This is a genomic window from Janthinobacterium sp. GW823-FHT01H08 (genome assembly GCF_058797855.1).
The window spans coordinates 5752923-5808601 of record NZ_CM179504.1; the positions used below are offsets into that span (position 1 = coordinate 5752923).

55 protein-coding genes (2 of these 55 cut by a window edge) are annotated in these 55679 nt (G+C 63.9%); 19 read left to right on the forward strand and 36 right to left on the reverse strand.

All coding sequences use genetic code 11. The annotated features are described in order from the left end of the window. Nucleotides 1-531 carry the 5' portion of a class I SAM-dependent methyltransferase gene (locus AC3RCG_RS25805; protein WP_070290941.1) on the reverse strand. The gene continues 285 nt to the left of window position 1, outside the view, so 531 of the gene's 816 nt are visible here — the first part of the coding sequence; the start codon lies at nt 529-531; the stop codon falls past the left edge of the window. A 411-nt stretch (nt 532-942) separates the two neighbouring features. Between AC3RCG_RS25805 and AC3RCG_RS25810 the strand changes: the two genes are divergently transcribed. Both AC3RCG_RS25810 and AC3RCG_RS25815 read left to right on the forward strand, forming a co-directional pair. Further along, nucleotides 943-1779 carry a universal stress protein gene (locus tag AC3RCG_RS25810; RefSeq protein ID WP_492402242.1) on the forward strand — a complete coding sequence of 279 codons (837 nt, stop codon included), beginning with the start codon at nt 943-945 and terminating at the stop codon, nt 1777-1779. A 69-nt stretch (nt 1780-1848) separates the two neighbouring features. Further along, the gene (locus tag AC3RCG_RS25815; RefSeq protein ID WP_492402241.1) at nt 1849-2718 is read left to right on the forward strand and encodes a hypothetical protein; all 870 of its coding nucleotides are present in this window, start codon (nt 1849-1851) and stop codon (nt 2716-2718) included. A gap of 51 nt (nt 2719-2769) precedes the next feature. Here the strand turns inward: AC3RCG_RS25815 and AC3RCG_RS25820 are convergent, their stop codons facing one another. The 4 genes from AC3RCG_RS25820 to AC3RCG_RS25835 form a co-directional block, all read right to left on the reverse strand. Beyond that, on the reverse strand, nt 2770-5088 hold the full coding sequence (locus tag AC3RCG_RS25820) for an NADP-dependent malic enzyme (protein WP_070220307.1): 2319 nt from the start codon (nt 5086-5088) through the stop codon (nt 2770-2772). A gap of 198 nt (nt 5089-5286) precedes the next feature. Further along, nucleotides 5287-5649 (reverse strand): hypothetical protein, encoded by a 363-nt coding sequence (locus AC3RCG_RS25825; RefSeq protein ID WP_492402240.1) that lies wholly within the window; start codon nt 5647-5649, stop codon nt 5287-5289. After that, nucleotides 5633-6226, reverse strand: coding sequence for an SMI1/KNR4 family protein (locus AC3RCG_RS25830; RefSeq protein ID WP_492402239.1), 594 nt, complete (start codon nt 6224-6226; stop codon nt 5633-5635). Before AC3RCG_RS25830 ends, AC3RCG_RS25825 begins: the two co-directional genes overlap by 17 nt. A 39-nt stretch (nt 6227-6265) precedes the next feature. Further along, nucleotides 6266-7453, reverse strand: a complete 1188-nt coding sequence (locus AC3RCG_RS25835) for an MFS transporter (protein ID WP_070290937.1) — start codon at nt 7451-7453, stop codon at nt 6266-6268. A gap of 122 nt (nt 7454-7575) precedes the next feature. Between AC3RCG_RS25835 and AC3RCG_RS25840 the strand changes: the two genes are divergently transcribed. Next, nucleotides 7576-8097 (forward strand): MarR family winged helix-turn-helix transcriptional regulator, encoded by a 522-nt coding sequence (locus AC3RCG_RS25840; protein WP_070290936.1) that lies wholly within the window; start codon nt 7576-7578, stop codon nt 8095-8097. On the opposite strand, the gene AC3RCG_RS25845 is transcribed toward AC3RCG_RS25840, so the two are convergent. Continuing rightward, a complete protein-coding gene (locus AC3RCG_RS25845; protein ID WP_492402238.1) occupies nt 8094-8702 on the reverse strand; it encodes a hypothetical protein in 609 nt (202 codons plus the stop codon). The genes AC3RCG_RS25840 and AC3RCG_RS25845 overlap by 4 nt on opposite strands. Before the next feature lie 89 nt (nt 8703-8791). On the opposite strand from AC3RCG_RS25845, the gene thiL reads away from it, so the two are divergent. After that, on the forward strand, nt 8792-9772 hold the full coding sequence (gene thiL / locus AC3RCG_RS25850) for a thiamine-phosphate kinase (protein WP_070290934.1): 981 nt from the start codon (nt 8792-8794) through the stop codon (nt 9770-9772). A 1-nt stretch (nt 9773) separates the two neighbouring features. Here thiL and AC3RCG_RS25855 read toward each other — a convergent pair whose 3' ends face one another. Genes AC3RCG_RS25855 through AC3RCG_RS25865 form a run of 3 tightly spaced genes read right to left on the reverse strand, consistent with a single transcriptional unit; the run spans nt 9774 to nt 14995 of the window. Then, nucleotides 9774-12350: an EAL domain-containing protein gene (locus tag AC3RCG_RS25855; RefSeq protein ID WP_070290933.1), complete on the reverse strand. Its 2577-nt coding sequence runs from the start codon at nt 12348-12350 to the stop codon at nt 9774-9776. Beyond that, on the reverse strand, nt 12347-14377 hold the full coding sequence (locus tag AC3RCG_RS25860) for a sensor histidine kinase, YfiR-like protein-associated (RefSeq protein ID WP_070220315.1): 2031 nt from the start codon (nt 14375-14377) through the stop codon (nt 12347-12349). Before AC3RCG_RS25860 ends, AC3RCG_RS25855 begins: the two co-directional genes overlap by 4 nt. Further along, nucleotides 14378-14995: a TOL_0243 family YfiR-like periplasmic protein gene (locus AC3RCG_RS25865; protein WP_162995783.1), complete on the reverse strand. Its 618-nt coding sequence runs from the start codon at nt 14993-14995 to the stop codon at nt 14378-14380. Between the two features lie 223 nt (nt 14996-15218). Between AC3RCG_RS25865 and AC3RCG_RS25870 the strand changes: the two genes are divergently transcribed. Further along, nucleotides 15219-15701: a CinA family protein gene (locus AC3RCG_RS25870; RefSeq protein ID WP_070290932.1), complete on the forward strand. Its 483-nt coding sequence runs from the start codon at nt 15219-15221 to the stop codon at nt 15699-15701. Here AC3RCG_RS25870 and AC3RCG_RS25875 read toward each other — a convergent pair. Further along, nucleotides 15691-17463 (reverse strand): GGDEF domain-containing protein, encoded by a 1773-nt coding sequence (locus AC3RCG_RS25875; protein WP_070291064.1) that lies wholly within the window; start codon nt 17461-17463, stop codon nt 15691-15693. The genes AC3RCG_RS25870 and AC3RCG_RS25875 overlap by 11 nt on opposite strands. A 212-nt stretch (nt 17464-17675) precedes the next feature. Here AC3RCG_RS25875 and AC3RCG_RS25880 point away from each other — a divergent pair, with 212 nt between their 5' ends. From AC3RCG_RS25880 to AC3RCG_RS25890, 3 genes are all read left to right on the forward strand, one after another. Then, on the forward strand, nt 17676-18404 hold the full coding sequence (locus AC3RCG_RS25880; protein ID WP_070220320.1) for a P-loop NTPase family protein: 729 nt from the start codon (nt 17676-17678) through the stop codon (nt 18402-18404). Next, nucleotides 18405-18758 carry a conjugal transfer transcriptional regulator TraM gene (locus AC3RCG_RS25885; RefSeq protein WP_070220322.1) on the forward strand — a complete coding sequence of 118 codons (354 nt, stop codon included), beginning with the start codon at nt 18405-18407 and terminating at the stop codon, nt 18756-18758. A 78-nt stretch (nt 18759-18836) separates the two neighbouring features. Continuing rightward, complete coding sequence (locus AC3RCG_RS25890; RefSeq protein WP_070290931.1) at nt 18837-21650, forward strand: M16 family metallopeptidase; 2814 nt, start codon at nt 18837-18839, stop codon at nt 21648-21650. A gap of 2 nt (nt 21651-21652) precedes the next feature. Here AC3RCG_RS25890 and AC3RCG_RS25895 read toward each other — a convergent pair whose 3' ends face one another. Beyond that, complete coding sequence (locus AC3RCG_RS25895; protein ID WP_070290930.1) at nt 21653-22054, reverse strand: ribosomal maturation YjgA family protein; 402 nt, start codon at nt 22052-22054, stop codon at nt 21653-21655. Nucleotides 22055-22143: 89 nt separating this feature from the next. Continuing rightward, nucleotides 22144-23049 carry a LysR family transcriptional regulator gene (locus AC3RCG_RS25900; RefSeq protein WP_492402236.1) on the reverse strand — a complete coding sequence of 302 codons (906 nt, stop codon included), beginning with the start codon at nt 23047-23049 and terminating at the stop codon, nt 22144-22146. Nucleotides 23050-23148: 99 nt separating this feature from the next. Between AC3RCG_RS25900 and AC3RCG_RS25905 the strand changes: the two genes are divergently transcribed. Further along, nucleotides 23149-24462: an SGNH/GDSL hydrolase family protein gene (locus AC3RCG_RS25905; RefSeq protein ID WP_492402235.1), complete on the forward strand. Its 1314-nt coding sequence runs from the start codon at nt 23149-23151 to the stop codon at nt 24460-24462. Here the strand turns inward: AC3RCG_RS25905 and cysK are convergent. Both cysK and AC3RCG_RS25915 read right to left on the reverse strand, forming a co-directional pair. After that, nucleotides 24423-25355 (reverse strand): cysteine synthase A, encoded by a 933-nt coding sequence (gene cysK, locus AC3RCG_RS25910; protein WP_492402234.1) that lies wholly within the window; start codon nt 25353-25355, stop codon nt 24423-24425. The two genes, AC3RCG_RS25905 and cysK, sit on opposite strands and share 40 nt — an antisense overlap. Before the next feature lie 85 nt (nt 25356-25440). Then, on the reverse strand, nt 25441-25905 hold the full coding sequence (locus AC3RCG_RS25915; protein ID WP_034746152.1) for an FKBP-type peptidyl-prolyl cis-trans isomerase: 465 nt from the start codon (nt 25903-25905) through the stop codon (nt 25441-25443). Nucleotides 25906-26000: 95 nt separating this feature from the next. Here AC3RCG_RS25915 and thpR point away from each other — a divergent pair, with 95 nt between their 5' ends. After that, nucleotides 26001-26519: an RNA 2',3'-cyclic phosphodiesterase gene (thpR, locus tag AC3RCG_RS25920; protein WP_492402232.1), complete on the forward strand. Its 519-nt coding sequence runs from the start codon at nt 26001-26003 to the stop codon at nt 26517-26519. Nucleotides 26520-26528: 9 nt separating this feature from the next. Here thpR and tcdA read toward each other — a convergent pair whose 3' ends face one another. After that, on the reverse strand, nt 26529-27377 hold the full coding sequence (gene tcdA / locus AC3RCG_RS25925; RefSeq protein WP_492402231.1) for a tRNA cyclic N6-threonylcarbamoyladenosine(37) synthase TcdA: 849 nt from the start codon (nt 27375-27377) through the stop codon (nt 26529-26531). Nucleotides 27378-27490: 113 nt separating this feature from the next. On the opposite strand from tcdA, the gene pdxH reads away from it, so the two are divergent. Further along, a complete protein-coding gene (gene pdxH / locus AC3RCG_RS25930; protein WP_070290924.1) occupies nt 27491-28699 on the forward strand; it encodes a pyridoxamine 5'-phosphate oxidase in 1209 nt (402 codons plus the stop codon). Between the two features lie 127 nt (nt 28700-28826). After that, on the forward strand, nt 28827-30062 hold the full coding sequence (locus AC3RCG_RS25935; protein WP_070290923.1) for an SAM-dependent methyltransferase: 1236 nt from the start codon (nt 28827-28829) through the stop codon (nt 30060-30062). A gap of 22 nt (nt 30063-30084) precedes the next feature. Here the strand turns inward: AC3RCG_RS25935 and msrA are convergent, their stop codons facing one another. After that, nucleotides 30085-30618 (reverse strand): peptide-methionine (S)-S-oxide reductase MsrA, encoded by a 534-nt coding sequence (gene msrA, locus AC3RCG_RS25940; RefSeq protein ID WP_070290922.1) that lies wholly within the window; start codon nt 30616-30618, stop codon nt 30085-30087. 177 nt (nt 30619-30795) lie between these two features. On the opposite strand from msrA, the gene AC3RCG_RS25945 reads away from it, so the two are divergent. Then, complete coding sequence (locus AC3RCG_RS25945; protein ID WP_070290921.1) at nt 30796-31302, forward strand: flavin reductase family protein; 507 nt, start codon at nt 30796-30798, stop codon at nt 31300-31302. 39 nt (nt 31303-31341) lie between these two features. On the opposite strand, the gene AC3RCG_RS25950 is transcribed toward AC3RCG_RS25945, so the two are convergent. The 11 genes from AC3RCG_RS25950 to AC3RCG_RS26000 all read right to left on the reverse strand — a co-directional run bounded on the left by AC3RCG_RS25950 (nt 31342) and on the right by AC3RCG_RS26000 (nt 42574). Beyond that, complete coding sequence (locus AC3RCG_RS25950) at nt 31342-32028, reverse strand: OmpW/AlkL family protein (RefSeq protein WP_070290920.1); 687 nt, start codon at nt 32026-32028, stop codon at nt 31342-31344. Between the two features lie 98 nt (nt 32029-32126). Next, entirely contained in the window at nt 32127-33518 is a 1392-nt protein-coding gene (locus AC3RCG_RS25955) for an SGNH/GDSL hydrolase family protein (protein WP_492402229.1), read from the reverse strand. A 241-nt stretch (nt 33519-33759) separates the two neighbouring features. After that, complete coding sequence (locus AC3RCG_RS25960; RefSeq protein ID WP_070290918.1) at nt 33760-34779, reverse strand: L-threonylcarbamoyladenylate synthase; 1020 nt, start codon at nt 34777-34779, stop codon at nt 33760-33762. After that, nucleotides 34776-35972 (reverse strand): 5-(carboxyamino)imidazole ribonucleotide synthase, encoded by a 1197-nt coding sequence (locus tag AC3RCG_RS25965; RefSeq protein WP_409027744.1) that lies wholly within the window; start codon nt 35970-35972, stop codon nt 34776-34778. Before AC3RCG_RS25965 ends, AC3RCG_RS25960 begins: the two co-directional genes overlap by 4 nt. A 15-nt stretch (nt 35973-35987) precedes the next feature. Next, entirely contained in the window at nt 35988-36485 is a 498-nt protein-coding gene (gene purE / locus AC3RCG_RS25970; RefSeq protein WP_070220354.1) for a 5-(carboxyamino)imidazole ribonucleotide mutase, read from the reverse strand. 1 nt (nt 36486) lies between these two features. Further along, nucleotides 36487-37380, reverse strand: coding sequence for a phosphoribosylaminoimidazolesuccinocarboxamide synthase (locus tag AC3RCG_RS25975; protein ID WP_070220356.1), 894 nt, complete (start codon nt 37378-37380; stop codon nt 36487-36489). 106 nt (nt 37381-37486) lie between these two features. Then, nucleotides 37487-38551 carry a class II fructose-bisphosphate aldolase gene (fba, locus tag AC3RCG_RS25980; protein ID WP_010401625.1) on the reverse strand — a complete coding sequence of 355 codons (1065 nt, stop codon included), beginning with the start codon at nt 38549-38551 and terminating at the stop codon, nt 37487-37489. An 82-nt stretch (nt 38552-38633) separates the two neighbouring features. Continuing rightward, nucleotides 38634-40082, reverse strand: a complete 1449-nt coding sequence (gene pyk, locus AC3RCG_RS25985; protein WP_070220360.1) for a pyruvate kinase — start codon at nt 40080-40082, stop codon at nt 38634-38636. Between the two features lie 113 nt (nt 40083-40195). Then, nucleotides 40196-41407, reverse strand: a complete 1212-nt coding sequence (locus AC3RCG_RS25990) for a phosphoglycerate kinase (protein ID WP_070220362.1) — start codon at nt 41405-41407, stop codon at nt 40196-40198. A gap of 77 nt (nt 41408-41484) precedes the next feature. Then, a complete protein-coding gene (locus AC3RCG_RS25995) occupies nt 41485-41835 on the reverse strand; it encodes an AzlD domain-containing protein (RefSeq protein WP_070220364.1) in 351 nt (116 codons plus the stop codon). Further along, nucleotides 41828-42574, reverse strand: a complete 747-nt coding sequence (locus AC3RCG_RS26000; protein ID WP_070220366.1) for an AzlC family ABC transporter permease — start codon at nt 42572-42574, stop codon at nt 41828-41830. The genes AC3RCG_RS25995 and AC3RCG_RS26000 overlap by 8 nt, the downstream gene beginning before the upstream one ends. 258 nt (nt 42575-42832) lie before the next feature. Here AC3RCG_RS26000 and AC3RCG_RS26005 point away from each other — a divergent pair, with 258 nt between their 5' ends. The 4 genes from AC3RCG_RS26005 to AC3RCG_RS26020 all read left to right on the forward strand — a co-directional run bounded on the left by AC3RCG_RS26005 (nt 42833) and on the right by AC3RCG_RS26020 (nt 45145). Beyond that, on the forward strand, nt 42833-43027 hold the full coding sequence (locus tag AC3RCG_RS26005) for a zinc-finger domain-containing protein (protein ID WP_070220739.1): 195 nt from the start codon (nt 42833-42835) through the stop codon (nt 43025-43027). Between the two features lie 72 nt (nt 43028-43099). Then, nucleotides 43100-43525, forward strand: coding sequence for a YybH family protein (locus AC3RCG_RS26010; RefSeq protein ID WP_070220368.1), 426 nt, complete (start codon nt 43100-43102; stop codon nt 43523-43525). Next, on the forward strand, nt 43525-44562 hold the full coding sequence (locus AC3RCG_RS26015; protein WP_070220370.1) for a YheT family hydrolase: 1038 nt from the start codon (nt 43525-43527) through the stop codon (nt 44560-44562). The genes AC3RCG_RS26010 and AC3RCG_RS26015 overlap by 1 nt, the downstream gene beginning before the upstream one ends. Then, entirely contained in the window at nt 44555-45145 is a 591-nt protein-coding gene (locus AC3RCG_RS26020; protein ID WP_070220372.1) for a DUF2946 family protein, read from the forward strand. Before AC3RCG_RS26015 ends, AC3RCG_RS26020 begins: the two co-directional genes overlap by 8 nt. A gap of 3 nt (nt 45146-45148) precedes the next feature. Here the strand turns inward: AC3RCG_RS26020 and AC3RCG_RS26025 are convergent, their stop codons facing one another. Beyond that, nucleotides 45149-46726 (reverse strand): M48 family metallopeptidase, encoded by a 1578-nt coding sequence (locus tag AC3RCG_RS26025; RefSeq protein WP_492402363.1) that lies wholly within the window; start codon nt 46724-46726, stop codon nt 45149-45151. Nucleotides 46727-46923: 197 nt separating this feature from the next. Here AC3RCG_RS26025 and moaC point away from each other — a divergent pair, with 197 nt between their 5' ends. Then, on the forward strand, nt 46924-47430 hold the full coding sequence (gene moaC, locus AC3RCG_RS26030; protein ID WP_070220374.1) for a cyclic pyranopterin monophosphate synthase MoaC: 507 nt from the start codon (nt 46924-46926) through the stop codon (nt 47428-47430). On the opposite strand, the gene AC3RCG_RS26035 is transcribed toward moaC, so the two are convergent. Beyond that, nucleotides 47431-47811, reverse strand: a complete 381-nt coding sequence (locus AC3RCG_RS26035; RefSeq protein ID WP_230501851.1) for a DUF6713 family protein — start codon at nt 47809-47811, stop codon at nt 47431-47433. A gap of 163 nt (nt 47812-47974) precedes the next feature. Between AC3RCG_RS26035 and AC3RCG_RS26040 the strand changes: the two genes are divergently transcribed. Further along, a complete protein-coding gene (locus tag AC3RCG_RS26040) occupies nt 47975-48697 on the forward strand; it encodes a flagellar brake protein (protein WP_070290910.1) in 723 nt (240 codons plus the stop codon). A gap of 21 nt (nt 48698-48718) precedes the next feature. Here AC3RCG_RS26040 and AC3RCG_RS26045 read toward each other — a convergent pair whose 3' ends face one another. From AC3RCG_RS26045 to recA, 7 genes are all read right to left on the reverse strand, one after another. Then, a complete protein-coding gene (locus AC3RCG_RS26045) occupies nt 48719-49183 on the reverse strand; it encodes a pilin (RefSeq protein WP_070220381.1) in 465 nt (154 codons plus the stop codon). A gap of 214 nt (nt 49184-49397) precedes the next feature. Further along, nucleotides 49398-50279 carry a succinate--CoA ligase subunit alpha gene (sucD, locus tag AC3RCG_RS26050; RefSeq protein WP_034746085.1) on the reverse strand — a complete coding sequence of 294 codons (882 nt, stop codon included), beginning with the start codon at nt 50277-50279 and terminating at the stop codon, nt 49398-49400. Between the two features lie 13 nt (nt 50280-50292). Beyond that, on the reverse strand, nt 50293-51462 hold the full coding sequence (gene sucC / locus AC3RCG_RS26055) for an ADP-forming succinate--CoA ligase subunit beta (protein WP_070220383.1): 1170 nt from the start codon (nt 51460-51462) through the stop codon (nt 50293-50295). A gap of 75 nt (nt 51463-51537) precedes the next feature. After that, a complete protein-coding gene (locus AC3RCG_RS26060) occupies nt 51538-52098 on the reverse strand; it encodes a DUF2889 domain-containing protein (protein ID WP_070220385.1) in 561 nt (186 codons plus the stop codon). A gap of 278 nt (nt 52099-52376) precedes the next feature. Next, a complete protein-coding gene (locus tag AC3RCG_RS26065; protein ID WP_409027739.1) occupies nt 52377-53915 on the reverse strand; it encodes a methyltransferase regulatory domain-containing protein in 1539 nt (512 codons plus the stop codon). 155 nt (nt 53916-54070) lie between these two features. Next, entirely contained in the window at nt 54071-54526 is a 456-nt protein-coding gene (gene recX, locus AC3RCG_RS26070; protein ID WP_034788658.1) for a recombination regulator RecX, read from the reverse strand. A gap of 227 nt (nt 54527-54753) precedes the next feature. Further along, on the reverse strand, nt 54754-55679 hold the 3' portion of the coding sequence (gene recA / locus AC3RCG_RS26075; RefSeq protein WP_070220389.1) for a recombinase RecA. 178 nt of this gene lie beyond the right edge of the window; the window shows 926 of its 1104 coding nt (coding positions 179-1104); its start codon lies off the right edge, out of view; its stop codon occupies nt 54754-54756.

A 55679-nucleotide genomic window follows, 5' to 3' on the forward strand; every position in this document is an offset into this window, starting at 1 on the left:
GTCGCCGATGAAGACGGCTGGGTTAAAGAAACTGCTCAGCAGCACGCCGCCATCGGCCAGCACGCGCGCGCATTCGCGCCACACGGGGGCGATATCGGGCACGTACTGGTTCGACACGGGGTGGATGATGACATCGAAGCTGGCGTCGGCAAAGCAGGCCAGATCGCGCATATCGCCCTGGACGGTGGCCAGTTGCAAGCCGTCGCGTTCGGCCACCATGCGGTCTTGCGCCAGTTGCTGTTCAGACAGATCGAAGACGGTGACGTGCGCGCCGGCGGCAGCCAGCACGGGCGCCTGCTGCCCGCCGGCACCGGCCAGGCACAGGATGCGCTTGCCGCGCACCTCGCCCAGCCAGCCGGCCGGCAAGGGACCGGGCGTCAGATGGATTTGCCACTGCCCGGCACGGGCCGCGGCGATGGTGGCGCTGTCGACGGGTTGCGACCACGGGCTGTTCCGTGCAGCCTGGGCATCCCAGGCTTGCTGATTGTGCTGCAAGAAGTTGTTACCGTTATTACCTAAAGGCATCGTCATCCTTTCAGAAAAACAGGACGCGAATGTAGCATGACTCCAGGCAAGGCGCCACACTGCGCGTGCTGGCCGAAAAGAATACGAGAAGGCCTGGAAGCCCGAGAAGTGAACTCCCGCCACGGCCAGCGTTGTTGCGTCACACAAAGAAGTGCCGGACAGATGGCGCCGGCGCCGATGCAGACCACTGGAAGGACAAGGAGTTCAATGCCATTATGGCTGGTGGCGGACCCCGCATTTTGATGCACATCAAACAGCTCGCAATCTCCTGGCTATCGCCTTGCGAAAGGCCCTCGTCCATATTTTTTTGACCCACGTCAAGCCCCGCATAAGAAAACCGCCCGCCGGCACGGCAATGCTGGACTTGCCCGTGTTGCCGTTCTAGCCTTGTTGCCATCCTGACTAGCGAATGACACCATGGCTTACAAATCCATCCTCGTCCACGCCGACCTGTCGCGCCATGCGCCGCAGCGCATCGCCATCGCGGCGCGGCTGGCGCACGCGCACCAGGCGCACCTGATCGGCGCGGCCATGACGGGCGTGTCGCGCTTTACCCTGGAAAACAACCGCGGCATGCGCGGCGGCGCCGTGGCGGCGCAGATCAATGCCCTGCACGGGCAGGCGGAACAGGCGCTGGCCCAGTTTGAAACACTGGCGCGCCAGGCCGGCGCCGTCTCGCTCGAGCGGCGCCTGATCGAAGACGATGAGGATGGCGGCATGGCCGTCAGCGCCCGCTACAGCGATCTGACGGTGCTCAGCCAGCACGACGACCTCGAGGCGCTGCCCGGCGCCATGAGCGACCTGGTGCCCTATGTGATGCTGAATGCGGCGCGTCCCGTGCTGATCGTGCCGCGCAGCGGCCAATTCGCGCAAGTGGACAACACGGTGGTGGTGGCCTGGGATGGCAGCATGGAGGCGACGCGCGCCATCGGCCACGCCCTGCCGCTGCTGCGCGCGGCGCGCCTGGTGGTGCTGGCGCTGCTGCACCCGCCGGCCGGCCACGCGCAGCCGGCGCGCCACCCGGGCGCCGACATCGCCGCCTACCTGAGCCGCCATGGCGTGCCCGTCGAAGTGCGCTCGGCCATCACCACGGCCGACATCGGCGCGGCGCTGCTGGCCATGGCCGCCGAAGTGCATGCGGACCTGCTGGTGATGGGCGGCTACGGCCACGCGCGCTTCCGCGAAATCCTGCTGGGCGGCGTGACGGAAACCGTGCTGCGCCAGATGACACTGCCCGTGCTGATGGCGCATTGAGGTCAAGCGCGCCATGTCTATTTATTAAATAGCTATAATTGCCTGATTACTTACTTCAAGGCAATTTACATGAAGCAACAACTGATCAATTGGGGCAGCACCCTGGCGCCGTTCGGCAGCGAACTGCTGTGGACCGCCCTGCCATCGATGCTGCTGTATGGCATGCTCGGCTTTGTGCTGGCGCTCGGCATCTGCTACCAGCTGGCCAGAAAATGCCTGCTCGTGCGCCGTCCGCGCGCCTGGCATGTGGCCGCCAAGCTCAGCTATGTATTGATCCTGCTCGCGCTGCCGCTCCTCGGCGGCGGGTTTGGCGCCGTGCACAGCGCACACCGCATGGTCAATCAGGCCCTCGAGCGCGACCTGCAGCCGGTGGTCGAAGCGCAGATGCCGGCGCTGCGCGTCTACCTGGAGCAGCAGGTCAAGCTGATCGCCCCGGGCCAGCCCATCAGCGTGCGCAGCCTGCTCGAACCCTTCGTGCAAGGCATGTATTACCAGCCCACGTCCAGCAGCTACTGGGAACGCAGCAAGGCGCGCTGGATCAATGAATTCATCCTGCGCCGCGGCAGCGTGCTGCTGACGCAAGTGCTGCAGGAACAGCTGATCGCCAGGGTCGGCCTGCTCGGCGAAGCGCTCAAGGGCGCCAACTTCCGTGGCCAGGCGACGGGCGAGCTGGCCGCGCTGGGCACCGACCTGGCCGTGCGCCTGACCACCGACGTGGCGCGGCAGGCCGACTTCAGCAAACTCGACAAGTCAGTGCCGATGATTTTCGTCGACGCCATCAAGCGCCAGGCCGGCGCGTATTTCAATTCGCTCAAGATCACGCTGTGCCTGTTCGCGCTGGTCGCGCTGCTGCTGGTATGGGGCGAGATCATGCTGTACCGCCACTATTACCTGCGCCGCCATCCGGCCGCCACGGCCCTGCCCGTGCAACCGACGTAAAAAAGCCGCCCCTCCTTGCGGATGGGGCGGCTTTTCATGTGCAGCTAACGCTTAGACCTTACGCTGGGCCACTGCGTCGACCACGCACAAGGCCGTCATGTTGACGATGCGGCGCACGGTGGCCGATGGCGTCAGAATGTGCACGGGCTTGGCGCAGCCGAGCAGGATCGGACCCACGGCGATGCCGTTGCCGGCCGCCGTCTTCACCAGGTTGTAGGCGATGTTGGCCGATTCGATGTTCGGCATGACGAGCAGGTTGGCGTCGTTCTTCAGTGCCGAATTCGGCATGATCTTTTGACGCAGCTTGCTGTCGAGGGCCGTATCGCCGTGCATTTCGCCGTCGATTTCCAGGTCCGGCGCACGTTCCTTGACGATGGCCAGCGCGGCGCGCATCTTTTGCGCCGAGGCGCTGTCGCTGGAACCGAAATTCGAGTGCGACAGCAGGGCCGCGCGCGGCGACAGGCCGAAACGGGTCATCTCTTCGGCGGCCATGATGGTGATCTCGGCCAGCTGCTCGGCGTCCGGGTTTTCATTGACGTGCGTGTCGACCATCACCAGCTGGCGCTCCGGCATGATCAAGACGTTCATGGCCGCATACACATTGCTGCCGGCGCGCTTGCCCAGCACCTGGTCGATGTATTTCAGGTGCAGCTGGGTGGTGCCGAAGGTGCCGCAGATCATGCCGTCGGCATCGCCCTTGTGGATCATCATCGAGCCGATCAGGGTGTGGCGGCGGCGCATTTCCAGCTTCGCGTATTCCTCGGTGACGCCCTTGCGGCTGGTCATCGCGTAGTACGTGTTCCAGTAATCGCGATAGCGCTCGTCGAAGTCCGGGTTGATGACGTCGAAATCGACGCCTTGCTTGAGGCGCAGGCCGAACTTCTGGATGCGCGCTTCGAGCACGGGCGGACGGCCCACCAGGATGGGACGCGCCAGTTTTTCATCGACTACCACTTGCACGGCGCGCAGCACGCGCTCTTCTTCGCCTTCGGCGTAGACGATGCGCTTGAGTTCGGCCGGCGTGGATTTGGCCATCAGGAACAGCGGCTTCATGAAGGTGCCGCTGCGGTAGACGAATTGCTGCAGGCTGTCCGCGTACGCCTGCAAGTCCTTGATCGGACGCGTGGCGACGCCGGAATCCTCGGCCGCCTTGGCCACGGCCGGCGCGATCTTGATCAGCAAACGCGGATCGAACGGCATCGGGATCAGGTATTCAGGACCGAACGACAGGTTGCTGATGCCGTAGGTGGTGGCGACGATGTCGGACTGCTCGGCGTGCGCCAGGTCGGCGATCGCGTGCACGACGGCGATTTCCATCTCGCGCGTGATGGTGGTGGCGCCGCAATCGAGGGCGCCGCGGAAGATGTAGGGGAAGCACAGCACGTTGTTGACCTGGTTCGGATAGTCCGAACGGCCCGTGGCGATGATGGCGTCGCTGCGCACGGCCTTGACTTCTTCCGGCAGGATTTCCGGATTCGGGTTGGCCAGCGCAAGGATCAGCGGGTTCGGCGCCATCTTGCGCACCATGTCCTGTTTCAGCACGCCGGCGGCGGAAACGCCGAGGAAGATGTCGGCGTCCGGGATGACTTCGCCCAGGGTGCGCAGCGGCGTGTCTTGCGCGAAGCGTTCCTTGTCCGGATCCATCAGTTCCGCGCGGCCCTTGTAGACGACGCCGGCCAGATCGGTGACGTAGATGTTTTTCAACGGGAAGCCCAGGTCGACGATCAGGTCCAGGCAGGCCAGCGCCGCGGCGCCCGCGCCCGAGACCACCAGCTTGCAGTCCTCGATCTTCTTGCCGACGGCTTTCAGGCCGTTCAGGATGGCCGCGCCGACGATGATGGCGGTGCCGTGCTGGTCATCATGGAAGACGGGAATCTTCATGCGGTCGCGCAGCTGGCGCTCGATGTAGAAGCACTCGGGCGCCTTGATGTCTTCCAGGTTCACGCCGCCGAAGGTCGGTTCCAGCGACGCGATGATGTCGACCAGTTTATCGGGATCCGATTCGTTGATTTCGATGTCGAAGACGTCGATGCCGGCGAATTTCTTGAACAGCACGCCCTTGCCTTCCATCACCGGCTTGGCGGCCAGCGGGCCGATATTGCCCAGTCCCAGCACGGCCGTGCCGTTGGTGATGACGGCCACCAGGTTGCCGCGCGCCGTGTATTTATAGGCATTCGCCGGATCGATGACGATTTCTTCGCACGGTGCCGCCACGCCTGGCGAGTAGGCCAGTGCCAGGTCGCGCTGGTTGGTCAGTTGTTTGGTCGGCGTCACGCTGATTTTGCCGGGGCGCGGGCACTCGTGATACTCGAGTGCGGCCAAGCGCAATTGTTGACGCAATTCTTCTTTTTTATCAGATGACGAATCCATGCTGTGCTGCCTTCCTGTTTGGTCGATCGGGTGTTCCGGATTTTATCAGACCGATTCTTTCAATTAGCTAGGTATTTTCCGCTAGCCACAGTCTGATATCACGAAAACGCATAACCTAGCATTGTAAGGCCGTCCGGCGGCACAAACGTCCTGAACAGGAAAAACTATCAAATTTTAGATTTCAATTAGTTTTTATGATCAGTCGCCGGGAGCACGCCACAGCGGCAGCGCGGCGACGGCGCGCTCGAGATCGTCCATGTCGTCGCCGCCCAGGCTGGTGTCGAATGGGGCGGACAGGATGCGCCGCATCAGGGCCAGGCGCGTCGTGGCTTGCTCCTCGTCGATGAAGCGCGTCGTCTCCGCGCAATACTGCGCGCGGCGCAGGGCATCGGCGCCGTCATCGTCGCCGTCGGGATAATAATGGCGGCCGATGTTATGGAGCGATATCAACAAAAATTCGATCTCGCGCAGGATGCGCAGCGCATCCTCGCCGGACAGCACGATGCGGCGGTTGGCGGGCAGCAGGGACGGCGGCGCGGCGCGCTTATTCGAAATTGTCATCGATCAGGAAGCCGTAGCCGTCATCGATCAGCATTTGCAGATACGCGTCGAAGCTGTCGGCGATGACCTGGTAGTTGTCGGGATCGTGCAGGAAGCGCACGACCTGCCCCACCTTGCCCGACGCCGTGGGCGTGAAATCGACATACAGGCGCGACGAGCCGCCATTGTTCATGCAATGCGAAAAACACAGGCGCTGGCCCTGCTGGATGCCCGCGTCGATGCGGGTATCGACGATGCCGGGGTCGTCGTCCAGGTAATGGCCGTAGATATCGGCGATGCTGCGCTGGTTCGCTTGCCGGTCTTCCAGGATCTGTTCGACGGAACTCAGGTAATACGGGTACTCGAACACGTCCGAGCCCAGCATGTACACCAGTACCATGCCGCCCGCATACTCCTGATAATACGTGCCGTTGTACTGGCCCAGCAGGCGCAGCAGGCTGTCCGGGCACAGCGGATACGCCTGGCGCAAGCTGGCCAGTTGCGCCGCGCTGGCGCCGCTGGCCAGCGCCAGCTCCGCCAGCGGCTCGGGCGGCATGGCCTGGCGCAAGCCGGCTAAATAGTGGTCGACGATGTTCATAGCCGAAATATATCAGCTGGCCGATACGCCATGCGCACGCTAGCGCGCACCGGCCAGCCGCGCCCCCGGCGCGAAGCGCACGGCGATCAGCAGCAACAGCACGACGCCCCCGGCCATCACCATCCACGCCTGGGCCAGGCTGGACGAATGCTGGCGGATCAGGCCGGCGATGAAGGGCATGCTGCTGGCGATGATGTAGCCGCCGCCCTGCACGAAACCGAGCAAGGCGCCGGCGCCTGCCGGGTCACGCACGTGGTCCATGCTGACGATCAGCGACAGGGGAAACAGGGAGCCGATGCCGCAACCGAGCAGGATCACGGCGGGAATGGCCAGTTGCGCGGGCGCCACGATCAGGCAAGCCAGGCCGGCCAGCACGGCCAGCAGTACCGACAGCAGCAGGATGCGGCGGTCGGGGAAGCGGTGGATGATGCTGGAAATCGCCAGTCCCGCCAGCACTTCCACCAGGGTCAGGCCACCGAGCAGCAAGCCGCTGTCGGCGGCGCTCCAGCCCAGTTCCGTGTAAAACGGCGGCAGCCAGGCCAGCACCAGGGTATAGGCGCCCGTGCCGATGCCAAAGAACACCATCAGCAGCCAGGCGCGGCGGCTGCCCACGGGCAGGCTGGCACCCGCGCCGCCGGTCACCTCCACGCGCGAGGCGGCGGCGCGGCGCCACAGCAGCGCGGCGGCCACGGCGGGCAGCGCCCACAGGGCCAGCAGCGCTTGCCAGCCCCAGCTTTGCGCCAAGGGCGAAGCGGAGGCGGCCGCGATGGCCGCGCCGCCCATGATGCCGGTCGTATAAAAACCCATCAACTGGCCCGCCCGCTCGGGGAAATGGCGCTTGATAAAGGCCGGCAACAAGGCTTGTACCAGCGCGATGCCCAGGCCGCCCAGAGCCGCCGTGGCGATCAGGCCGCCGCTGCCGTGCAGGGGCCAGCGCAGCGCGCAGGCGGCAGCGATGATGGCGATGCCGATCCCGATGCCGCGCACCACGCCCAGACGGCGCTGCAGCTGCGCGCCCGCCAGCGCGCACACGCCCATGGCGAACACGGGCACGGTGGTCAGCAAGCCCGCGTCGGCATTGCTGAGGCCCGTGCTGGCCTGGATGCTGTCGAGCAAGGGGCCGATGGCGGCCAGGATGGGGCGCAAATTCAGGCCCAGCAGGATGATTGCGGCCACCAGCAGGGCGGACGAGGGCAGCGGAGAAGAGACGGGGCGTTCAACAGGCATGGCAGAGTAGTCCTTGCCTCGCAGGGAGGCACATGGTTTAATGCGTGACATAATCACTTGATGAAAAGTATCTTAACATAAAGATAGAAATCTATCTTGATGTCGAGATAAATGCCTACGCCATGACGGATACCCCGCAAGAACACGCGCGCGCGCAATTTGCCGCCGCACAATGGCAGCGCGAGCTGCCGCAGATGGATACGCGCGCCATGCAGCTGGTGGGACAGTTGGGCACGGTGGCGCAGCTGATGGCGCGCGACTGGCTCAATCCCCTGTTCGCCGAACACGGCTTGCAGCCGGGCGAATTCGACGTGCTGGCGACATTGCGCCGCTCGGGCGCGCCCTACAGCCTGACGCCGACGGCCCTGTACGAGGCGGCCATGCTGTCCTCGGGCGGCATGACCAACCGCATCGACCGGCTGGAAGCGGCCGGCCTGATCGAACGGCAGAAGCACCCGACGGATCGGCGCGGCGTGCTGGTGGCCCTCACGCCCCAGGGACTGGCCTTGATTGAAAAGCTGGTGCTGCTGCACGTGGAGAACGAGCGCGCCATGCTGTCGGCCTTGAGCGCGGACGAGCAGCGCCAGCTCGACCAGTTGCTGGCCAAGCTGCTGCACGGCATGGCGCAGGCGAAGAAGAGCTAAGCAGCGAGCAGCTGCGCCAGCTCGCGCAGCGCTGCACTGCCGCGCCGGGCCAGGCGCTGCAGGTCGGCAGGGTCGTGGCTGTCGTACAGGGCCTGGACATGGCCCACGCTGGCCGCGCGCAAGTCGATATCGCTGTCGCGGTCTGGAAGCTCGGCGTCGGCCACGTGCCCCTCGACCAGGGTCAGATAGTAATGGCGGGGCTTGCCGCGCAAATTGGCGGCAAACTGCAGCACCAGGCCGCTGTCGAACAGCAGGGCGCCGCTGCGGCCGCCCTGCTCCAGCAGCACGCGAAACGCGGGCAAGGGCTGCCGCGCCGCGCGCAGGAAACCGGCCAGGTGCACCTGGTAACCGAGGTCCAGTCCATTCGCGCCCAGCTGGCCGCGCTGCAGATACGCCTTGAACGACGCCTGCACGGGCCGCTTGCCCCTGCGGAACAGGCGCTCATCCTCGTACAGGCACAGCTGACCACCGTCGCTGATGGCGTCGAAGCCATGTGCTACCAGCTCCTGCGCCTCGAAGGTGGCCAGGCCGACGGCTTGCGGGTCGCGCAGCCAGCCGTGATCGAGCCAGGATTGCAGTAGAACGTGAATATCGGAAAGGGGCATGGCAAGTTGCTCGGCAATGACAAAGGCCTGTATTGTAGGCCAGCCTATAATAGCCGGGCCACACCATCACTCAACGAACAGACCACGCCATGGCCCCACACGACGCGCTTTCCGAATTCGACCTGATCAAACACTATTTCGTGCGCCAGCGCCCCGGCCGCGCCACCTTGGGCATCGGCGACGATTGCGCGCTGATGACGCCAGCGGCCGGCAAGCAGATCGCCATCTCGTCGGACATGCTGGTCGAGGACCGGCACTTCTTTGCCGGCGCCGACGCCCGCATGCTCGGCCACAAAAGCCTGGCCGTGAACCTGTCCGACCTGGCCGCCATGGGCGCGCGCCCCGTGGCATTCACGTTGGCCCTGGCGCTGCCGCAAGCGGAACGCGCCTGGCTGGCCGGCTTTGCCGAAGGCCTGTTCGCGCTGGCCGACGCCTTTGATTGCGAACTCATCGGCGGCGACACCACCAAGGGTCCCTTAAATATCTGCATCACCGTGTTTGGCGAACTGGCGCCGGGCCAGGCCCTGCGCCGCAGCGCGGCCGTGGCGGGCGACGACATCTGGGTCAGCGGCACCCTGGGCGACGCGCGCCTGGCGCTGGCCGGCTACCGCATGGAACAGGAATTGTCGCCAGCCGACCTGGCCACTGCAGGCGCACGCATGCACACACCGACGCCGCGCGTGGCGCTCGGTTGCGCGCTGGCAGAAGCGGGCCTCGCGCATGCGGCCATCGACATTTCGGACGGCCTGGTCGGCGACCTCGGTCACATCTTGAAAGCGTCGCGCGTGGGCGCCACGCTCGACGTCGACGCCCTGCCGGCCGGCCCCGTGCTGGCGCGGCAGGAAACAGGCCTGCGCCGCCGCTACACGGCCGCCGGCGGCGACGACTATGAACTGTGCTTCACGGCGCCCGCATCGTCGCGCGACGCCATCGCCGCACTGGCGATCAGCTGCGGCACGCCCGCCACGCGCGTGGGCCGCATCGAGACGCAAGCAGGCTTGCGGCTGGTGGATGCGGCCGGACAGCCGCTGGATTTACAACTAAGCTCGTTCGACCACTTCAGCGACTGAGCTAGCGCACCGCCACGCGCGCCAGCCCCGGCTGGTTCACCATCCAATAGTGCTGGAAGGCCAGGCGGATGTTGTCGCGCAGCTGGGTGTCATCCCACGGCTTCGTATAAAAACGGTAGATGGCGCCCCGGTTGATCGAGTCGAGCACCGCTTCCAGGCCCGTGTAGCCGGACAGGATGATGCGGATGGTTTCCGGGTACAGCTCTTTTACTTTGCTGAGGAATTCCGTGCCGCTCATGCTGGGCATGCGCTGATCGCAGACGATGACGTGCACCCGGTGCAGGGCCAGCATCTCGAATCCTTCGGCCGGCGTGCTGGCCGTGAGGATCTGGTAGCCCTCGGGACGGAACAGGCGGTGCAGCGACGACAGCACGTTGACGTCGTCGTCGACGATGAGCAGGGTTTGCGCCGGCTGGGCGGCCGGGTCGTGGCCAGGCGGCAGGCCGGCGCCCGCGGCGATCATCTGCCCCAGTTCCAGCGCCGGCAGGGCGCGGCTGAAATAAAAGCCCTGGATTTCGTCGCAGCGGTTGCGCCGCAGGTATTCGAGCTGCGGGCGCGACTCCACGCCCTCGGCCACCACGCTCAGTTTCAGGCTGTGCGCCATGCTGACGATGGCCAGCGCGATGGCCGCGTCGTTCGGGTTGCTGGTGATGTTGCGCACGAAGGCGATGTCGATTTTCAGCTTGTCGATGGGGAAGCGCTGCAGATACGCGAGGCTCGAGTAACCGGTGCCGAAATCGTCGATGGCCACCTTCACGCCGATCTTCTTCAATTTTCCCAGCACGACGATGGTGCGCTCGGCGTTCGACATCAGCGCCGTTTCCGTCAGTTCCAGTTCCAGCAGCTCGGGCGCCACGTTGTGCCGTGTCAGCGCGCGCGTCACTTCGCCTTCCAGGTCGCCTTCGGCAAACTGGCGGCTCGACACGTTCACGGCCACGTGCACGGGGCCCACTTCGCTGTCGCGCCACTCGGCGATCTGGCGGCAGGCGGCCTGGATCACCCAGGCGCCCACGCGCACGATCAGGCCCGTGTCTTCCAGCACGGGCACGAATTCGGCCGGCGCCACCAGGCCGTAGCCGGGGCGGCGCCAGCGCAGCAGCGCTTCCACGCCGCTGATGCGGCCCGTGCGCAAATCCACCTTCGGCTGGTAATACAGGATGAATTGCTCGTGTTCGAGCGCATGGCGCAGCGCCAGTTCCAGGTCCAGGCGCGCCAGCACCTGCACGTTCATGCCGGCCGTGAAAAAGCGGTAGCCGTCGCGGCCCGCCTGCTTGGCGCCGCCCATGGCCGTATTCGCGTACTTGATCAGCGTTTCCGGGTCGGTGGCGTCGTCCGGATACATGGCGATGCCGATGCTGGCCGTCAGGGTGGCCGCGTGGCCGCGCAAGTCGAACGGCGCGCGCAGGGCTTCGCGCACCTGGTTGGCCACGGCCACGGCTTCCTGCTGGTTACGGCTCATGGTCAGTATCAGCGCGAATTCGTCGTTGCCCAGGCGCCCCACCGTGTCGCGCAGGCGCACGCATTCGACCAGGCGGTTGCTGAACTGGCGCAGCAGTTCGTCGCCCAGCGCCGCGCCCAGGGTGTCGTTGATGCTTTTGAAGCGGTCCAGCGCGATGAACAGCACCACGATGCGCCAGCTTTTTTCCTGCGCCAGTTCGACGGCCTGGGCCAGGGTCTGGTAGAACAGGCTGCGGTTCGGCAGGCCCGTCAAGCCGTCGTAATGGGCCAGGTGTTTCAGGCGCTCCTGCGCCTGGCGCCGCTCGCTGATGTCGCGCGCCACGGCGATCAGCAGCAGGCCGCCCGCAGCCTGCCCGCCCATCACGGGCGCCTGCGCATACCAGTGCCAGCCCAGTTCCACGGGTATCAAGCTCAGGTCGCGCCGCACCAGTTCGCATTCCGTCACTTCCGTGGCCAGGTGGGCCGGGCCGCCCGGCAGCGCGGCCAGGGGCGGGGCCGGCGGCGACGGCAGCAGGCTGCCGGGCGCCAGCGCCAGCAGTTCGGCGCGCGCATAGCCGAGCAGGCGGCACGCGCCGTCGTTGACGTCGACCAGGGTCATGCCCAGCACGTCGACGAGGAAGATGGCGTCCGTGGTGGCGTCCATGGCGCCGCGAAAGCGCTGCAGTTCGGCCGTGCGCTGGCTCACCGTGCGTTCGAGCAAGGTGTTGTAGTGGCGCGCGGCGCGGTGCAGCAGCCGCACTTCAAGCATGTTGCGGATGCGCGTGAGCACTTCGAGCGCGTCGAAGGGCTTGCTGATGAAGTCGCGCGCGCCCGCTTCCAGCGCCGCCAGTTTGGCGTCCGGGTCGGCGGCGATCACCAGCACGGGCAGATAGCCTTCCCGCTCCAGCGGACGCAAGGCATCCATCACCTCATAGCCGCTCATGCCGGGCATCACCAGGTCGAGGATGATCAGGTCGAACTGGTGCCGCTGGTGCAGGCCGGCCACGGCGCGCGCGTCGAGGGTGCTGCTGATGGCCGTGTAGCCGCCGCTTTGCAGCAAATGCTCGAGCAGGCGCAAATTGACGTCCTGGTCGTCGACGATGAGAATTTTCGCCGCATAGATATCGGCCTGGCTGATCATGGCGCGCCTGTTCCCTTCTGCCGGCGCTGCTGCGCCACATAGGCCAGGGTGCTGTTGATCGCCTCGGTAAATTCATCGAGGTTGATCGGCTTGGTCAGGTAGCGGTAAAAGCCCAGCGCCATGCTGCGCTCGACGTCGCCCGGCATGGCGTTGGCCGTCAGGGCGATGACGGGAATGTGCGCCGTGCGGGGATCGGCGCGCAGCAGCTTCAGCGCTTCCGTGCCGTTCACGTGCGGCAGATTGATGTCCATCAGGATCAGCTGCGGCAGGTGCGTGCGCGCCATTTCCACGCCCAGGCGGCCATCCGTGGCCGTCAGCAGCTGCAATTGCGGGCAGTAGCGGACGATTTCCTCGACCAGGGTCAGGTTGGCGGGATTGTCTTCCACGTACAGCAAGGTCACGGGGGCGCTGTGATCGAGCAGCGCCCCGGCCAGGTCGGGCCGCGGCAAGGCCAGCAGGTCGGGTGCGGGCAAGGCATCGACCACGCGCAGCTCGATCCAGAAGGTGCTGCCTTCGCCGGGCGCGCTGCTCACGCCGATGCTGCCATCCATCAGCTCCACCAGGCGCTTGGTGACCACCAGGCCGATGCCGCTGCCTTCTTCCGTGCCGCCCTCCTGCCCCAGCCGGTTGAAGGGCTGGAACAGCAGCGCCACCTGTTCGCCGTCCAGGCCCACGCCCGTATCGCGCACGCTGATGCGCACCCGTCCGTCCGCCTGCGGCGCGCAATCGATGGCCACCTGCCCCTGCTCGCGGTTGTACTTGAGCGCATTCGACAGCAGGTTCAACAGAATCTGCTTGAGGCGCGTGCGGTCGGCCAGCACGTTCAGGGGGCAAGCGTCGGGAAAGGTCATGCCGATGCCGCGCTGGCTGGCCAGCGGCGCGATCATGTCGCGGCACTCCTGCAAGATGGCGTCCAGGCCCACCGGTTCGAGCGAGAGGCTCACGGTGCCCGATTCCACCTTCGCCAGGTCGAGGATTTCATTGATCAAGGTCAGCAGGTGGCGCCCCGATTTCAGGATATGCCCGGCGAACTCCTTCTTTTGCTCCAGGGTCGACGGCAGGCGGTCGGAACTGAGGATTTGCGCGAAGCCCAGGATGGCGTTGAGCGGCGTGCGCAATTCATGGCTCATCGACGACAAAAACGCCGACTTGGCATAGTTGGCGCTGCGCGCCTCTTCCATCGCCATGGCCAGTTCGCCATTCGTCATTTCCAGCTGCATCGTGCGCTCGTGCACGCGTACTTCCAGCTCCTGGTTCAGGCGCATGACTTCCTGCTGCGCCTGGGTGCGCTGCTCGCCCTCGCGCGCCAGCTCGCCGTTCGAGCGCTCCAGCGCCTGCGTGCGCAGCTCGATCTCGGCCAGCATCTTGTTGAAGGAATCGACCAGCTGCGCCACCTCGTCGACGCTGAGCTTGCGCGCGCGGCGCGAGTAGTCGCCCGTCTCGATCACTTCGCGCGCCACGTCGGCGATGTCGAGGATGGGCTGCGTGATGACGAAATCGAGGCGGCGCAGCAGCAGCAAGGCCACCAGCAGCGCCAGCACCGTCACGCCCAGCGCGATGGCCAGGTAATCGGCCGTGCGGCCTGCCAGCTCGTAATCGGCGCGCAGATACACGGTGCCCAGCAGCTCGCCATTGTCGACGATGGGCTTGAACAATTCGACGGATTTGCCCGCGATGCTGACGCCTTCCTTGCCCGCCTTCGCCGGCAGCTCGCCCAAGCGTTCATTCGCGCGGTAGCTGGCAAACAGGCTGCCGTCGGCCTTGTACAGGGCGCCGGCCGTCACGCGCGGGCGGATGCGCATCAGATTGAGGTTTTCCAGCGCCAGGCGCTCGTCGTCGAAGGCCAGCGCGGCCGAACTCATGTGCCCGAGCAGTTCGGCCTGGGTACTGATGTCGGCCACCAGGTTGCGGTGGTAGGCGCGCAAGTCATAGGCGACGATGGTGCCCAGCGAAATGACGAGCGCCACCAGGGTGGTCAGCAAGACCACCGACATCAGCTTGTGGCGGATGGAACGCAGTCGTATCATCTAGGCGCCTCCCGTCTGCACGCGGTAGGCGGCCAGCAGCATGCGCGCGCTGATGCGGATATGCGCCTGCGCCACGGGTTTCAGCGCCACGTCGAAGCGCACCTTGTCTTCGGCCATCACAAAATTGATCATGCTGCCCATCGCGTAGACCTCATCCGAATCGGACACCGTCAGCAACGCCAGGCCACGGCTGGCGGCCAGCATTTCCTGCAGCGCCATTTTATCCAGCGCGCCCAGGTACAGCACGTGCAGTCCGGCCAGCGCGTCGCCGCGGCGCACTTTTTTCACCTGCACGGCGCGGCCGTTGACGCTGTGTCCGGCCACGCTCTGTTCGAGCTGCTCGGCCAGCGCATCGGCGCCCGCCACGCCGATCACCAGCGGGGAGTCGGGCCGGGCAAAGCTGCCGTCGGGCCACTCGACATAGCCGGCAAACTTGTACAGATATCCGGCCTTCACCTGGCGTTCCAGTTCACCCGGCACCTGCGCCCGCGCATCGGCGCACAGCACGCCCAGGAGCAGCATTAGCCAGCCCCAGCGCAGGGAGCGGCGAGCAGCGCCGCGCACAGGGCGGCGCAGGGGGCCAGGATGACGCCACCAGGTCCAGTTCAGAATTGCCATGACAACCGAGTAAAGATAATGCATATGAAGGCGCGGCACCATGCCGCCTGCCTGTTCGAGCGATGCGCACCAGGGTGGCGCAGCGACAGAGCGCCTGCCGGCCCGAAGTGGTAGCAAATGTATAAAAGAGTGTACGCATTTTCGCTGTGACCGGGGAAAGTTTCTTTTACCGTCGGCCATGCTACAGTCTTGCCACCATTTTCACCGCACACAGGAGCCATCCATGAGCAAGGAACTCGTCCCCCTCTCCACCGCCGTCGGCCTGGCCTTGCAGGCGAAAGGCCTGTTGCTGGCCACGGCCGAATCGTGCACGGGCGGCGGCGTGGCGCAGGCCGTCACCGACATCTCGGGCTCGAGCGCCTGGTTCGAACGGGGCTTCGTCACCTATTCCAACGGGGCCAAGACCAGCATGCTGGACGTGCCCGCCGAACTGATCGCCGCACACGGCGCCGTCAGCGAGGAAGTGGCGGCCGCCATGGCGCAAGGCACTCTGGCCCACAGCGAAGCCCAGGTGGCCGTCTCGACCACGGGCATCGCCGGCCCCACGGGCGGCGTGCCGGGCAAGCCCGTCGGCACCGTCTGCTTCGGCTGGGCCATGGACGGGCGCGTGCAGACGCAGCGGCTGGTGTTCGCGGGCGACCGGCAAGCCGTGCGCGAGCAGGCGGTGGCGCACGCCTTGCGGGAACTGCTGCGTTTTATTCAGTAGCGCCGGCGATGCAGGCGCGGTCGCGGCCCGCCTGCTTGGCCGCGTACAGGGCGCTGTCGGCGCGCATCAGCAATTCATGGCGGCCGGCGCCGTGGCGCGGATATTCGGCAATGCCGGCTGAAAAGGTGCAGCCCGTCAAGCTGTGCGGCGCCTGCTGGATCAGCAGCTGGCGGTAGCGCGCGGCGATATCGTCGATCTTGTGCGCGGCGATGAGGCTGTCGGCTTCGCGCAACAGCAGGCAGAATTCCTCGCCGCCATAGCGGCACACCATGTCGCTGCCGCGCAGCTGGCCTTCCACCAGGCGCGCGAACTGGATCAGCACTTCGTCGCCAAAATTATGCCCGTAGGTGTCGTTGACGCGCTTGAAGAAATCCAGGTCGATGATGGCGATGGCCACGGGCGCATCCGCGTCGGCCTCGTGCAGGATGGCATTGAGGCAGGTTTCGAAATGGCGGCGGTTGTACAAGCCCGTCAGGTGGTCGCGCATGGCCTGCTCCTTCAGGCTGTCCTGCAGGGAATTGACGTGCAGGATCTGGTGCGCCAGTTCACGGTTCAGGTGCTCGAGCTTGACGTTTTCCGATTCGCGCGCCGCCTGCAGCTCCAGCGCCTTGTCGCGCTCGGCCTTCAGGCTGTGCATTTCCTTTTCCAGGTTGCGCATCAGGCTGCGCGAGGCGCGCGCCGACTTGCTGCTGGCCTCGTACGCGGCCTGGTATTGCTGCAGGAAACCGTACGCGGTTTGCCATTCGCCCAGCTGGGAATTGATGTCGGCCAGGCCGCGCAGGATCTGTTGCTGGTGAAACGGATTGCGCGTCCAGCTCAGCAGGCTGTGCGCCTGCGTCAGGGACGCCAGCGCCTGCGCCGTCTGGCCCGCGTGCAGGTCCAGCTTGCCGCGCACCAGCCATGCATGCATCTGCTCCTCCAGGTCCTGGCCCCGGCGCGCATAGTCTTCGGCCCGCAGCAGCAATTGCAAGGCCTTCTCGGGCTGGCGCAGCAGGATGGCGGCATGGGCGGCGATGCAGAACAGGAAGGCGCGCACGGCCAGGTCTTCTTCCGGCCACTCGTAAAACGGCTCGACCAGCGCCAGCGCCTCGGCCGGCTTGCCGGTGGCTAATAAACACATGGCCAGGTTGGCCGAAACGATGGTTTGCTGGTATTTGAGCTTTTGCGTGCCGATGATGTCGAGCGCCTCGACCAGCAGGGGGATGGCGTCTTCATCGTTGCCCAGGTCATGCTGCGACGACGCCAGGTTCGACAGGCTGTTGACCCGGTGCGCGGGGCTGCCGAAACGCTCGGCGATGTCGAGCGCCAGCAGGAAATTGCGCGGGCCGTCCTGCGTATCGCCACGGTTCAGGGCATCGACGCCCAGGCGCGCGTACAGCATGAACTTGTGCAGCGAGTCGGGGATCTGCGCGGCCTGGCTGCGCGCCTGCAGGAAATGCTGCTCGGCATCGGCAAAGTCGCCGCGCCGGCTCGCGTACGCGCCCTGCAGGGCGGCCACTTCCATGCCGCCTTCCAGGTCGCAGGTGTGCTTGAAATAGTCGCGCAGACGCTCGCACGACGGCTCCGTTTCGCCCGCATAATAGGACAGCCAGCAATGATTGAGTTCCGCATATGCGCCGCCGCGCGCATACTGTTGCCGTTGCGCCGCCGCCAGCGCCATCTGCGCCAGCCGGCGTGCCTGGCGGCGGTTGCCGATCAGACAGGACAGGGCTTGCTGATTCAAACGGTCAATGTCGGCTTTATCGAGACTGGAGATCGGCACTGCGTCCTCGTTCACACTCTGGGGTGCATTTTTCACACAAAACTTGCTTTGTATCAATGGTATCCTGATTAACATCATAACCAGATTCGCGCGCGCGCATGGCATCTTTGCAAAGGATTGTGGTAAAAATGCCAGTCGTGGCCTGCCCGGGCGCCAGCGCCGCTGTCACGGATCTTTGATTGTCACTGACGCAACAACTTGGAGTAGTCGCAATGCAAAACACGGTACATTTCATCCTGCAGGGCAAGGGCGGCATCGGCAAGACCCTCGTCTCGACCCTGCTGGCCCAGTGGATAGGCGGCAAGGACGACACGCCGCTGCGCTGCTACGACACCGATCAGGAAAACGCCACGTTCTCGCGCTACAAGGCGATGAACGTCAAGCATGTGCCCGTGATGACGGATGCGCGCAACATCGATCCGAAACGCTTCGACGCGCTGATGATCGACATCCTCGACACGGACGGCAACTGCGTGATCGACAATGGCGCGAACACGTTTTCGCCGCTGATGGGCTACCTGCTGGAAAACGACTGTTTTTCGCTGCTGGAAGAATCGGGCCGCAAGGTGTACATCCACACCATCGTCGGCGGCGGCGACACCCTGCACGACACGGCTACGGGTTTTGTCGCGACGGCCCAAGCGACGAAGGTGCCGCTGGTGCTGTGGCAAAACGAACACTTCGGCCTGCTGCAATCGGCGTCCGGCAAGCAATTCGTCGAATCGCAGTCGTATGCCGACAACCGCGCGCGCGTAAAAGGCAGCATCACTTTGAGCCAGCGCAACCCCGACACCTTCGGCGCGGACGTCAAGAAAATGAACACGGCGCGCCTGACGATGCAGGAAGTGCTGCAGAACGACAAGTTCAACATCATGGAAAAGCAGCGCATCAAGGTCGTCTACCGCGACATCTTCGAACAGCTCGACAAGGTGCAGTGGTAGATGGACCGGCACACTCTGCGCAGCCACGTGTTCGACAAGACGGGCATCAAGGTCGACGTCGACGACCCGATATTCGCCCTCGTGGCGCTGAACGAAGCCGTGCTGGCGGACACCGTCGAGCGCCAGCTGGCCCTGCTGGACGCCGCCACGCAGGCGCTGGCGGCGCAGGCGCGCGCCACGGGCGGCTTGCCGCCCGAACCGGCCGCAGCCATGCCGCAGCCCATGCAGCAAGCGCCCGGGCCTGTCCCCCTTTTTACGCCGCGCGAATGGCGTTTGCTGGGCGCGGCGGCCATCGTCTCGCTCGCCTGCGCGCTGCTGGTGCTGGGCGGCGCGGCCCTGCTGTATCAACCGTAGCACCGACCGTAGCACCATCGCGCTGGGCCAGCCACGAGCGGGCCGCAGCGTCTTCCCCACCCTAGCCTGGAAGCATGCATGAAACCGATCAAATTGCTGGCCATTCCCGCCCTGATGCTGTCGCTGTACGGCGCCCCGCTCACGCTCGCCCACGCCGCCGGCGCCGCTGCCGCGACGGCAGCCACGGCCGTGCCCAATGTCGCCTACGAAAAATACACCTTGCCGAACGGCCTCGACGTGATCCTCGTGGAAGACCATAAATTGCCCGTCACGGCCGTCAACATCTGGTACCACGTGGGACCGGCGAATGAAGCGCCGGGCCTGACGGGCTTTGCCCATCTGTTCGAGCACATGATGTTTGCCGCCACCAAGCACGTGCCGCGCGGCATGGCCGACCAGTTGCTCGAAGGCGCGGGCGCCACCGATTCGAACGGCAGCACGGATTTTGACCGCACCAATTATTTCGACACGGTGCCGTCGAACCAGCTGGAACTGGCCCTGTGGGCCCATTCCGACCGCATGGGCTATCTGCTCGACGTCCTCGACCAGACGGCGCTGACGAACCAGCAGGACGTGGTGCGCAACGAGCGCCGCCAGAGCGTGGAAAACGCGCCCTACGGCATCGTGCAGGAAGCCCTGTACCACCAGCTGTTCCCGAAGAGCCACCCGTATTACGCCAGCGTCATCGGTTCGCACGCGGACATCCAGAACGCGAAACTGGCCGACATCAAGGAATTCTTCACCAAATACTATGGTCCCAACAATGCCAGCCTGGTGATCGCGGGCGACATCGACAAGGCCAAGACCAAGGAACTGGTCAATAAATACTTCGGCAGCTTCAAGAGCGGCCCCGCCGTGGCCAAGCCCGACGTCGTGACGCCGCCCATCACGCAGGAGCGCCGCATCGTGGTGCAGGACCGGGTCGAGCTGCCGCGCGTCTTCATGGCCTGGCTGACGCCGTCCGCCTATGCCAAGGACGATGCGGAACTGTCGATGGCCGCGCAGATACTGGCCGGCGGCAAGTCCAGCCGTTTATATAAATCGCTGGTGTACGACAAGCAGATCGCGCAGGACGTGGGCGCCAACCAGAGCTCGAACGCCCTCACCTCCGTGTTCACCCTCGACGTGACGGCGCGCCCCGGCCACCAGCCCGAGGAAATCGAGCAAGCCATGCAGGCGGAGCTGGAGCAATTGCGCGCCCAGGGGCCCAGCGAGAAGGAAATCGAACGGGCCCGCAACAGCATCGAAACAGCCATGCTGAGCCAGGTGGAAAAAGTGGGTGGCAATGCCAACATGATGAACCAGTACAACCAGTACCTGGGCGACCCCGGCTACCTGGGCAAGGATATCGAGCGCTACCGCCAGGTGACGGCGGCCGGCGTGCAGCGCGCCGTCGACACCTACCTGAAAAACCAGGCGCGCGTGGTCGTGTATGGAGTACCGGGCAAGCCGGACCTGGGTCCGGAAGTGGCGACGCCGGCGCCGGGCAAGGTCAAGCCGGCGCCAGGCACGGCCATCAACGCGGACGAGCCATGGCGCAACGCGGTGCCGAAGGCCGGTCCCGCGCCGAAGATCGTGCTGCCGCAAGCGACCTCCTTCACCCTGAGCAATGGCTTGACCGTGATCCACAACTACAACCCGGCCGTGCCGCTCGTGTCCAGCCAGCTGGTCATCAAGAGCGGTTCGGGCGCCAATCCGCTGGCGCAGCCGGGCTTGTCGGGCTTTACGGCGCAATTGCTGCAGGAAGGGACCAGTACGCGCAGCGCGCCGCAGATAGCCGATGACGTGGCGCAACTCGGTGCTTTTCTGGGCACGGGTTCCGGCGCTGATGCCTCGTTCGCCCAGCTGACGTCGCTGAAAACCACCTTCCCGCAAGCGCTCGACGTGCTGGCCGACGTGGTCCAGCACCCGCAATTCCCGCAAGAAGAGGTGGAACGCCAGCGCGCCAGCCGCATCGGCGAACTGGCGCAGCAGCGCGAAAACGCGGCGGCCGTGGCGGCCCGCGTGGAAGCGGCCGCCCTGTACGGTCCGCAGCATCCGTACGGCACCATCCAGCTGGGCACGGAAGCGGCCCTGAAAGCCACCAGCCGCGCCGACCTGCAGGCGTTCTGGCAGCAGCATTACGTGCCCAACAATGCGGCGCTGATCGTCTCGGGCGACATCGATGCGGCGCAATTGAAGGCACTGGCCGAAGCCAAGTTCGGCGGCTGGAAGGCGGGTACGGTGGCGCCGTCCGTGACGGCGGCGCCGGCCACGACGAAAGCCAGGCTGATCCTCGTCGACAAGCCGGGCGCGCCGCAGACGGCCGTGCGCCTGTCGACCATCGCCGTGGCCCGCGCGACACCCGACTATGCGCCGCTGCAAGTGATGAACGCGGCGCTGGGCGGCTTGTTTACGAGTCGGCTAAGCAATAACCTGCGCGAAGAGAAGGGCTACACGTATGGCGTGCGCTCGCAATTCCAGTACCGCAGCCAGCCGGGACCGTTCTCGATCGCGGCCGGCGTGCGCACCGACGTGACGGGCGCGGCCGTGTCGGAAACCTTCAAGGAAATCCGCGCCATGATGGCCAAACCCTTGACGGCCAAGGAATTGTCGAATGCGCGCAATTCGCAGGTGCTGTCCCTGCCGGGCCAGTTCGAGACGAATGCCAGCATCAGCGCCAGCATGGCCAACACGTATATCTACGGCCTGGGCCTCGACTATTACGCGACCTTGCCGCAGCGCTTTGCGGGTGTGACGGACAAGCAGGTGCAGCAGGTGGCCAAAAAATACCTGCAGCCGGAAAAGCTGATCGTCATCGGCGTGGGCGACCGGGCGAAGATCGCGCCGCAGTTGAGCAAGCTGAAACTGGCGCCCGTGGAACTGCGCGATGCGGAGGGTAACGTCAAATAAGACTAGCGGCGCTTGAACAGCGCCAGCTTGTCGATGAACGCCGCCACGGCTACCCCGGCCGTGTAGGCGATCAAATCACCCCAGCCGAAGGTGGAACCGAGCACCAGGTGCCCCAGCGGATGCGCGCGCAGCGCGACGAGCCAGGGCATCTGGACCAGCTGCCCGAATTCCACGGCAAAGCAGATCAGCAGCGCAGTCAGCGCCAGCTGCCACGTGCGCATGCGCGTGGCGAAGATACCCAGCGCAAAGACGATCATCATGGCCCACAGGGCGTCGCCCGGATACTTGCCGAGCGCGGCGGGGAGGAATTGGGGATAGGCGCGCGAGGCCAGGCCCAGCGCGATGACAGCCACGGTTGCGCCCACCTGCAGCAGGCGGCGGCGTTCAGGTTTTACCAGGAACATATTTCCATTCAAAGGCACAATACGGGCCGAACCATTGCGGCCCGTCCGATATTGTACTGCGCGGCCGTGTCCGCCTGCAGCCTATCGCATCAAGCCAGGTCGACATGCTGCGCCAGAAAGTCGAGAAAAACGCGCACGCGCAGCGGCACGTGCCCGCCCTGCCCCACGAAGACGGCATGCACGTCTTCGCTGTCGCCGGGGTTGAACGCTTCCAGCACGGCCTGCAATCGGCCCGCCGCGATATCGGCGCGCACCTGGAACGCCGCCAGGCGCGCCAGTCCCAGTCCCGCCAGCGCCAGTTGCCGCAAGGCTTCGCCATCGCTGGCCTGCGCATTGCCAACGACGGGCACGACGATGTCGCCCTCGGGCAGGCGCAGCGGCCAGCCCGAGCGGGCGCGCGCGTAATTGGCGTCGAGCAGATTGTGCGACGCCAGCTCGGCCGGCGCCCGCGGCGTGCCGCGCCGCGCCAGATAGGCGGGCGATGCCACGATCGCCATGCGCGTCTGGCCCAGCTTGCGCGCCAGCAAGTTGGAGCTTTTCAGGGGACCGGCCCGCACGGCCACGTCCGTGCGCTGCTCGAGGATATCGACCACGGTATCGGTCAGCACGATGTCGAGCGTCACCTCGGGATAGCGCTCGAGAAAAAGCGGCGCCAGCGGCAGCAGAAAATGCTGGCCGAACGGCACGTTCGCATTCACCCTGATCTTGCCGCGCGGCACATCCTGCACGCCCGCGCAGCGCTCGGCCTCGTCCAGCGCCGCCAGCACCTGCCTGCCCCGTTCATACAGGCCGCAGCCTTCGGCCGTCAGCTGCAGCTGACGCGTGGAGCGGTTCAGCAGGCGCGCGCCCAGGCGCTCTTCCAGCCGAGACACGAGCTTGCTGACGGCCGACGGCGTCATGCCGCAGGCGCGCGCGGCGGCGGAAAAGCCGCCCAGCTCGACCACGCGCACAAACACCTCCAGCTCGCCGGAACGGTTCACTTCCAGTCTGGCCATTGTGAATTCAACTCATAAATGTTCTTCGATGGGATAGTCTAGTACATAAATGGCTTTGCTTTCATCATGCGCACATTCCCCTTGATGAAGCGAGCCGCCATGCAACGATATTCCCTCCTCCCCGCCGCCCTGCTGAGCCTGGCATTCAGCGCCAGCCCGCTCCAGGCCGCCAACGCCGAACCTGCACCAGCCCCCGTCTCCACTTGGCTGGCCAGCTGGACAGCCAGCCCGCAAGCCGTGTGGGGCAGCGACTTTGTGCTTCCCGCCAACGTGCCCGCCGTGCTGCACGAACAGACCGTGCGCCAGGTGGCACGCCTCAGCGTGGGCGGCCCGCGCGTGCGCATCGTGCTGTCGAATGCGTATGGCAAGGTGCCGCTGCGCATCGGCGCGGCCACCGTGGCGCTGGCCGCTTCCGGTTCGGCCATCGCAGCGGGCAGCCTGCGCACGCTGACGTTTTCCGGCCAGCCGGCGGCCACCATGGCGCCGGGCGCGCCGCTCGTCAGCGACCCCATCGACCTGTCCGTGCCGGACCTGGCGCGCCTGACGGTGAGCGTGCACCTGCCGCAGCCCAGCGCGACTGCCACGTTTCACTGGGATGGCCGCGAGACGGCGTGGATTGCGCCGCAGGACCAGACGCGCTCCCTCCGCATCGATGACGCACCCGGCGTGCAGACCACCACGGCGCGCCTTTTACTGAGTGCCATCGAGGTGGAGGCGGCGCCGGGGGCGCAAGCCGTGGCCATCCTCGGCGATTCGATCACCGATGGCGCCAGCGCCAGCCTGGGGATCGATGCGCGCTGGCCCGATTTCCTGGCCGAACGCCTGGCGCCGCACGGCGTGGCCGTGATCAATGCGGGCATTTCCGGCGGACGGCTGTTGTCCGACGGCATGGGTGAGAACGCCCTGGCCCGCTTCGAGCGCGACGTGCTGGCGCAGCCCGGCGTGCGCACGGTGGTCGTCTTGTTGGGGATCAATGACATCAGCTGGCCCGGCACGGCGTTCGCGCCTCGGGCACAAAGACCGACACTGGAAGAATTAAGCAGCGGCTACGCGCAGCTGGTGGCCCAGGCGCGCAGCCGCGGCGTGCGCGTCATCGGCGCCACTGTGACGCCGTTCGAAGGCGCCCTGCCCGGCACGCCCTTGAGCGACTATTATCAAAAAGAAAAAGAGACGCTGCGCCAGCAACTGAACGCGTGGATACGCGCCAGCGGCCTGTTCGACGCCGTGCTCGACTTCGACGCCTGGGCGCGCGACCCGGCCCATCCGCTGCGCCTGCTGCCCGCCTACGACTCGGGCGACCATTTGCACCCGGGCGACGCGGGCAACCGGGCGCTGGCGGAAGGCATAGACCTGCCGCTACTGCTTAATAAAAATCAATCGCCGAGTCCAGCGTACAAGGCCGTGCTCAGGTAGCGTTCGCCGAACGACGGGATGATGGTGACGATGGTCTTGCCCGCGTTTTCCGGGCGGCGCGCCACTTGCAGGGCGCCCCACAGGGCGGCGCCCGACGAGATGCCGACCAGCAAGCCTTCATCGCTGGCGGCCAGGCGCGCCGTGGCGAAGGCGTCGTCGTTCTTGACGCAAATGATTTCGTCGTAGATGGTCGTGTTCAGTATCTGCGGCACGAAACCGGCGCCGATGCCCTGGATCGGATGCGGCCCCTTGGTGCCCTTCGACAGCATCGGCGACGCTTCCGGTTCCACGGCGATCACTTGCAGGCCGGGCTTGCGCTCCTTCAACACTTCACCGATGCCGGTAATCGTGCCGCCCGTGCCTACGCCGGCGACGACGATGTCGACTTGCCCCTCCGTGTCGCGCCAGATTTCCTCGGCCGTCGTGGCGCGGTGGATGGCGGGGTTGGCGGGATTGTTAAATTGCTGCAACATCAGATAGCGCGGGTCGGCCGCCACCATTTCCTCGGCCTTGCGGATGGCGCCCAGCATGCCTTCGCTGCCCGGCGTCAGGACCAGCTCGGCGCCGTAGGCGCGCAGCAGGATGCGCCGTTCGCGGCTCATGGTGTCGGGCATGACGAGGGTGCAACGGTAGCCGCGCGCGGCGCAGACCATGGCCAGCGCAATGCCCGTGTTGCCGCTGGTGGGCTCGACGATGACGGTATCGGGATGGATCTTGCCCGCGGCTTCCGCGGCGACGATCATGGACAGGCCGATGCGGTCCTTGACGCTGTGGGCGGGATTGTAGAATTCGAGTTTGGCGAGGATGGTGGCCACACTGCCGGCGGCGATGCGGTTGATGCGCACCAGGGGGGTATTGCCGATCAGTTCAGTGACGTCGTTGGCGATGTTCATGGGAGTCTCCACAGCAATTACAGAAGAATCCAGTCTACCGCGTTTTGGCGGCAGCGCGAGCATGCGCCGCCGCCAAACTGAACAATTACTTCACGTCCAGCAATTCCACGTCGAAGATCAGTGCCGAGTTCGGCGGAATGTCGCCATTGCCGGCGCCGCGCGGGCCGTAGGCCAGTTCGCCTGGAATGATCAGGGTGCGCTTGCCGCCCACTTTCATGCCAGCCACGCCCTGGTCCCAGCCCTTGATGACCATGCCCTTGCCCAGCGGGAAGTCGAACGGGCCACGGCCCACGGAGCTGTCGAACTTCTTGCCGCGCGAATCTTTCGCCAGGGGACGGTACAGCCAGCCCGTGTAATGCACGGTGACGTTGCTGCCGACGGACGCTTCCTTGCCCGTGCCGACCTTGTTGTCGATCAGAATCAATTTATCGGCGACAGGGCCAGGGCTCAACGAGACGGCGGAGGCGGGAACAGGCGCTGGCGCCTGTGCCTGCGCCAGCGACGCGGCGACGGAGCAGATCAGGGCAAACAAAACGGAGCTACGCGTCATGATGTATTCTTTCAGTGAGTTTCGGTGAGATCCCTGCCAATGCGAGTGGGCAGGGAACACCAATCATAGCAAACCGCCGCAACGATAGGAAAAACTTGTCGCCCGATACCCATTGCCCCCGCCTGTTTTACGCGCTGTGGCCCGACGCGGCCACGCGCGCGGCGCTGGCCGCCTGGCAGGCGCGCCTGCAAGGCAAACCCGTGCGCGTGGACAAGCTGCACCTGACCCTGGCCTTCCTGGGCCAGCACCCGGCCAGCGACCTGCCGGCCCTGCTGGCTATCCTGGCACAATTGCCGGCGCGTCCCATGCCCTTGCTGTTCGACCACGCCAGCCACTTCACGCAGCTGGCGCTGGCCTGGGCCGCCCTGGCGCAGCCCTCGCCGGCCCTGCTGGACTTGCGCGCGGCCTGCATGCGCAGCCTGGCGCAACAGGGGTTGGCGCCCCGCTTCGAGCACGACCGTTTTACGCCGCACGTGACCCTGGCGCGCCAGGCGCCGCCGCCGGCAAGCCAGGACTTCGCGCCCGTCGCCTGGCAGGCGGATGAACTGGTGCTGGTGGAATCGCTGAAAAGCAGCGGCAACTACCGTATCGTGGCCAGCCGCAAACTGACTTAGGCGGTGAACTTAAGCAGCGTCCGGCACTGGCACTGAAGCAGGTTTGTCCTGGCGCAAGCTTTTCAGCGCATGGGCGGCCGCCACCATGCCGAAGCTGGCCGTCACCACCACGCTGGAACCGAAGCCGGCACAGTTCAGGCCCGTGACGCCGGCGGGCGTGCCATCGATGGCGCACGCTTCCGCGCTCTCTGGCGTGCTCAACGGCTCCATGGAAAACACGGCATCGACATTGAATTTGTTTTTCACGCCACGGGGGAAACCATATTCGGTGCGCAACAGTTTTCGTACTCTCTTGAGCAGCGGTTCCTGCTCCGTCTTCGACAGGTCGCGCACGGCGATCAGTGTCGGATCCGTCTGCCCGCCCGCGCTGCCGATGGTCAGCATGGGGATGTTGCGCGCGCGGCAATACGCGATCACGGCTGCTTTCGCCTTGGCATTGTCGATGGCGTCGACCAGATAGTCGAAATCGCGCCCGCCCAGCAACTGCTCCAGGTTATCGGGGGTGATGAAATCCTCGACCTGCGTGACCTGGCACAAGGGGTTGATCAGTTCGATGCGTTCGGCCAGGGCCGTGATCTTGGCCTTGCCGATGGTGTCGCTCATGGCCTGGATCTGGCGGTTGATGTTCGATTCGGCAACATTGTCGAGGTCGATCAGGGTCAGACGGCCGACGGCGCTGCGCGCCAGCGCTTCGACGATCCAGGAACCGACGCCGCCCACGCCGATCACACACACGTGGGCCGCGCGAAAACGTTCCAGCGCGGGGGCGCCGTACAGGCGGGCTATGCCGCCGAAACGCCGTTCAAAATCGATCTCGGTCAAGTCCATGGAAATTAGTTCATTGGTGGAGGTATGCATGGCGCCATTTTAACGGACACTGCGCTGGCGGATATTCTAAAATAGCCGAATTGACACAGCGACAAGCTCCGTTTGTCGCCGCGCCCCCACACCGTTCACCACGAGAACTCGCCATGACCGCTCCCCTGTTCGACTCCGTTCCCGGCTTTGACCAGCCCATCGCCGTGCTCAAGCATTGCCACGACAAGATCCGCAAGCAACTGACGACCCTGCAAAACCTGCTGGCCCACCTGGTGCAGCATGGCAACACGGCGGACGCGCAGCAGGCGGCCAAGGCGGTGTTGCAATATTTCAATAAGGCCGCCCATCTGCACCATGACGATGAAGAGCAAGACCTGATGCCCATGCTGCAGGCCACGGCCACGGGCGACGATGCGGCCCTGCTGGTGACCCTGGTGCCGGAAATCCTGGCCGACCACCAGCGCATGGACCAGGCCTGGCTGACCCTGCGCCCGGAACTGGACGCCATCGCGGCCGGCACGGGCGTGCAACTGTCCGCCCATGGCGTGCGCGACTATGTGGCCGCCTACCAGGCCCACATGAGCAAGGAAGAGGGCCAGCTGGCACCGATGGCCAAGCGCCTGTTCAGTGCGCAACAGATGGAGCAGCTGGGCACGGCCATGCAGCGCCGCCGCGGCATCGCTCCCGAGGCGCCCGCAACGGCAGCCCAGCCGGACGCGGCCGCCATGCTGGCGGCCATGCGCACCGATTACGTGCAATCGAGCCTGAGCGAGACGGATGTGCTGGCCGATCCCATCGCCCAGTTCCAGAAATGGTTTGCCGAGGCCGTCAAAGCCCAGGTGCTGGAGCCGAACGCCATGAGCTTGTCCACCGTCAGTGCCGACGGCAAGCCCAGCTCGCGCATCGTGCTGATCAAGCAGTTCGACGAGCGTGGCTTTACCTGGTACACGAATTACCAGAGCGACAAGGGCCAGCAGCTCGAACACAACCCGCACGCCGCCCTGCTGTTCTTCTGGGGCGAGCTGGAGCGGCAAGTGCGCATCGAGGGCACGGTGGTGAAAACCACGGCCGCCGAGAGCGACGAGTATTTCAATGTACGCCCCGTGCAAAGCCGCTTGTCGGCGATTGCCTCGCAGCAAAGCGCCCCTATCGCCGACCGTGCCGCACTGGAAAGCAATTACGAGGCCGTGGTGGCCGCCGTCGGCGACGCGCCACCGCCGCGCCCGGCCCACTGGGGCGGCTACCGTTTGCAGCCGGAACGCATCGAATTCTGGCAGGGGCGCCGTTCGCGCTTCCACGACCGCATCGTGTTTACACGCGGTGCTGACGGGCAATGGAGCATGCAACGCTTGCAACCATAAGCAGGACAGTCAAGGCGGCGCAAAGCAAGCTGGTCAATATCGGTGTAGGCTATGAGGGTAGAAGTTACTAAATGACATTGTTTCTCAATTTGCGGCCGCAACAGCGGCCGCTTCATTGGAGGCTATTTTGTTTGTACAAAACCAACTCAAGTCCTGGATTGCCGGTATCCGCAGCAAGACTGCCTTGCCGCTGCGCATAGAATTGTGGAATGGCCAGCATGTCGACCTGTCCAGCGAAACGCCCACAGTCACCATCCGCCTGCCGACCGTCGCCTCGGCCCGCTATCTGCTGAACCCCTCGCTGGCCAACCTGGGTTCGGCCTATGTGGAAGGCAATATCGAAGTCAAGGGCACGGCCCAGGACATGATTGCCATCTGTAATGCCCTGGCGCGCAACACCTTGAAACCGGAAGGCAAGCTGGCCCGCATCGTGCGCAGCTTTACGCACGACAAGAGCAAGGATGCCGAAGCCATCCGCTACCATTATGACGTGTCGAATGCCTTCTACGAGCAATTCCTCGACCCCGCCCTCGTGTATTCCTGCGCCTATTTCGAACACGGCGATGAAACGCTGGCGCAGGCGCAAGTCAAGAAGATCGACCATATCCTGAAGAAAATCCAGCTGCAACCGGGCCAGACCCTGCTCGACATCGGCTGCGGCTGGGGCGCGCTCGTCATGCGTGCCGCCCAACAATATGGCGCCCGCTGCGTGGGCGTCACCCTGTCGGAAAACCAGTACGCGCTGGCGCGCGAGCGCGTGGCGGCGGCCGGCCTGGCCCACCTGATCGACATCCGCCTGCAAGACTACCGCGACGTCACGGGCCAGTTCGACCGCATCACCAGCGTGGGCATGTTCGAGCACGTGGGCTTGAAACATTTGCCCGATTATTTTTCCATCATCAACAAGCTGCTGGCGCCGGACGGCATGGCGATGAACCATGGCATCACCTCGACCGACCCGGAGAATGGCGAAACGCCGTATGGCGGCGGGGAATTCATCGAAAAATATGTGTTTCCGCACGGCGAACTGGCCCATATCGGCAATGTCCTGAAAACCATGCAGCAAGGGGGGCTGGAAGTGCTGGACGTGGAAAACCTGCGGCGCCACTATGCGCGCACCTGCGCCCTGTGGACGGAAAATTTCGAAGCCCATGCCGAGCAGATCCGTCCGTTGGCGGGCGAGCGGCGCTTCCGCATCTGGCACGTCTACCTGGCCGGCTGCGCCTATGCCTTTGAGCAAGATTTGATCAGCCTGTACCAGATCGTCTGCGTGAAGGCGGGCCGGCGCTCCTCCACCCTGCCCTGGTCGCGCAACTACATGTATGCGCAGGACGCCAGGCCGGCGCCCCTGCTGGCGACCTGATCCTGATGCCCACGCGGGGCGCTTACTTCAGGCGCTCGGCGTACATGGCGCGGAATTTTTCCACCTTGGGCACGACAACGAGGGCGCAATAGCCCTGCAAGGGATGCTGCTCGACATAATTCTGGTGGTAATCCTCGGCCGGATAAAAGACCGATGCCGGCGCCAGCTGCGTGACGATCGGAGCATCCCACACGCCGGCCATCTCGGCCAGCACCTTGCGCGCCACGCTTTCCTGCTCCGCCGACTGATAATGGATGACGGAGCGAAATTGCGTGCCGACATCATTGCCCTGCCGGTTCAGGGTGGTAGGATCGTGCAAGGTAAAAAAGATTTCCAGCAAATCGTGGTAAGGGATGACGGCGGGATCGAATTCCAGCCGTACCACTTCCGCGTGGCCCGTCTCGCCCGTGCACACCTGATCATATGTGGGGTTGGGCACCGTGCCGCCCGTGTAGCCGGACTCGACGCGCGTCACGCCGCGCACTTCCCCATACACGGCAGCGAGGCACCAGAAACAGCCACCGCCGAATACCGCCACTTCCGTCTGTTGGTTCATGATGTCCTCCCGCAACGCCTGTGCGACGTATCATTTCATTACTGTAACGCAAAGCGCCATGGCCTGCAGTGCCGCTTGAAACGGCGCGTGATGCACCGCACATAAGGGGCATGCCGGCCACGATTGCGCTGGCGTGGCCGATTTTTGGCATAATGTCAGCAAATAGACAGGTCACCCATGAACACACGCTCTCCCCGCGCGCCAGCGCAAGAATTCGATACGGCACATTTTCGGCAGGCATTGTCACAGTTTGCCACCGGCGTGACGGTCATCACGACGCGCCTGGCCGACGGCAGTTTCCGCGGTCTGACGGCCAGTTCCTTCAATTCCGTCTCGCTGTCGCCGCCCCTGGTGCTGTGGAGTCTGGGCACGGTGGCGAACAGCATGCCGATTTTCAGCGGCAACTCGCATTACGTCATCAATGTGCTGGGCGCCGAGCAGGCGGAACTGGCGCAGCGCTTTGCACGGCGCACGCCGAATCCCTTCGATGACGTGGAATACGAACTGTCGCGCACGGGCCAGCCCATCCTGAAAGGCGCGTCGGCCTGGTTCGAATGCCACAACCGCAGCCGCTATCCAGAAGGCGACCACGTCATTTTCGTGGGCGAAGTAGAACAATGCGCGTTTGCCGCGCAGCCGCCCTTGATCTTCCACAATGGTAAGTTCAATACACCGCCAGCCTGAGCGGGACAAAAAAAAATCCGCCGAGGCGGATTTTTTGTTTTACAGGGTAAATTTATACCCGATGCTGACACTCACGGCGAGCGGATCGAGCTTGATGTCCTGCGTCTGCCCCGTCGAGAATTTCGCCTTGGTTTTCAGGAAGGTCTTGACCACGGCCACGTCGGCAAACCAGCGCTCGTTGAAGGACAGGGTGCTGCCGACCACCAGGCTGCCTGCCAGCTTGTTGTCCATGCGGTAAGTGACGGGCGCTCCACCCGGATCCAGCAAGGCCGTCATCTGGCCCGAGCCTTTTTCCTTCTGGAAATATGCATACGTCAAGCCCGCGCCCACGTAAGGACGGATCATCGCATTGGGCTGGAAGAAACGGTACTGGATGAAGGCCGTCGGCGGCAAGGCTTCCGCCGTCCCCAGCTTGCCCGTGCCCTTGATGGCACCATCGCCCATCAGGTCATGCTTGTACGGCACGCCCAGGATCATTTCAGCGGAAATATTGTCCGTGATCATGTAGGCAAAGGTCAGGATGGGCTTGGTATCCGCCTTGACGTCGGCCTTCGTGCCCGGCAGTGCCGGCGCAGAAATGTCGCCACTATCGACGTGGGGCGTGATTTTGTTGAGGCCGACCTTGGCCATCCAGGTGCCTGCGCTTTGCGCAGAAGCGCCCGTCGCCATGGCCATCGCGGCGGCGGCGGCCAGCACGCGTACAGCGGTATTCAAACGATTTTTCATCTTGTCTCCTGATCATTATGTGCGGATAGCCGGGCTATCCAGTCTTGTCGCTGCCGGCGCCAGCCCCGTCCCCGGGACGCGGCTGGCGCGGCGATTCCTTACAGCCAGCCCCGCACGACCATGTCCTTGGCCACATAACGGGCCAGCAACAGGTTGTTGAACGGCGTAGGGTGCACATCGTCGGCATACGCGTAGTGGCTGACGTCGCCCGCTTTCAGGTTCGAGCCATTGCACACCAGCGAGCTACCCAGGATATTGCCAGGTGCGGTCAGGTCGCACGCCGTCTCGCTGACATTGGTCAAGCCATACGGGCCAGGGTTGACGCCCTGGTCATGGCTGACGGCAAACACGTCGACCAGCAAGACTTTCGCATTGCCGCTCAGGCCACCGCTCAGTTCGCCATTGAAGGCGCTGACCATGGCATTGATGAGCGTCTTGGTATTGGCATCCTTGCTCAAGCCCGATGGCGTACCGGCCACGTCCGGCAAGTTGTTGACGATGACATAGTTGGCGCCCTTGGCGATGATCTGATCCTTGACCAGCGCCACCAGTTCAGTACCCGCTTGTTTCATGGCGGCAATCAGCAACGGCCCCTGGGCCGCCGCATAATCGGCGCCGGCCTTGGCGCCGGCAGCATTGCCGGTGACCGTCGCATCGGCTTGCGCCTTGGTGACCAGCGGACCATACACTTCCAGCGCGCCTACCGCCGTATTGCCGGCAATCACGGCCGCTTGCACCGCGGCACCGACGATGGTCGCCGAGGTGGCGCCAGGCGCCGCGCTGGCCGTCTTGATGGCGGCGCCGATGGAGGCGGCCGCCGTGGCGGGATTGGGCGCGCCGGCGGCCAGGGCCATGGTTAAATTGGTGGCAAAAGCCTTGGCGCCCGCATCGGCGCCCGCCGTCTTGCCGGCCGCCGTCGCACCGGCCTGCAATGCGCCGAGCTGGAACAGCACGTCATTGCCGCCCGCCATCACGAAAACGGCTTCCGTGCCGCTGAACTTGCCCCCGGAAGCAGCCAGGTGGTTCGCGATCTGCGTCACCACGGGCACGGTCAGGGCACCGAGCTCGCTGCCCGTCAACTTGTTGTTCGGACCGACGGGGTTGGTCACGCGCGAACCGCCCATGGCGTAGCCGTAGCAGCCCGGATGCTTGACGCGTGGAACAGACAAGCCTTTTGCCGCATTGCCTTCCAGGCCAGTCTCGGCGGCGCATGGGGCGGCCAGGCCGAATTGCGCGGCCAGGTGCTCGGTCCAGTTCTTGCCTGTCAGTTCAGGATTGATCTTGGTATTGTCGCCATTGATGGTGAACTTGCCGCCACCTTTCGCCAGCACTGTGCCCACGGCATACGAACCGACATCGGACAGGCTGTCGCCGAACGACACCTGCGCCGTGTACTTGACTTTCAAGGTTTGATCACCGCCACTGGCGCCGCCGCAACCTGCAAGGACAGCCGCAGCCAGCACGGCCAGCGCAAATTTTGTTTGATGCATTTTGTCTCCTCGGTCTTTTTTATGGTTTCTAAACGAACGGGCGTGCTATTCGTTACCCAACTAATATGCCATCGTTCCAGAGGCTTGTATAGAAAATATGCTTTAAAAATCAACGAAATAACAACACCGCCTGCGCCCTGTGATGGCCGGGCGATCTGCTGAATTATGGAGGATTTACTATGTTTCGTGGCAAGCATTGCTATTGCGCTGCATCAAGAAAAAGCCCCTTGCGGGGCTTTTTTCAGACGGACAGGAATTGCTGCAAGATACCACTTGAGCCGAATGCGGCACGCCGCAAACGGTCGTTGACGCCGAGCCACGCGGGGCCCGTCGGTGGCGCTTCGACGAGGATCAGCTCGGCGCCGACCTGGTCCATCGTGCGCAGCGAGGCATACAGCGCATGTGCGTAGTTTTCCGGGCTGGCGGCCAGGCGCACGCTGGCGCTGGCCGGCGGCAGATCCGAGTAGTGGATCAGCGCCACGCGGCGCCCGTCATTGAGCAGGCGGTTCAAGGTGGCGCGCACGTCGTCGCTGTGCTGCATCGCAACAGGCGTGTGTGGCGCATAGTGCGATTCCAGGGTGCCCGAGGCACGCGGTGCGGCCGCGTCGGCCACGGCCGGTGCGCGGCCAATGACGGCGGCGATCTGCTCGCTGCTGATATGGCCGGGACGCAACAACACGGGACCGTGCGTGGCCAGGCGCGACAGGTCGACGATGGTCGACTCGATGCCCACGTCGCTCTGCCCGCCGTCGAGCACCAGGCCCAGCAAGCCGCTGTCGAGCTCCGCCGTGAATTCATCGCGCACGTGCTGCGCCGTGGTGGGGCTGACGTTGCCGAACTTGTTCGCCGACGGCGCCGCCAGGCCGCCGTTGCCGCCCTTGAAAGTGCGTAGCAGTTCGATAGCCACCGGATGCGAGGGGCAGCGCAAGCCCACCGTATCCTGGCCGCCGGAAACGGCATCGGGGATATGCGCGGCGCGCTTGACGATCAGGGTCAGCGGGCCGGGCCAGAAGGCCGCCACCAGCTGTTCCGCCTCGACTGGAATATCATCGGACCAGTGCGCCAGGTCGGCGCCCGGCGCCACGTGCACGATCACGGGATGGTCCGAGGGACGGCCCTTGGCTTCATAGATGCGCGCCACGGCGGCCGGGTTTTCCGCATCGGCGCCCAGGCCGTACACGGTTTCCGTCGGGAAAGCGACGAGGCCGCCCGCTTCCAGCACGGCGGCCGCCGCCGCCAGGTCGTGTGCGGGCACGCTCACGGCGCGATTCCCAGGATCAGGCACGCATCGCGCAGGCGCTGCTGCGCCTCTTGCAAGGTGGCGGCGATGAAGGTCAGGTGACCCATCTTGCGGCCACGGCGCGGATCGTCCTTGCCGTACAGGTGCAGACACGCGCCCGGCAAGGCCAGGATGCGGTCCCAGGCCGGCTCGCTGGCGACATCGCTGCCGTCGGCAAACCAGGCGTCGCCGAGGAGGTTGAGCATCACGGCCGGCGAATGCTGGCGCACCTCGCCCAGCGGCAGGCGCGCCATGGCCCGCACCTGCTGCGCGAACTGGCTGGTGACGCAGGCATCCATCGTGTAGTGGCCGCTGTTATGCGGGCGCGGCGCCATTTCGTTGACCACAAGGCTGCCATCTTCCAGCACGAAAAATTCGATGCACAGCACGCCGACATAGCCGAGTTCGGCAACCATGGCCTGCGCCGCCCGCTGCGCCCTGGCGGCGCAGTCGTCCGACACGTTCGGGCCCGGCACCGTGGTGGTAAACAGCACGCCGTCGCGGTGCACGTTTTCGGCGATCGGATACACGACCGATGCGCCGTCCACGCCGCGCGCCGTCAGCACGGACACTTCATAGGCCAGCGGCAGCATCTTTTCCAACAGGCAAGTTACCTCGCCCATTTCCGCAAACGCGGCGCGCACGTCGTCGCGCGTGCGCACGCGGAACTGGCCCTTGCCGTCATAGCCCATGCGCACGGTTTTCAAAATGCCCGGCAGCAAGTCGTCGGCGATGCCGTCGATGTCCAGCTGCGTGGCGATCACCGTATGCGGCGCCGGCAGCACGCCCGATTTCGGGGCGCAGGCGACAAAGAAACGTTTTTCCGCGATGCGGTCTTGCGCCACCGACACGCCGTGGGCGTTGGGCGCCACAAACACGCGTTCGGCCAGGCGCGACAGGCTGTCGGCCGGCACGTTCTCGAATTCCGTGGTGACGGCCAGACACTGCGCGGCCAGGGCGTCGAGTCCGGCCGCATCGCTGTAGCCGGCATTGACCAGGCGCTGCGCCACCTGCCCCGCAGGGCAGGCGTCCGATGGTTCCAGCACGGCCACTTGGTAGCCCATGCTCTGGGCGGCCTGGGCAAACATGCGGCCGAGCTGGCCGCCGCCCATCACGCCCAGCCATGCCGGTGGGTTGGCCGCGGGCAGCAATGGGGAAGTCGATTTACTATTCATTATTTTTCAAGCACATTATTCAGGCAAGACCATGGCCTTGGCGGCGGCCGTTTGCGTGGCACGGAAGGCTTCCAGCTGCTCGGCCAGGGCGTCGTCGTTGGCGGCAAGCATCGCCACGGCCGTCAGCGCCGCATTCGCCGCGCCCGCTTCGCCGATGGCGAAGGTGGCCACGGGCACGCCCTTGGGCATTTGCAGGATCGACAGCATGGAATCTTCGCCGCGCAAATACTTCGACGGCACGGGCACGCCCAGCACGGGCACGATGGTCATGGCGGCCACCATGCCAGGCAGGTGGGCCGCACCGCCGGCGCCGGCGATGATGGCGCGCAAGCCGCGCGCGCGTGCGCTTTTCGCATACGCATACATCTCGTCGGGCATGCGGTGCGCGGAAATGACTTGCGCTTCGTACGGCACGCCAAACTGTTTCAGGATGGCGACCGCGTTCTGCATCACGTCCCAGTCCGAAGACGAACCCATGATGACGCCGACCAGCGGCTTATTCTGCTCGCTCATCTCAGGCCTTCAGCTTCTCGCCCGTCAGGCGTTCGATGGCTTCAAAGTACTTGGCCTGGGTTTTTTCGATGACGTCGGCCGGCAGCGCCGGCGCCGGTGCGGTCTTGCCCCAGGTCAGTGTTTCCAGGTAGTCACGCACGAATTGCTTGTCGAACGACGGCGGCGAAATGCCAGGCTGATACGAGTCCGCTGGCCAGAAGCGCGAGGAGTCGGCCGTCAGCACTTCATCCATCAGATGCATGACGCCGTTGTCGTCCAGGCCGAATTCGAACTTGGTGTCGGCGATGATGATGCCGCGCGTGGCCGCATATTCGGCGGCCGTCTTGTACAAGGCGATGGCGACGTCGCGCATCTTGGCGGCCAGTTCCGCGCCGATGCGCTCTTCCATTTCCGCAAAGCTGATGTTTTCATCATGCTCGCCCAGCTCGGCCTTGGCCGCCGGGGTGAAGATCGGTTCCGGCAGCTTTTCCGCCTGTTGCAGGCCGGCTGGCAGCTTGATGCCGCAGATGCTGCCCGTGTCCTGGTAATCTTTCCAGCCCGAACCAATGATGTAGCCGCGCACGACTGCCTCGACCATGATGGGCTTCAGGCGCTTGGCCACGACGGCGCGGCCCTTGACTTGCTCCACTTCCTCGGGCGCCACCACGGACTCCGGCGCCACGCCGGTCAGGTGGTTCGGCACGATATGGCCCAGCTTCTCGAACCAGAAATCGCTCATCTGGTTGAGGACCTTGCCCTTGCCGGGGATAGGCTCGTTCATGACGACATCGAAGGCCGACAGGCGGTCCGTGGTGACGATCAGGATCTTGTCGTCGCCAACGGCGTAGTTGTCGCGGACCTTGCCGTGGCCCAGCAATGGCAGGGAGTGGATGGAAGTCTGATAGAGGCTGTTCATAGCGGGGGAATAGTTGGATGAAACGAAACCGGCAGGCAGGGAAGGCGCCCGCCGGTCGAGAAAATCGGGCACGGAGCATTGCTTCCGGCCCGTTCCAGACAGAATTTTACTTCACAATTTGCGACAGCTCGCCGGCCTTGTAGCGCTCGGCCATTTTTTCCATCGTGATGACCTTGATTTTCGACGCCTGGCCTTCGCAGCCGAAAGCCTGCATGCGCGCGCGCACGATTTGCTCGGCGGCGGTGCGGGCTGGCTTCAGGAAGTCGCGCGGGTCGAATTTCGACGGGTTTTCGAACAGGTACTTGCGGATCGCGGCCGTCATCGCCAGGCGGATATCGGTGTCGATGTTGATCTTGCGCACGCCGTGACGGATGCCTTCCTGGATTTCTTCGACTGGCACGCCGTAGGTTTCCTTCATGTCGCCGCCAAATTCGCGGATGATGGCCAGCAATTCCTGCGGCACCGACGAGGAACCGTGCATCACCAGGTGGGTGTTCGGGATGCGCGCGTGGATCTCCTTGATGCGGTCGATGGCCAGGATGTCGCCCGTCGGCTTGCGCGTGAATTTGTAGGCGCCGTGCGAGGTGCCGATGGCGATCGCCAGGGCGTCGCACTGGGTGCGCTGCACGAAGTCGGCCGCTTGCGCCACGTCCGTCAGCAGTTGCTCGCGGGTCATGGTGCCGTCGGCGCCGTGGCCGTCTTCCTTGTCGCCTTTCATGGTTTCCAGCGAACCGAGCACGCCCAGTTCCGCTTCCACCGTCACGCCGATGGCGTGCGAGAATTTCACCACTTCACGCGACACTTCCACGTTGTATTCGTACGACGCGACCGACTTGCCGTCCGCTTCCAGCGAACCGTCCATCATCACGGAAGTAAAACCCGAGCGGATGGCGGCCATGCAGACGGCCGGCGACTGGCCGTGATCCTGGTGCATGACGACGGGGATGTGCGGATACGCTTCGACGGCGGCGTCGATCAGGTGGCGCAGGAACGCTTCACCGGCGTACTTGCGCGCGCCGGCGGACGCCTGCATGATCACCGGGCTGTTGAGCGCATCGGCGGCAGCCATGATGGCTTGCACTTGTTCCAGGTTGTTGACGTTGAAAGCAGGAATGCCATAGCCGTTTTCGGCGGCATGGTCCAGCAGTTGACGCATGGATACGAGAGACATGGTAATACTCCAGATAACAATAGAAACCGTTGCGGCGCTTCGCGGTGGTCAATAACCGCGCCGGCGCCTGAATTCTTGGGCCTTATTCAAATTCGCCGACTGTCACAATCTTTAATGCATTCGTACCGCCCACCTGGCCCATCGGCTCGCCCCAGGTGACGACGATCATGTCACCTTTTTTGACGATGCCCTGCGCCACCAGCAGCTCTTCCGCCTGCTTAAGCACTTGCGCGCTGGGAGCGTTCTGCATCAGATGATACGCCCGAACATTGCGGTACAGCGCGGCTTTGCGCAATGTCGTGACGCTCGGCGTGAGCGCATAGATCGGCGTATCGATACTGTGGCGGCTCATCCACAAGGCGGTGGAACCCGATTCCGTCAGCGCCACGATGGCTTTCACGCGCAGGTGGTGGGCCGTAAACAGCGCGCCGTAGGCGATCGACTGGTCGATGCGGGTAAACGTGACGTTGAGGAAGTCGGCATCGAGCTTGTTGTATTCGGACTGCTCCGCTTCGACGCAGATGGCGGCCATCATTTCCACCGTCTCGATCGGGTACTTGCCCGAGGCCGTTTCGGCCGACGTCATGACGGCATCCGTGCCGTCGAGCACGGCATTGGCCACGTCGGACACTTCGGCGCGCGTGGGCACGGCGTTGACGATCATCGATTCCATCATCTGCGTGGCCGTGATGGCTAATTTATTCGACGCGCGCGCCATCTTGATCATGCGCTTCTGCAAGGCCGGCACGGCCGCGTTGCCCACCTCGACGGCCAAATCGCCGCGCGCCACCATGATGCCGTCGGAAGCGTCCAGAATTTCCTGCAGCGCGGGAATGGCTTCCGCCCGCTCGATCTTGGCGATCATCATCGGCTTGTGGTGGTACGGTTCGCCGGCGATATTGGCCAGCTGGCGCGCCATTTCCATGTCGGTCGCGCATTTCGGGAAGGAAATGGCGAGATAGTCGGCCTGGAAACTCATGGCCGTCTTGATATCTTCCATATCCTTGGCCGTCAGGGCCGGCGCGGACAGGCCGCCGCCCTGGCGGTTGATGCCCTTGTTATTCGACAACTCACCGCCGATCTTGACGGTGGTGTGGATTTCGCTGCCGTGGATGCGCTCGACGATCAGCACGATGAGGCCGTCATTCAGCAGCAGCACGTCGCCCTTGTGCAAGTCGCGCGGCAAGGCCTTGTAGTCGAGGCCGACCCGTTCCTGGTTGCCCAGCTCGCCGTTTTCTCCCCACTTGGCGTCGAGGATGAAGCGCTCGCCCGCTTCGAGCTGAATGCGCGTGTTTTCAAACTTGCCGACGCGAATCTTCGGCCCTTGCATATCGGCCATGATGGCCACTTCGCGGCCGCACTCGGCCGCCGCCAGACGCACCAGCGCGGCGCGGTCGATATGGTCCTGCGCCTTGCCGTGGGAAAAATTCAAGCGCACCACGTCGACGCCCGCACGTATCATTTTGACCAGAATATCGAAGTCGGTGGAGGCGGGGCCGATTGTTGCTACGATTTTTGTACCACGTGGCATAGGAATCCTTGTGCGCGAGCGAAGGTGAGCAAGGCCGGTTTGAGACAGCCGCCGGCAAGGTAAAAGCGCAGCGGTCAGGCTGCGCTTGGTACTGAACTGCTGAACGCTCCGTCTTAGCCGGCGCGTTGCATCAGGATTTCCACTGCCGGGAGTGTCTTGCCCTCCAGGAACTCCAGGAAAGCGCCGCCGCCCGTCGAGATATAGCTGATTTTATCCGTAATATCGTATTTGGCAATCGCCGCCAGGGTGTCGCCACCGCCGGCGATCGAAAATGCTTTCGACTCGGCAATCGCCAGGGCCAGGGTCTTGGTGCCGTTGCCGAACTGGTCGAATTCGAACACACCCACGGGGCCGTTCCACACGATGGTGCCGGCGGCGGCGATCTGCTGCGCCAGCAGGGCTGCCGTTTTCGGGCCGATATCGAGGATCATGTCGTCATCCGCCACGTCGGCCACGTCCTTGACGGTGGCGGCGGCTGTCGGCGAAAACTCCTTGGCGCACACGACGTCGACGGGAATCGGCACTTGCGCGCCCCGTTTGGCCATGATGTCGATGATGGCTTTCGCTTCGTCGACGAGTTCCGCTTCCACCAGCGACTTGCCGACGTTCAAGCCAACGGCTTTCATGAAGGTATTGGCGATGCCGCCGCCGACGATCAGATTATCGACCTTGTCGGACAGGGCTTTCAAAATGGTCAGCTTGCTCGATACTTTCGAACCGGCAACGATGGCCAGCAGCGGGCGGGCTGGCGCGTGCAGCGCTTTGCCCAGCGCATCGAGTTCGGCGGCCAGCAGCGGACCGGCGCAGGCGACGGGCGCGAACTTGGCGATGCCGTGCGTGGACGCTTCGGCGCGGTGGGCCGTGCCGAACGCGTCATTGACGTAGATATCGCACAATTTGGCCATTTTTTGCGCCAGCTCATCGCTGTTTTTCTTTTCGCCCTTGTTGACGCGCACGTTTTCCAGCAGGACGACCTGGCCGGCAGCCAGGGATTCCAGGCCGGCGCCGTCGACCCAGTTTTGTTTCAATGCAACTTCCTGGCCCAGCAGCTCGGACAGGCGGGCGGCCACGGGCGCCAGGCTGTCGGCCGGCTTGAACTCGCCTTCCGTGGGACGGCCCAAGTGCGACGTCACCATGACGGCGGCGCCAGCGTCGAGGGCGGCACGGATGGCCGGCACCGAAGCGCGGATGCGCGTATCTTCGGTGATCTTGCCACTGTCATCTTGCGGGACGTTCAGGTCGGCGCGGATGAATACGCGCTTGCCTTGCAGTGCATTTTGGGCGATCAAATCTTGCAGACGGATGAAGTTGAGAACAGCTGACATGGCGATCCAGATGACGAGTGGAAGGAAGTGCGCTATTTTACCGCAATGACCAGACCAAATCGCCGATTTGTCCTGCTTTACTGAAAAACATGCAACAGTCGCAAGCCCGTGAAAACCAGCATGCCGAACACGATGGTTTGCAGCATATTGCGGCGAATCACGAAAAAGAGCGTGGCGGCAATACCCGACAAGAGTTTCAGATTCGACAAGTCAAAGTGCACTTGCGGCCCTTCCATCAGCATGTCGGGCGCGATGATGGCCGCCAGCGCGCAGGCCGGCGCATAGCGCAGCATCTCGCCCACGCGGCGCGGAATGGTGATGTGGTGGCCGATCAGCCAGAAGGTGCTGCGCGTGGCGGCAGTCGCCACCACCAGCACGGCGATGGCGATCCACACGTCTGCTCTGCCCAAGGCTATGCCGTCAAACATGGCGTTTTGTCCATTTTTCTGTCAATTCTTCCACGGCCATGGCGCTGACCATGCCCACCACGACGGCCACAAGCAAGCCCAGCTTATACGGCAGGCTGAACGCCAGCACGGCGACCGTGCCCGCCACCAGCACGCCGCACAAGGCGGCGCGACTGAGGATGAGCGGCACCGTCACGCACAGGATCGCCAGCGTGCCCGCAAAACCCAGCCCCCATTCGGCCGGCACGACGGCGCCCAGCACGATGCCGATGAAGGAACCGATTTGCCAGGCCAGCCAGTTGGGGTAGATCAAGCCTTTCAGGAAAGGCAGCTTGGCCGGGTCCGGCGTTTCGTGCGGATAGCGCTGCAGGAACAGGCCCACCGTGATGTCGCCGGCCACATAGCCGAGCGCGAAGCGCTGGCGCCACGGCAGATGGGCGAAATGCGGGGCCAGCAGCACGGAAAAGATCACAAAACGCAAATTGACGACGAGGGCCGTGGCGAAGATCACCCACACGGGCGCTTGCGCGGCCAGCAGGGGCAAGGATGCAAGCTGGGCCGAGCCGGCAAAGACAAACAGGGTCATGGCGCCCGCCTGCGCCACGGTCAAGCCGCTTTTCACCATGGCCACGCCCACCACCATGCCCCAGGCGGCAATGCCCAGCAGGGTGGGCGCCCCCAGGTTCAGGCCGGCACGCCAGGCATCTTTCAGCAAGGCATCATCGCTGCTGGCCGGGACGGCGTTCACGCGGGTGTTCATGCGAGCCCCCGGCAGGCTGAGTGTGGTAACTGCACAACAATGGTGTAAGACGACAAGGGCGGCAACGGTGATACCGGCAAGGCAAATCCAGTCAGTGTGGCGCTGCAGCCGCCATATTTCCGCGAAAACCCGCGCCGCAGCCGAAGATGATCAAGCCGCCATTTTAGCCATGATTTTTGCTGTCTGCCTGAATCCGTTAAAATCGTACTTTTGGCAGCAGCCGACTTCCATCCATACAGCCTCACGGAGCATGACAAGATGACAAAAACCACCCAGCCAGCGGTCGAACTCGACGGTAAAGACTTGCCAGCCCACTGCCCTAACCCGGCCATGCCGCTGTGGTCATCGCATCCGCGCGTGTTTCTGGAATTCAACAAAGACGGCATCGCCAAGTGCCCGTACTGCGGCACGGCCTACACCCTGAAGGAAGGCGCCAGCGCCGGCCATCATTAAACTGCCCAGCGGCGCGCCCCCAGCGCGCCGTTTTTATGTGCATCAAGTTATACCGTTCAGCCCGGAGTCGTCATGAAACGTCTGAAAGAACTCAATGGCAGCGCCGCGGAAGTCGAAGCGGCGTTCTACGATGCCTTGCACCGCGCCGACCTCGAAGCGCTGATGGCGCTATGGGCCGACGATGAAGAAATCGTCTGCATCCACCCGGGCGGCGCGCGCCTGATCGGCCATGCCGCCATCCGCGCCTCGTGGGAAACCATCCTGGCCGGCGGCGGCCTGCACATCGTGCCCGCGCAGCTGCATGAAACGCACAATCTGATGAGTTCGGTGCACACGGTCATCGAAGGCGTCACCAATGAAGACGGCGCACCGGCGCATCTGCTGGCCACGAATGTGTATGTGAAAACGCCGCGCGGCTGGCGCATCGTGCTGCACCACGCGTCCATCGCCCCGGGCGGCGCGCCGGCCGACGCCACGGGAACGCAGATACTGCACTGATGTCTTTGCCGCTTATTGACAACGCCCCCTATACCGCCCCGCTCTGGCTGCCTGGCGGCCACGCGCAGACGATTTATCCTGCCGTGTGCCTCGCCAAGCCGGCCGTGGCCTTCCGCCGCGAACGCTGGCAAGCGCCCGATGGCGACTTCGTCGACGTCGACCTGGTCGACGGCCAGCCGGGCCAGCCCTTCGTGCTGCTGTTCCACGGCCTGGAAGGCTCGTCGAACAGCCATTACGCGCGCGCCCTGATGGCCGAGGTGGCCGCGCGCGGCTGGTCGGGCGCCGTGCCGCACTTTCGCGGCTGCTCGGGCGAAGCGAACCTGGCGCCCCGCTTCTACCATTCGGGCGATGCGCAGGAAGTGGACTGGATCGTGCAGCGCCTGCGCCCGCGCGCCACGGGGAAATTTTATGCGGCCGGCGTCTCGCTGGGCGGCAACGCCCTGCTGTGCTGGCTGGGCCAGTCGCAGCACCAGGCCGATTTCATCGATGCGGCGGCGGCCGTGTCGGCCCCGCTGGACCTGGCGCAAGGGGGCAAGGCCTTGTCTTCGGGCGCGAACCGGCTCTACACGCGCATGTTCCTGAACACGCTCAAACCGAAATGCCTGGCCAAGCTGGAACAGTTTCCCGGCCTGTTCGCGCGCGACGCCATGCTGGCCGCGCGCGACTTGCACGCCTTCGACAATGTCGTCACGGCGCCCCTGCACGGCTACCGCGACGCCGACGATTACTGGCACCGCGCCAGCGCCAAGCACGTCTTGCAGGACATCACCGTGCCGACCCTGGTGCTGAATGCGCAGAATGATCCCTTCCTGCCCGGGCGCTTCCTGCCGCGCAGCGCCGCGCCGACGGTCACGCTCGAGTATCCGCGCCACGGCGGCCACGTCGGCTTTGCGGCAGGCAAGTTGCCGGGCAGCACACGCTGGCTGCCACAGCGCCTGCTCCATTTTTTTGAGGGCGGCAACATGGCGCCGCCGGCCCCGCAAACCTGTCACGCTGGCAGTTCGCAAACGCACACGGAAAACGCTACACATGGATGAACTCGTCAAACAGGCCCTGGCCAAATGGCCGAACGTACCGCACTGCTACGGCTGGCTGGGCCTGGACGCGCGCGGCCACTGGCGCATGCGCGACCAGCATGCGCAACAGCGACAACTGCCTGGCGACAAGATCGCCCACGAAGCCCTACTGGGATTTATCAACCGCAATTACGGCCATGACGAACGAGGCTGCTGGTTCTTCCAGAACGGCCCGCAGCGCGTGTATGTAAATCTGGAAGCGACGCCCTACATCGCCCGCAGCGACCCGCAGCACGGTTTTGTCTTGCAGACGGGCGCGCCGCTGGAACAGATCGAGCAGGTGTATTGGTGCGACAACGGCGTCTTGATCTTGCGCCAGGGCGAGGTCGTGGCGCAGGTCGATGACCGCGACATGGCGCAAGTGCTGGACGCCCTGCACGTCGATGGTCAGGTGGCCAGCGACGAGGCCTTGCTGGCGTGGCTGGAAGAGCGCCGGGGCAAGCTGACCCTATTGCATAACGGCAAGGAGATCGCCGTGCAGCCGCTGCGCTACGACGCCGTGCCGCAAACCTTCGACTTCCAGCCGATGCCGCAAGCCGAATAGGAGTCAGCCCTTCTGGTCCTTGATCTGCTCGCGGCGCTTTTCCTGCAATTCGCGCTCGCGCGCATCGATCACGGCCTGGTCATAAAAGGTCGCGTCCGTCGATTTGCGGGCGATCGTCAGCTGGTCCAGCGCGGCCATGGTGGCGCCCTGCAGCACGTAGGATTCGGCCAGCGCCATATGCTGCAAGGTCATCTTGCCCTGATCCGCATAGGCTTTCGCCAGTAAATCGTACAGTTCCGGCTCTTCCTTGTAGAGCTGCACCTGCTCACGCAGGTACAAGGTGGCTTGCTCCAGCTTGCCGGCAGCCATCAGCGCTTCCGCATATTGGTGGGCAATGCCGCGCGAGAGGGGAAACTGCTGGCGCGCCGCATCGGCCGCCTTCAAAGCCTGTTGCGCCACTTCCTTCTTTTGCGCCGGCATCAACAGCACTTCCAGCCCCATCGCCGCCAGCAGCGAATTGGGGCCCTGCGTGCCGCCCGACGTCAGCACATTCGGCCCGGCCGGCTGGTGCAGGGCGGCATTGGCCGCATCGAGTTCCTTTTGCGCCTCCGCCGGCTTGCCCTGCTTGACGGCGACAAAGGACAAGCCGTAATGGGCGGCCGTCACCTGGAAGCGGCTTTGCTGTTCCAGCTGCGTCTTGAAGACGGCCTTGGCGTTCAGCAAGCCTTGCACGCTTTCATCCTGCAGCACGCGGGCGCGCGCGCGGGCCAGGTGGAAACTCAGGCTGTCCGCACGCTGCTTGTACGGCTGCTCGCGGATGCGCGCCTGGATGTCGGCGATGCGTTCCGTCGTCAGCGGGTGGGTCTGCAGATAGGCGGGCATCAGGTCACTGTACGAACGGCTGGCCGCCTGCATGCGGCCGAAGAAGGCCACCATGCCGGTGGTGTCGAAACCGGCTTCGCCCATGATCTGGAAACCGATGCGGTCCGCCTCGCGTTCGGCGTCGCGGCCGAAATTGAGCTGGCGCTGGATGGCCAGGCCCTGGCCGGCGGCAAACACGCCCATGGCCACGTCGCCGCCCGCACGCGACGCGAGCGCCGCCAGCAGCATGGCGGCCAGCGGCATCAGGGCATCCTGGCGCTGCTGGCCCAGCATGCGCGCGATATGGCGCTGCGCCACGTGGCCGATCTCGTGCGACAGCACGGATGCCAGTTCCGCCTCCGTTTGCGCCGCCAGCACCAGCGCCGAGTGCACGCCGATGAAACCGCCCGGCAAGGCAAACGCGTTCAATTGGGGATCGCGCACGGCAAAGAAGAGGTAGTCGTAATTCGTTTCGCCGCGCACGCTGGGGCGCGCCGCCACGAGGGCGTTGCCGAAGGTATTCAGGTATTCGAGCAAGGGCGCGTCATCGAGATAGTCGCGGTCGCCGCGGATGCCGCGCATGATTTCCTCGCCGATCTTGCGCTCCATCGCCGGCGACAGGTCTTCGCGCGAGGTATCGCCCAGGTTCGGCAGGTTCGGCGCCGGCGGCACGGCCAGGGGCGTCCAGCCGCTTCCCGGCTTGGCCGCCGCGCCGGCAGATGGCGCCGCTGGCGCGGACGTATAGGTTTGCGCCAGCGCACAGGGCGCCGCCAGCGACAATGCAGCCAGGACGGATGCGCGCCGCAAGCGGCGCAGCCATGCCGCAGCGGCGTTTTCAACGAGGATCGGAAGGGGAGTTTTTGAATTCACGGGTGCTATCATACCTTGTTAGCGGCGCCCATTCCCACGCGCCATGCCAGTGGCATGGGGCCGTGATCCGGCCTGCCGCGCCCCCGTTCCTCACCTATTTTGACGCCATGACAACAGCAGACAAGCAAGCCCCCGCCGGGGAACTGACCCATTTCGACGCCACGGGCCAAGCCCATATGGTTGACGTGGGCAGCAAGGAAGACACGCGCCGCAGCGCCGTGGCCGCCGGCACCATCCGCATGCAGCCGGCCACCCTGGCCTTGATCATTTCCGGCAACGCCAAGAAAGGCGACGTGCTGGGCATCGCCCGCATCGCCGCCATCATGGGCGCCAAGCGCACCAGCGACCTGATTCCCCTGTGCCACCCGCTGGCCCTCACGCGCGTCACCGTCGATTTCGACGTGGATGAAGCGGCCAACAGCGTGCATTGCCGCGCCCAGGTCGACACCACGGGCAAGACGGGCGTGGAAATGGAAGCGCTCACTTCCGTGCAGATCGGCTTGTTGACAATCTACGACATGTGCAAGGCCGTCGACCGGGGCATGGTCATGACGAATGTGCGCGTGCTGGAGAAGCATGGCGGCAAGTCGGGCGATTGGCACGCGGAAGTGTAACTATGCCGCCTGGCGCGCCAGCCGGCCCCGGATGCGGCGCAAGTCGCACAGCAGCCAGACGGCGCAGCCCAGGCACAACGCGATGATGGCCATGGACAGGGGCAAGTGGAATTGTTCCAGTCCTGCCAGCGCAAAGCCGGCATGGATCAGGCATGTCCCCACACCCAGCGCGGCGCAGACACAAGCATACAGGGGCGCTCGCGGGGTGGCCAGCAGCACGTGCCGGTAACCGGCCAGCACCACGGCAATCGCCGCCAGGTTAAACACGAGAAACCCCTGCACGCCGCCCGGCACATGAAACATCTCCCACTCTTTCCAGTAGGCAGCGTCGATTTGATGCAGGATCAGGAACAACATGGTCCAGAAGTAGCTGCGTGGCATAAGATTTACATTCGTCAATATTGACGCAATTGTAAAGCCTGCACAGCGCACCGGCACATGCCCATGGTATTTTTCGATGCGAAAGTGAATTTCATTGATAGGAATGCTTTTTCATCAAGAAATCATGCATACTGCGAGTCGACCATATACAGATGAGCATCGCATGACAAGCAACACGCCCGCCGCGGAAAGCAAGCTCCAGGACTTCGAATTCGAGGCCATGAATCTGCAAGTGGGGGGACGCATCCAGTTCATCACGCACCGCACCATCAAACCGATTCAGCATTTCTCGACCGTGATCGGCTATGTGAAAGACGAGTACCTGATCGTCAAGATTCCCATGGAAAACGGCGCCTCCATCGTGCTCAACGAAGGCGACAAGCTGACCATCCGCGTGTTTTCCGGCGTCACCGTCTGTTCGTTTGCGTGCAGCGTGCTGCGCCTCTTCGGCCGTCCGCTCAACTATGTGCACCTGAGCTTTCCCGACGCCATCCAGGGCACCAGCCTGCGCACGGCCATGCGCGTCAAGGTGGAGATTCCCGCGCAGCTGAGCTACCGCGACGTGGCGGCCGTGCCCGTGTTCATCGTCAACCTCAGCGTGTCGGGCGCGCTGATCGAGGCACCCAGCATGCTCACGCCCGATGAAGAAGGCGTCGCACTGAGCTTTACCCTGCTGGTGCAGCCGAACAAGCATCAGATGCGCGTCAACACGCGCGCCCGCATCCAGAACGTCAGCGTGGGCAAGCCGTCCAATGGCCACGCCGCCGGAGTGGCCGAAATCTATACGTATGGCGTGCAATTCATCGACCTGGAACCGACCCACTACACCCTGCTGCAAAACCTCACCTATGAAGCGCTGATCGCGGACCGGCAAAAAATCGTCTGACACGGGCGCGGCAGGTGTCGCTTACTGCGTCGCCACCACCTTGGGAATATTCGTGCGGGTAATCGCTTCCTTGGCTGCCGCATTCGTCACGGTGGTGCTGTTAAACCAGCTCAGGCTGCTGGTGCCGAGCTGCAACTCCATGTTCACCTTCTGACCGCCCAAGCCGCTGCCCAGGTCGCCCGCCAGGGTCAGCTCGATATTGCCCTTGTCGACCTTGGCGCCTGCCACTTCGCGCGTCGGGCTGAACACGGGGATGGCGCTGGGCACGGCCTCGGTGGGGGTGCTGCAGGCGGCCGCCTCGCCGCCATTTTCCTGCACGCACAGGGCCACGGCCGTCTTCAGGGGCGCGGCAGCGGCCAGCACGTTGCTGACCTTGGCCCGCATCGTATAGTCGCCGTACTGGGGAATGGCCACGGCCGCCAGGATGCTGGCGATGGCCACAACGATCATCAGTTCTATCAGGGTAAATCCGCTTTGCGCGCGCATCGCATCCTCCCGGAGTGCAGTTGGTCACGCCGTGCATGGTGCAAGCGCCATGCCAGCGGCGCCCCGGGGCGGCGTTGGCAGGCATGGAAAGAAAAGCGACGCATTTGGGCGGATTCGGACCAGCGCCGTCGCCCCAGGGCGGGAATCGGCCTGTCTTGCGGACAAAAAAAAGGAGCCGAAGCTCCTTTTTTATACTGCATGAATCAGGCTGAAATTACAGCATGGCTTTCAGCAGACGCGCCATTTCCGACGGGTTTTTGGTCACGGTGATGCCGCAAGCTTCCATGATTTCCAGCTTGGCTTGCGCCGTATCGGCACCGCCCGAGATCAGCGCGCCGGCGTGGCCCATGCGCTTGCCTGGAGGAGCCGTTACGCCAGCGATGAAGCCGACGACAGGTTTTTTCATGTTGTCTTTGATCCAATAAGCCGCGTTGGCTTCGTCCGGACCGCCGATTTCGCCGATCATGATGACCGCGTCGGTATCTGGATCATCATTGAACATCTTCATGATGTCGATGTGCTTCAGACCGTTGATCGGGTCGCCGCCGATGCCGACTGCCGACGATTGGCCCAGGCCCAGTGCGGTCAGCTGACCCACTGCTTCATAGGTCAGGGTGCCCGAACGGGAAACGACGCCGATACGGCCCTTCTTGTGGATGTGACCTGGCATGATGCCGATCTTGATTTCGTCTGGCGTGATCAGGCCTGGGCAGTTAGGGCCCAGCAGCAAGGTTTTGCTGTTGGCTTTAGCCATGCGGTCTTTCAGGGCCATCATGTCGCGGACAGGAATGCCTTCGGTGATGCAAATGGCCAGATCCATTTCAGCTTCGACAGCTTCCCAGATCGCCGCTGCCGCGCCTGCTGGCGGCACGTAGATCACGGAAACGTTGGCGCCGGTTTCTTTTTTCGCTTCGGTAACGTTAGCGAAAATAGGAATGCCTTCGAAATCTTCGCCGGCTTTCTTCGGGTTCACGCCTGCCACGAAGGCAGCTTTGCCGTTCGCGTAGTCGCGGCATCCGCGGGTGTGGAACTGGCCGGTCTTGCCGGTGATCCCTTGGGTAACGACTTTGGTATCTTTATTGATCAGAATGGACATGTTGATTCCTTAATTAAGCTTGACCGGCAGCAGCGGCAACGACGCTCTTGGCTGCATCTTCCATGGTGTCGGCTGCGATGATAGGCAGACCGGAATCGGCCAGCATCTTTTTGCCCAGGTCTTCGTTGGTGCCCTTCATGCGCACGACCAGCGGTACGTTCAGCGAGACAGCTTTCACTGCGGCGATGACGCCTTCAGCGATCACGTCGCAACGCATGATGCCGCCGAAAATGTTCACCAGGATGGCTTTCAGGCCTGGGTTTTTCAGCATGATCTTGAACGCTTCGGTCACTTTTTCTGCCGTGGCGCCGCCGCCGACGTCCAGGAAGTTGGCTGGCTCGCCGCCGAACAGTTTAATCGTGTCCATGGTGGCCATGGCCAGGCCGGCGCCGTTCACCAGGCAACCGATGTTGCCGTCGAGCGAAATGTAAGCCAGGTCGAATTTCGACGCTTCGATTTCCGCTGGATCTTCTTCGTCCAGGTCGCGCAGGGCGACGATTTCCGGATGACGGAACAGGGCGTTCGGGTCAAAGTTGAACTTGGCGTCCAGGGCGATGACCTTGCCGCTGCCGGTAACGATCAGCGGGTTGATCTCGGCCAGCGAGCAGTCGGTTTCCCAGTAGGCTTTGTACAGGCCTTGCAGGTTGGCGCGCGCGTCGGCGATGGAACCGGCAGGCACGCCGATTTTGGCGGCGATGTCGTCTGCCTGGGCATCGGTCAGGCCAACGCCCGGATCGATGGTGACGTGGTGGATCTTCTCAGGGTGGCTCTCGGCCACTTCTTCGATGTCCATGCCGCCTTCGGACGATGCCATCAGGACGATTTTCTGGGTAACGCGGTCGGTGACCAGCGAAACGTACAGTTCTTGCTTGATGTCGGCGCCTTCTTCCACCAGCAGGCGGTTGACTTTCTGGCCTTCGGCGCTGGTCTGGTGCGTGATCAGCTGCATGCCCATGATCTGGTCAGCGTATTCCTTGACCTGTTCCATCGATTTTGCCACTTTCACGCCGCCGCCCTTGCCGCGGCCACCTGCGTGGATCTGCGCCTTGACAACCCATACCGGGCCGCCCAGGGTTTCCGCAGCCTTGACGGCTTCTTCGACGGACATGCACGGAATACCGCGTGGTACCGTCACTCCGTGCTGCCGGAGGATTTCTTTGGCTTGATACTCATGGATTTTCATGCTGGCTTCCCTTCTGATACTGATGTGTAAAAATACGGTTAGTGGTGCAAAAAAACAGGAAATACAGCGCCGGGGTCACGCTTTGGCTACCCAGCGCGGGTAATACTGTGCAACCGCCCCGCCATCGGTGCGCAGGGCGTGGCATTTGTCGAGTTGAAACGGCTTTTCATGCGATAAGTCAGCATTCGCACCGTCACGGGTCGACCAGACATCGCCGGCAAATGCCTGAACCGTCGCAGTCGGCAAGACTTGCGCCAGTTCGGTCAAATGGGTACAGCCGGCGATTCCCGCCAGGCGCTGTTTCAAGTCGCGGCGGAAATTCTTCAATAAATTCAATCCGATCAGCGCCCTGTAAGCGGGGCCGATGGTATCGCAAAAACCGGGATAGGGCACGGCATCGGAGGCAGCTTCGGCCTCGACAATGGTCAGTGCGCGATCGACGGTAATGCGTAAATGGAGGTCATGCAGAGGGGCGCCGGCGGGACGGGGGCCGGAGGCCAGGGTCGCGTCATAGCTTTTGATATCGGTGATATGGGCGTCAATATCCCACAGGCCGTCGTCGCGCATATACGCTTGGACGTCGATAACGCGGGAGTGCCGTAGGGCGCGCCGGGATACGGGAGTTGACAGGGGCATAAGACCGATGCCGCTTGCGCGGCCATAATTAGTAAGCAGCCATGTGCCTAAAGCACTCTGTTCGCAGCTTCTACGAACAGCAACCGCACCTGCGGCGCCGCAAAAACCCTAAAAGTGTAGCACACAGGGCGCTAGTTGCGCCGCAACATAATTTTTTATTGCTTGTGCCGCCCGCCGCAAATCATTAACGAAAATCGCAAAATCAATGACGATCATTCGCAATTCAAATAACTTGGCAGCAGGCTTGCCGGCACCGGCAGGCTGGCCGGCACCGTACCTCAGTCAGTCACACCCAGTGCGCGTAAAACAGGCAAGATGCGCGCGGAAAAATACTGTGCCTGCGCCAACAATTCGGCCAGGTTTTCCTCTTCCGTCAACAAGGGCTGCCCATCCTTCGTCATCAGCTGCTTCAGGCGCAGCAGCACGGGCCACGTCGTGCGCACCCAGTCTTGCGGCGTTGGACAACCTTGCAGTTTCGCCCACAGGAAGAGCTGTTGTAAATGCGATACAACCACGCCGCCGCCCGTCAGGGGGCTGGCGAGGATGTGCAAATCGGTTCTTGCCAGCGCCTGCTCCAGCAAGTGTGCATTCAGGCGTGCCGTCTGCGGCCGCGCAGCGGCGATGCCGGCCTCGTCCTGGACGGCAGACACGCTGCCCTTGCTGGCCAGTACCAGCATGATCTGCAGCAAGGCCGCCAGACTGGCTTCGCTGCCAGCCAGTTGCTGCTCCAGTTCGCCTATCGTGTACACGCGATGGTCAGCCATGGCGTCCAGCACGGGCGCATAGACGCGCTCGTCCATATCGGCGTCGCCCAGCACGCCATGCACGCTCAACACCACTTCGTCGCGGGGCACGGCCAGCATCACGCGCACGGCCCGCAAGGCACTGGCCTGGGCGAACGGCGTCAGCCTGCGTGCGCCCTTGACCCAGTAATCCCTGCGGAATTGCTCGTTGACGAGGAAGGAGCGCGTCGTCTCGCGAAAAATAGGATCGGGTATCTCGGCCAGGAACTGCTGGTGCTCAGCCGTCAGGTTCAGCATGTCAACCAGAGCGGTATAGTTGGCGGACGCGGCGAACTCGAGCTTGGCCTCGCCCAGCATGGCCGCGACGCTGGAAAAGGCCATAGGCTGCCAATCGGCATTGAAATACTCATGGGCAAGATAATGTCCATCCATCGCCTTGAGTTTTTCGAAGCGGTCCGCCAGTTGCGGGTTGGCGTCCAGGTAGCGCGGTTGCGTGGCGATCATCCTGTCGACGAAATCGATGGCGCCAGCGACTCTGGCCAGCACGCCCTGGCCCGGGGCGCTCATGACGCGGCTATGTTCGGCCAGCAAGTCGCGCATCGGCATCATTGCGGCCCAGCCTGGCTGCGTGTTGTAGCTGATGAAGACGACACCGCCCACCTTCAGCTTGCGCCGCAGGAAGTCGACGATGAGCGCGCGATTTTCCGCCGAAACCCAGCTCCAGATCCCGTGCAGGCAGATAAAGTCAAAATCGGGCAAGTCGTCGCGGCAACAAAACTGCGCGAACGATTCATCCGTGAACTGCGCGCCAGCGTCGGCCACGTTGGCCAGCTCCTGCGCAAAGGCGGCCTGGGACGGATTGAAATCATTGCCATGCCAGCGCGTGGCGGACGCCGCCGCATGGATGTTGGCGCTGATGCCCTGGCCAAAGCCCAGCTCGCAAGCCGTGCCGCTGGCCGGCAAGGCCAGGCCGGCGGCCAGCAAGGGCAGGCGCAGGCGCAGAGGGTTCAATTCTTCGTAATAGCCATAGGTATAGGCGATTTCGGCCACATAGCCGGCATTCCAGTTGCTCATCTTGCATCCTGTCACGATCAGTGGTGCTGCGCGCATCGCACAGCGTTCGAGCGCCAGCATACCCGATCGCGCAGCGTGACCATACTGGAATCAGACGATGTTTGAAAGCGCAGTTCTTGGCGTCACGGCGTGGCGGCCGGGCAGCCCTGGATGAGCTATTCCTCGTCGGGATCCAGCCCCTTCAAGGCCACCTGCACGGCGCGCTGCGAAAAACCGCGCTGCATCAAAAAACGCATCTGCTTGTTGCGCTGCTCGGCATCCTGCGCCACCTGACCAAACTTGCGGCGCCACACCTCGCAGGCGCGCGCCACTTCCCCTTCGGCCAGGCCCGCCTTGAGTTCCTGCAACGCTTCGCCCCCGATGCCATGGCTTTGCAGTTCCGCCATGATGCGGCTGTTGCCGAAACGGGCCGAGCGGCGGTGGATCAGCGACTCGGAAAAGCGCTCCTGCGACAGCCAGTTGGCTTGTTCCAGGCTGTCGAGCAAGGCTTCCACGTCGTCGCCTTCCTGCGCATGGCGCTGCAGCTTGCGCCGCAATTCCATGCGGCTGTGTTCGCGCATCGACAGAAAGCGTAGCGCCCTGCCCTTCAGGCTTAGTTGTACTGCGGCCATACACCCACCTTGTCTTTCATTCCACAATCACATCACCCAAACACAATCGCCGCCCGGCGCAACAGCGCGGGACGGCGATCATGGTCACACCTTGCAACAAGCCATGCGTAGGTCGGATTAGGCCCCTTGGGCCGTAATCCGACAACATTGTTGACGTCTGATCCGACAACATTGTTGATGTCTGTGGTGTTGTCGGATTACGCGCGGCTTTGCCGCGCTAATCCGACCTACTCTGCCTTGGTTTCCGCAGCCTTGGCAGCCTTGTCGGCGGCCTTATCCGCTTTTTCCGGCTTTTCAGCGGCCAGCGGCGGCAGTTCGCGCACGCCCAGCGAAGCGCGGACCTTGTTTTCGATTTCGCGGGCCAGCGCCGGACGCTCTTGCAGGAAGGCACGGGCGTTGTCCTTGCCCTGGCCGATGCGTTCGCCGTTGTAGCTGTACCACGAACCGGATTTTTCCACGATCTTGGCATCCGAACCCAGGTCCAGGATTTCGCCTTCGCGCGAGGTGCCGGCGCCGTACAGAATGTCGAAGTGCGCTTCCTTGAACGGCGGCGCGATCTTGTTCTTGACGACCTTGACCTTGGTTTCGTTGCCGATCACTTCATCGCCGGACTTGATCGAGCCGGTGCGGCGGATGTCCAGGCGCACGGAGGCGTAGAATTTCAGCGCATTGCCGCCCGTGGTCGTTTCCGGGCTGCCGAACATCACGCCGATCTTCATGCGGATCTGGTTGATGAAGATAACCAGGGTATTCGTGCGGTTGATGGAGCCGGTCAGCTTGCGCAGCGCTTGCGACATCAGGCGCGCTTGCAAACCTGGCAGGGAATCGCCCATGTCGCCTTCGATCTCGGCGCGTGGCGTCAGTGCGGCCACGGAGTCGATGACGACGAGGTCGACGCTGCCCGAACGCACGAGGGCGTCGCAGATTTCCAGTGCCTGCTCGCCCGTGTCAGGTTGCGAGATCAGCAATTCATGCAGGTTCACGCCCAGCTTTTGCGCGTAACCGACGTCGAGCGCGTGCTCGGCATCGATAAAGGCGCAAGTGCCGCCCAGTTTTTGCATTTCGGCGATGGTTTGCAGGGTCAGCGTGGTTTTACCCGACGATTCCGGACCGTAGATTTCCACCACGCGGCCGCGCGGCAAGCCGCCCACGC

What these genes read in the sequence shown, in the direction of transcription:
- AC3RCG_RS25810 (WP_492402242.1), top strand. Translation starts at nt 943, where the DNA reads ATGGCTTACAAATCCATCCTCGTCCACGCCGACCTGTCGCGCCATGCG.
- AC3RCG_RS25815 (WP_492402241.1), top strand. Translation starts at nt 1,849, where the DNA reads ATGAAGCAACAACTGATCAATTGGGGCAGCACCCTGGCGCCGTTCGGC.
- AC3RCG_RS25820 (WP_070220307.1), bottom strand. Translation starts at nt 5,088, where the DNA reads ATGGATTCGTCATCTGATAAAAAAGAAGAATTGCGTCAACAATTGCGC.
- AC3RCG_RS25825 (WP_492402240.1), bottom strand. Translation starts at nt 5,649, where the DNA reads ATGACAATTTCGAATAAGCGCGCCGCGCCGCCGTCCCTGCTGCCCGCC.
- AC3RCG_RS25830 (WP_492402239.1), bottom strand. Translation starts at nt 6,226, where the DNA reads ATGAACATCGTCGACCACTATTTAGCCGGCTTGCGCCAGGCCATGCCG.
- AC3RCG_RS25835 (WP_070290937.1), bottom strand. Translation starts at nt 7,453, where the DNA reads ATGCCTGTTGAACGCCCCGTCTCTTCTCCGCTGCCCTCGTCCGCCCTG.
- AC3RCG_RS25840 (WP_070290936.1), top strand. Translation starts at nt 7,576, where the DNA reads ATGACGGATACCCCGCAAGAACACGCGCGCGCGCAATTTGCCGCCGCA.
- AC3RCG_RS25845 (WP_492402238.1), bottom strand. Translation starts at nt 8,702, where the DNA reads ATGCCCCTTTCCGATATTCACGTTCTACTGCAATCCTGGCTCGATCAC.
- thiL (WP_070290934.1), top strand. Translation starts at nt 8,792, where the DNA reads ATGGCCCCACACGACGCGCTTTCCGAATTCGACCTGATCAAACACTAT.
- AC3RCG_RS25855 (WP_070290933.1), bottom strand. Translation starts at nt 12,350, where the DNA reads ATGATCAGCCAGGCCGATATCTATGCGGCGAAAATTCTCATCGTCGAC.
- AC3RCG_RS25860 (WP_070220315.1), bottom strand. Translation starts at nt 14,377, where the DNA reads ATGATACGACTGCGTTCCATCCGCCACAAGCTGATGTCGGTGGTCTTG.
- AC3RCG_RS25865 (WP_162995783.1), bottom strand. Translation starts at nt 14,995, where the DNA reads ATGGCAATTCTGAACTGGACCTGGTGGCGTCATCCTGGCCCCCTGCGC.
- AC3RCG_RS25870 (WP_070290932.1), top strand. Translation starts at nt 15,219, where the DNA reads ATGAGCAAGGAACTCGTCCCCCTCTCCACCGCCGTCGGCCTGGCCTTG.
- AC3RCG_RS25880 (WP_070220320.1), top strand. Translation starts at nt 17,676, where the DNA reads ATGCAAAACACGGTACATTTCATCCTGCAGGGCAAGGGCGGCATCGGC.
- AC3RCG_RS25885 (WP_070220322.1), top strand. Translation starts at nt 18,405, where the DNA reads ATGGACCGGCACACTCTGCGCAGCCACGTGTTCGACAAGACGGGCATC.
- AC3RCG_RS25890 (WP_070290931.1), top strand. Translation starts at nt 18,837, where the DNA reads ATGAAACCGATCAAATTGCTGGCCATTCCCGCCCTGATGCTGTCGCTG.
- AC3RCG_RS25895 (WP_070290930.1), bottom strand. Translation starts at nt 22,054, where the DNA reads ATGTTCCTGGTAAAACCTGAACGCCGCCGCCTGCTGCAGGTGGGCGCA.
- AC3RCG_RS25900 (WP_492402236.1), bottom strand. Translation starts at nt 23,049, where the DNA reads ATGGCCAGACTGGAAGTGAACCGTTCCGGCGAGCTGGAGGTGTTTGTG.
- AC3RCG_RS25905 (WP_492402235.1), top strand. Translation starts at nt 23,149, where the DNA reads ATGCAACGATATTCCCTCCTCCCCGCCGCCCTGCTGAGCCTGGCATTC.
- cysK (WP_492402234.1), bottom strand. Translation starts at nt 25,355, where the DNA reads ATGAACATCGCCAACGACGTCACTGAACTGATCGGCAATACCCCCCTG.
- AC3RCG_RS25915 (WP_034746152.1), bottom strand. Translation starts at nt 25,905, where the DNA reads ATGACGCGTAGCTCCGTTTTGTTTGCCCTGATCTGCTCCGTCGCCGCG.
- tcdA (WP_492402231.1), bottom strand. Translation starts at nt 27,377, where the DNA reads ATGCATACCTCCACCAATGAACTAATTTCCATGGACTTGACCGAGATC.
- pdxH (WP_070290924.1), top strand. Translation starts at nt 27,491, where the DNA reads ATGACCGCTCCCCTGTTCGACTCCGTTCCCGGCTTTGACCAGCCCATC.
- msrA (WP_070290922.1), bottom strand. Translation starts at nt 30,618, where the DNA reads ATGAACCAACAGACGGAAGTGGCGGTATTCGGCGGTGGCTGTTTCTGG.
- AC3RCG_RS25945 (WP_070290921.1), top strand. Translation starts at nt 30,796, where the DNA reads ATGAACACACGCTCTCCCCGCGCGCCAGCGCAAGAATTCGATACGGCA.
- AC3RCG_RS25950 (WP_070290920.1), bottom strand. Translation starts at nt 32,028, where the DNA reads ATGAAAAATCGTTTGAATACCGCTGTACGCGTGCTGGCCGCCGCCGCC.
- AC3RCG_RS25955 (WP_492402229.1), bottom strand. Translation starts at nt 33,518, where the DNA reads ATGCATCAAACAAAATTTGCGCTGGCCGTGCTGGCTGCGGCTGTCCTT.
- AC3RCG_RS25965 (WP_409027744.1), bottom strand. Translation starts at nt 35,972, where the DNA reads ATGAATAGTAAATCGACTTCCCCATTGCTGCCCGCGGCCAACCCACCG.
- purE (WP_070220354.1), bottom strand. Translation starts at nt 36,485, where the DNA reads ATGAGCGAGCAGAATAAGCCGCTGGTCGGCGTCATCATGGGTTCGTCT.
- AC3RCG_RS25975 (WP_070220356.1), bottom strand. Translation starts at nt 37,380, where the DNA reads ATGAACAGCCTCTATCAGACTTCCATCCACTCCCTGCCATTGCTGGGC.
- fba (WP_010401625.1), bottom strand. Translation starts at nt 38,551, where the DNA reads ATGTCTCTCGTATCCATGCGTCAACTGCTGGACCATGCCGCCGAAAAC.
- pyk (WP_070220360.1), bottom strand. Translation starts at nt 40,082, where the DNA reads ATGCCACGTGGTACAAAAATCGTAGCAACAATCGGCCCCGCCTCCACC.
- AC3RCG_RS25990 (WP_070220362.1), bottom strand. Translation starts at nt 41,407, where the DNA reads ATGTCAGCTGTTCTCAACTTCATCCGTCTGCAAGATTTGATCGCCCAA.
- AC3RCG_RS25995 (WP_070220364.1), bottom strand. Translation starts at nt 41,835, where the DNA reads ATGTTTGACGGCATAGCCTTGGGCAGAGCAGACGTGTGGATCGCCATC.
- AC3RCG_RS26000 (WP_070220366.1), bottom strand. Translation starts at nt 42,574, where the DNA reads ATGAACACCCGCGTGAACGCCGTCCCGGCCAGCAGCGATGATGCCTTG.
- AC3RCG_RS26005 (WP_070220739.1), top strand. Translation starts at nt 42,833, where the DNA reads ATGACAAAAACCACCCAGCCAGCGGTCGAACTCGACGGTAAAGACTTG.
- AC3RCG_RS26010 (WP_070220368.1), top strand. Translation starts at nt 43,100, where the DNA reads ATGAAACGTCTGAAAGAACTCAATGGCAGCGCCGCGGAAGTCGAAGCG.
- AC3RCG_RS26015 (WP_070220370.1), top strand. Translation starts at nt 43,525, where the DNA reads ATGTCTTTGCCGCTTATTGACAACGCCCCCTATACCGCCCCGCTCTGG.
- AC3RCG_RS26020 (WP_070220372.1), top strand. Translation starts at nt 44,555, where the DNA reads ATGGATGAACTCGTCAAACAGGCCCTGGCCAAATGGCCGAACGTACCG.
- moaC (WP_070220374.1), top strand. Translation starts at nt 46,924, where the DNA reads ATGACAACAGCAGACAAGCAAGCCCCCGCCGGGGAACTGACCCATTTC.
- AC3RCG_RS26035 (WP_230501851.1), bottom strand. Translation starts at nt 47,811, where the DNA reads ATGCCACGCAGCTACTTCTGGACCATGTTGTTCCTGATCCTGCATCAA.
- AC3RCG_RS26040 (WP_070290910.1), top strand. Translation starts at nt 47,975, where the DNA reads ATGACAAGCAACACGCCCGCCGCGGAAAGCAAGCTCCAGGACTTCGAA.
- AC3RCG_RS26045 (WP_070220381.1), bottom strand. Translation starts at nt 49,183, where the DNA reads ATGCGCGCGCAAAGCGGATTTACCCTGATAGAACTGATGATCGTTGTG.
- sucD (WP_034746085.1), bottom strand. Translation starts at nt 50,279, where the DNA reads ATGTCCATTCTGATCAATAAAGATACCAAAGTCGTTACCCAAGGGATC.
- sucC (WP_070220383.1), bottom strand. Translation starts at nt 51,462, where the DNA reads ATGAAAATCCATGAGTATCAAGCCAAAGAAATCCTCCGGCAGCACGGA.
- AC3RCG_RS26060 (WP_070220385.1), bottom strand. Translation starts at nt 52,098, where the DNA reads ATGCCCCTGTCAACTCCCGTATCCCGGCGCGCCCTACGGCACTCCCGC.
- AC3RCG_RS26065 (WP_409027739.1), bottom strand. Translation starts at nt 53,915, where the DNA reads ATGAGCAACTGGAATGCCGGCTATGTGGCCGAAATCGCCTATACCTAT.
- recX (WP_034788658.1), bottom strand. Translation starts at nt 54,526, where the DNA reads ATGGCCGCAGTACAACTAAGCCTGAAGGGCAGGGCGCTACGCTTTCTG.